The sequence below is a fragment of the Mesorhizobium sp. M0207 genome, assembly GCF_040321995.1.
GTDB lineage: Bacteria > Pseudomonadota > Alphaproteobacteria > Rhizobiales > Rhizobiaceae > Mesorhizobium.
Genome location: NZ_JAMYSQ010000020.1, coordinates 54453 through 111482, shown reverse-complemented (window position 1 = coordinate 111482; position 57030 = coordinate 54453). Strand labels below are relative to the sequence as shown.

Genomic DNA, 57030 nt, shown 5'->3' with positions numbered 1-57030 from the left:
GCCGCGGGACAACACGTCGCCGCCGCCTTGCACCGGCGTGTCGGGAGAGAGCACGCCGACGCAGTTCTGACCATTGACAGTGCCCTGCAGATTTGCCAGGCGACCGTCGTCGGGAAGCACCACGGTCACGTTGTGAACGTGGCTTTCCCCGGCGCCGAGCGTCAGTTGAGCGATGCAGGACACAGGCAAGATTGCCGGCTCCGGCGAGCAGCCGAAGGGCGGATCGATCGAGGTGATCGCAACGCCCTCCAGCCGGCCGAGGCCTTCGACGCCGATCGCATCGCCGATGCGAACCGGGCCGGAGAAGGCGCTCGCGCCATCGTTCGTGATGGCGATCTCGAACGAGCAGGGCTGGCCGGGCTTGCACTCGGCATCGCCGGTCTTCTCGACGCGGATGGTCGAGGCGCCGCCGCCCTTGGCGCAGGCCTGGCCGATCGGATAGACGATGTCGTCTCCCGGAGCCGGGCCGTAGGAGCCGCGTGCGCAGTTCTCGAATTCGCCGTTCGCGGCAACCGTCACGTCGAAATGGCGGCTGGTTCCAGGCGTCATGACGGCGCCGGCAAGCTGGCACGACAGCGCATTGGCCGGAACCGGTCCGCAAGTCCATTCCGCGCCGTCTGGGGTGACGGTCTGGATCTGGACCGGCGCTCCGCCGGCTATCAGCGTCGCGGCATCGTTGACCCGTACCGGACCGGTCGGGGCAGTGGTGCCGAGGCTGATGACGGTAATGCGGCAGGAAACGACCGCAGCACCGGCCAGCGAACCATTGCAAACCTTGGTGATGCGCAGGGCCGGCTGGCCGGCATTCGGATGACGGATGCGTTCCTTGGTGCAGGCCCTGTTGTTGGTGATGTCGTTCTCACCGGGAATAGCCTTCACCTCGGCGCAGTTCTCGACACTGTCGGGCCGGTAGTTGGCCGGCATCACCGCCCTGACGAAGATCGGCGTCGAGGCGCCAGGCAACAGCACGATGCCGGCATTGTCGCAGCGGAACTGGCCGGGGCCGTTCGGTCCGCATGTCCATGGCGGCGTCGGGCCGAAGGTCGAGGATGCCGGCACGCCGCCCGGATAGGTATCGACGACCGTCAGCGGCCCATTATAGGGGACGCTGCCATTGTTGATTATGTCGACCACGAAGGTGCAGACGCCATCGGCCGAACAGAATTCGGTGCGGGCGCGCTTCTTCAGGATCAGGTCGACCTTCTTCTCCACCGGCGGCCGGCAGTTGCGGTCACGATCGCCACGCCGGCAGACCGGGATCGAAGCACAGCCGCGATCGTTTTGCTGGCTGCCGAAAAGCGGCTTGCCGCTGGCGCCGTAATTGTAAGTGGCGCAGTTGCGCAAGGCGCTGCCTCGCCAGCCTGCGGCCAGCTTGAAGCCGAGCTTGAGGTCGACAGAGGCACCCGGATTGAGCGTGGTCACCGGATGAGTGCAAATCATCGGGGTGGTTCCAGGCGCGCAGACCCAAGGCGGGTTCGGCCCTGAATCGAGGGTGGAGCCGGCCGGCAGGGTGACTTCGTTGAGCACGATCTTGCCGTGGTAGGGTGCATCGCCGACATTGGTGACCCTGATGGTGAAGTCGCAGCCGCCACCCATCGTGCAACGTTGCACGTCGGCGCGCTTTTCGACTTTCAGATCCGGTTCCTTGTCCTTCGGTGGGCAGCGCTGATCACGCGGGATGACGATATCGACAGTCTGCGTACAGCACAGGCCCCAGCCCTCCCTCGGGCCGGCATAGGTTTCGATACCGGTGACGATGATGTGGATGACGTCGCCGGGTGAAGCGCCGACGATCTTCCAATTGAGCACACCGCCGCCGGCCGGCACCAATTGCGTGTCGGGAATGATGGTGATGCCGGGTGTCGTCGTCGAAAGCTGCACCCATTTGCCAGCCATCTCTGGGCCGACCGGCATGTGGTAGATGAAGGCGCCGCCGCCGGGCACGCAATCGACCGTGCCGCGCTCCACCTTGAAGCATTCCTTGCCGGGAGGTGGAGGCGGCGGGTTGCACCTGGTGACGTCGATCTTGATCGACGTCTTTGCACCCGTGAGATAATTGCCGTCGTCCGGCTTGCCCGGATCCTGCGACGGGATTTCGACGCCGGCGCCGCGTTCGCGGCTCACCTTAAGCACGCTCTGGTTGTGAACGGTCGTCGGCGACGGAAACGCCGCATGGTCAATCTTGGCGGTGATCTGGAAGGTGACGACGCGCTCGTTCGCAGCGCCGATGCCGTCGAGATCGCTGGCGGAAATCCGGAAATCGGGTACCGTCGCGGTATCGTCCGGTGTAGCCGAACTGCTGATCGCAGCACCAGGCAGCGGTCCGTCGGACGCATCGGTGCCGTCGCCGGTCACATGCACGCCGACGATGCGCAGGCCGTGCGGGAGTTGGTCCCTGAAATCGAGCCTGACCTTTTTCAGCATGGCGGCGAGGTCCGGGCTGGCAAAACCCTGCGGATTGCCGCGCAAGCCAAAGCTCAGCGAGTATACGACATAGTCGCAGCCTCTCTGGGTGCCTTTCTTGGTGAACAAGGGCACGATCCGGCCCGGCTCCGGATTGACGATGCGAGGATTGTCGAAATCGAGCCTGGGATCTGTAACGGCAGTGTAGATGCCCGCATCGGCAGGCTTGGTCTTGGCCGGAGCAAGGTCTTCAGCGAAGCCTTGCAGCGGACTCAGCATGGCGACCGCGATACCGGCCGCCATCAGCCAGCGCACACCGCGCCTGGCGAGTGACAGGGGTTTCATGATGGTCTCGATGACGAATGATTGTTTGCCGGTTGATTGGCTGCTCGTCGCAGGCGGGAAAAATGCGAGATTGCTCATCTTCCCCTCCTCACGGTTCGCAGCTGACGGCTGGGGTTCTGAGCGGCAAGGTCATCTTGCAGCAAGGGTAGTAGCCACCCTTGTCGCTATCGGACTGCCTGTAGAAGCAGAGCCCGACGTCGACCGTATCGCCAGGGTAATGGCCGGTGATGCCGATCGTGTATGGCGCGCCGGGCGCATGCGACAGAGGTGAAGTCACCCCAACGCCAGGCGTCCTGGACAGAGCCTTGATCGAATCGCCGCCAAAGCCGGCATGGTCATGGAGATAGAGATCGGCCTCGAGGCCGGAGGGTGTGCAGAAATACCTGACATCCTCGACATCGAGGCAAGGAGGCAGATTGCCGGGGGGCGGAAAGTCCGGCGGATAGAACGGCGGCAGATAGCCGCCCGGCACCTGCTCGTAATAGCCGGCACGGCCCTCGCAGGGGCGCCAGACCTCGACGTCGCCGACATGGCCTTCGACTTCCGGGTCTTCGAAATAATTGTCGAAGTCGACGAACCACGAGCCGAAAGGCGGCATGTTGGCCGGCTTGGCCAGTGCCGTCGGCGTGATTTGCACGCCGTGCACGGCGAGCGGCCCGCCGGCTGCGAGTTGTTCGGCAAGCTCCGGGTTGTCGCGCAACTTGTCGCCGGTATCGACCAGCGTGTAAGTGCAGACGCCGATATCGAGATTGCCTTCGGCATCGTAGCCATATTGCAGGTCGAGGCCGCCGGCCGACTGTCGGTTGTCTTGCGGGAAGCCGACCGCATATTCCTGCGGCACTTCCACCCAGGCCGATTCCGTCGCCGGATCGTCCGTATTTTCGCGCCAGTAGCGGATGACCTCACCCTTGCCGGAATCGGCGAACTGGCTGTAGTCGTAGCGGTTCTCCACCGGGCCGCGCTGGGCCAGGTACATGAAGCCTTCGTTGTCGAAGGCGATGTCGGTGACCGCGTAATCCTTGTCGGCCTTGACCGTCAGTTCCCAGCGCAGGTCGCCGGCGAAACTGCCGTCGCCGGCAACGCCCACCGACCAGATCTCCGCCTTATCACCGACCGAATAATAGAGCCGGCCGCCACGATAGGCGACCGACCAGACGCGGCGCTCGTCCTGCGTGTAGCCCCAGCTGTCGGGGTCCTCGCTGTCGAAGGCAGCACCCTGGATGTCAATCACCGAGCCGTCGTCGGCAACGGCGGCAAGCCCGTGCGCCGGGCGGCCGGCTATGCCGTGGTCGAACGTGTCGAGCAGCGCGCCATTGGCGTCGATGCGGTGGATGAGGCCGGTGTCGAGATCGCTGGCGAAGAACTGGCGGTGGATATTGTCGAAAGTGACGTCGCCGATGCCGGGACCGCTATTGGCGTCGATATCGGCGAATTTCGAGACGGCGCCGGTGATGCCGTCGATCTTCCAGATCGTTCCGGGGCCGCCGCCGTTTTCGGTGCCGAACTGGCCGTCCATGAAGACAGCGTCAGCCGTGCCGCGGCGCTGCCGCTCCGGCCGGCCGTCGGCGTCGCCGTCTGGCGTGACTATGCGGATGCCGTGCAGCGACGTGGCGCCGGCATAGAGGTTTGGAATGGCCGATGGAACGCCGTCGCGCACGCCGTCGTCGTAGGTGATGCCGAACACCTGGCCGATTTGCCCGGCTGTGACCTCGAACGGTGGCGGGGTGAAGACCAATTGGCCAGACGCCGGCCCGCCCAGCCTTGAGACGTCGAAGATGCGCAAGGTCGCGCGCGCCGTGTCGATGAAGGTTTCGTCGACGGGATCGACGCCCGGCGGCAGGCCTTCCTCGAAATTGGGAATGATGGTGCCGGAGAATCCGGTCACTGCCATCGAGCCGGGATAGATGATCCGGGTTTCCTGAGCCTGTGCCGAGCCACCGAGCCAGAGCCCAGCGGCGAGCGCCAGGATCGACAATCCGCTGGCAGCCTCGATGGCGCGGCGCAAACGGCCGGCACGAGAGCGCACGAACGCGCCGTGGTCGCAAGACATGGATCTCCCCCCACAGGTCATGGGAGAAACATCCGGTCCCGGCGCGCAAATCAGGGCAAGGCGCGGCGTTCCGGCACGTTCATCCCTGATCGAATTGTCTGCTTTCCTCAACGTCACGATACGCCTGGGTCCGCGCAGGGTCAACGGAACCGGCGAAAAGCCCAGCGCATCGACCCGGTCCCGAAGGCCATGGTCGCGCTGAGCTCCTGCTGTTCCCGGAGACCATGGAGCCTCTGGATCTGTGGTCATGGGGCTTTCCTTTCCGGGGCCGCACCACGCGGCACCTGAGCGTCAGTCGCGGGGCGAGGCGGAAAGGTTCATGGGCCGGGGCCGGGCCGGCTGGATCACCGTCGGAAAATACGGGCCTGCCGGTCCCGAATCCGATCAACCGCGATGAATGGTGAACGCCTTGCGCAGAATGCTTGCGCGCCACGCAGCCTGTTCTTATATACGCGCCAAGCCGTCCAGCGCCGAATGCCGGTTGCCGGAGCGGAATTTCTTGTGAACAGGGGCTTTCGTCGGAACGCCTGTACGGGTCCTGAGAGCCTGCTTAGCGGAGAGATTAGAGAAATGGCAAAAGTAATCGGTATCGATCTGGGAACAACCAACTCCTGTGTCGCCATCATGGACGGCAAGGAATCCAAGGTGATCGAGAATGCGGAAGGCGCCCGCACGACCCCTTCCATCGTCGCCATCAACAGCGACGGCGAGCGCCTCGTCGGCCAGCCGGCCAAGCGCCAGGCGGTTACCAATCCTGAGAACACCATTTTCGCGGTCAAGCGCCTGATCGGCCGCCGCTACGACGATCCGGTGACGGAGAAGGACAAGAAGCTTGTCCCCTACAAGATCGTCAAGGGCGACAATGGCGACGCCTGGGTCGAGGCCGGCGGCAAGAAGCAGTCGCCTAGCCAGATCTCGGCGATGATCCTGCAGAAGATGAAGGAAACGGCGGAGGCCTATCTCGGCGAGAAGGTCGAGAAGGCAGTCATCACCGTTCCGGCCTATTTCAACGACGCCCAGCGCCAGGCGACCAAGGATGCCGGCAAGATCGCCGGCCTCGAAGTGCTGCGCATCATCAACGAGCCGACGGCGGCAGCACTTGCCTATGGACTGGACAAGAAGGAAGGCAAGACGATTGCCGTCTATGACCTTGGCGGCGGCACGTTCGATATTTCGGTGCTCGAAATCGGCGACGGCGTGTTCGAGGTGAAGTCGACCAATGGCGACACCTTCCTCGGGGGCGAGGATTTCGACATGCGTCTGGTCGAATATCTGGCGGCCGAGTTCAAGAAGGAACAGGGCATCGACCTGCGGAACGACAAGCTCGCCCTTCAGCGCCTCAAGGAAGCGGCTGAAAAGGCCAAGATCGAGCTGTCGTCCACCACGCAGACCGAGATCAACCTGCCCTTCATCACCGCCGATGCCACCGGCCCCAAGCACCTGACGCTGAAGCTGACGCGGGCGAAGTTCGAGAGCCTGGTCGAGGATCTCGTCCAGCGCACGATCGATCCTTGCAAGGCGGCGCTCAAGGATGCCGGCCTGAAGGCCGGCGAAATCGACGAAGTCGTCCTGGTCGGCGGCATGACCCGTATGCCCAAGATCCAGGAGATCGTGAAGCAGTTCTTCGGCAAGGAGCCGCACAAGGGCGTGAACCCGGATGAGGTCGTCGCGTTGGGCGCCGCTATCCAGGCCGGCGTGCTGCAGGGCGACGTCAAGGACGTGCTGCTGCTCGACGTGACGCCGTTGTCGCTCGGCATCGAGACGCTGGGCGGCGTATTCACGCGGCTGATCGAACGCAACACGACGATTCCGACAAAGAAGAGCCAGGTGTTCTCCACGGCCGAGGATTCGCAGTCGGCGGTGACCATCCGCGTCTTCCAGGGCGAGCGTGAAATGGCCGCCGACAACAAGGCGCTCGGCCAGTTCGATCTGGTCGGCATCCCGCCTGCGCCGCGCGGCGTGCCGCAGATCGAGGTCACCTTCGACATCGACGCCAACGGCATCGTCAACGTCTCGGCCAAGGACAAGGGCACCGGCAAGGAGCACCAGATCCGCATCCAGGCGTCCGGCGGCCTTTCGGACGCCGACATCGAGAAGATGGTCAAGGACGCCGAGGCCAATGCCGAAGCCGACAAGAAGCGGCGCGCGCTGGTCGAGGCCCGCAACCAGGCCGAGGCGCTGGTGCATTCCTCGGAGAAGTCTCTGAAGGAATACGGCGAGAAGGTTTCCGAGGCCGACCGCACGGCGATCGCCGATGCGATCGCGGCGCTGAAGACCGCTGCCGAAGGCGACGATGTGACCGAGATCGAGGCCAAGACGCAGACGCTCGCCGAAGTCTCGATGAAGCTCGGCCAGGCCATGTACGAGGCTTCGCAGAAGGAAGCCGCCGAGGCCGACGCCAAGGCTGATGCCGCCAAGGACAGTGACGTCGTCGATGCCGACTTCGAGGAAATCGACGAAGACGACGAGAAGAAGAAGTCGGCCTGAACCGCCTGACGGTACAGGTAAGGGAAAAAGCCCGGCGCACAGCCGGGCTTTTTTGCAACCCTTTGCCGGAAAAAACGCTGAGCTGCCCGAAAAAATGCGGACAAAGCCTCGTAGACACTGGCATCGCGGCTCCATCACACCTAAATCGGAACAGCGTGCCGGCAAACGACGCAACGATGCTTCAAGACGTTGACTATCCGGACTGCGGGAAAACATGAAAGCTGATTTTTACGAAACGCTAGGCGTGCAAAAGGGCGCCGACGAGAAGGAGCTCAAGAGCGCTTTTCGCAAGCTCGCCATGCAGTTCCATCCCGACCGCAACCCAGGCGACCATGCCTGCGAGCACAAGTTCAAGGAAATCAACGAAGCCTACGAGACACTGAAGGACCCGCAGAAGCGCGCCGCCTATGATCGCTTCGGCCACGCCGCCTTCGAGCACGGCGGTATGAATGGCGGGGCGCAAGGCTTTGGCGCCGGCGGCTTCGCCGACATTTTCGAAGACATTTTCGGCGACATGATGGGCGGGCGCCAGCGCCGCTCGTCCGGCGGCCGCGAGCGCGGCGCCGACCTGCGCTACAATATGGAAATTACGCTGGAAGAGGCATTTTCCGGCAAGACCGCGCAGATTCGGGTGCCAGCCTCGATTTCCTGCTCGGAATGCTCGGGCAGCGGCGCCAAGCCTGGCACCCAGCCCGTCACCTGCTCGATGTGCAACGGCCACGGCAAGGTGCGCGCCACGCAAGGCTTCTTCTCGATCGAGCGCACCTGCCCGCAATGCCAGGGGCGCGGCCAGACCATCAAGGATCCGTGCCCAAAATGCGCCGGCCAGGGCCGTGTCACCGAGGAGCGCTCGCTGTCGGTAAACATCCCTGCCGGCATCGAGGATGGTACCCGCATCCGGCTGGCCAATGAGGGCGAGGCCGGCCTGCGCGGCGGCCCGTCGGGCGATCTCTACATCTTCCTCGCGGTCAAGCCGCACGAATTCTTCCAGCGCGACGGGGCCGATCTTTATTGCAAGGTGCCGATCTCGATGACGACGGCAGCGCTTGGCGGCTCGTTCGAGGTGACGACACTGGACGGTACCCAGACGAAGGTGAAGGTGCCGGAAGGCACCCAGAACGGTCGCCAGTTCCGCCTCAAGGGCAAGGGCATGCCTGTGCTGCGCCAGCCCAATATCGGCGATCTCTACATCCAGACCGTGGTTGAGACGCCGCAGAACCTTTCGCGCCGTCAGCGCGAATTGCTGGAGGAATTCGAGCAGCTTTCCTCAAAGGACAATTCGCCTCAGTCGAGCGGATTTTTCGCCCGCATGAAAGACTTTTTCGAAACGTTCGGCGAGCACTGAAGCTGATCCCTGGAAAACGCTTCCCGAGCGTCATCAACACCTTATCCGGGGATTCGCCTTGTCTTGCACCTCGTAACTGCTAAGTAGCATGCGAGGGAGCGTTGAGGAGGACTTTCAATGACGCGTAGTCCCGGACTGCGAAAGACGCTGGCGGAAAAGTTCGACGACGAGCTGAAGTTCTTCAAGGGCTGGATCGACAAGCCGAAGGCGGTCGGTTCGATCGTCCCGACCAGTTCCATCACCGCTGGCAAGATGGCCTCGATCGTCGATCCGACATCCGGCCTGCCGGTGCTCGAGGTCGGACCCGGTACAGGCGTCATCACACGCGCCATCCTCGCCCAGGGCATTAAGCCTGAGAATCTCTACGCGGTCGAATATTCCACTGATTTCGTGCGCCATCTGCGCCAGCTTTATCCAGGCGTCAACGTCATCGAGGGCGACGCCTTCAATCTCGACGCGACGCTCGGCGACAAGCGCGACCTGATCTTCGATTCTGTGATATCGGGCGTGCCGCTGCTCAATTTCCCTGTCGCCCAGCGCATCGCCTATGTCGAGAGCCTGCTCGACCGTATCCCGGCGGGCCGGCCGATCGTGCAGCTGACTTACGGGCCGCTGTCGCCGATCCCGCCGGGCCGCGGCGACTATACGGTCGAGCATTTCCATTTCGTCATCCGCAACATTCCGCCGACGCAGCTTTGGATCTACCGACGCGGGGCCGCATGAATTGAAACGTTGGGTTTGAATAGCACTTGTCTTATACCCATCGGGTGACAAGGCAGACCCATGGCTGTGATCCCGAAAATTCTCGTCGTCGCCGGTTCGGTGCGCAGCGGCGCCTATAGCGGCAGGACCGCCGACGTGGCACAGAAGGAACTTGCCATGCAGGGCGCCGAGGTGACCCGCATCTCGCTCGCCGACTATCCGCTGCCGATCCTCGACCAGGATTTGGAAAAGGAAGAAGGCATTCCCGACAATGCTTTCAAGCTCGGCCGGATGATCGCCGCCCATGACGGGCTGCTGGTCGCGACGCCCGAATATAACGGCTCCATTCCACCGTTGCTCAAGAACAGCATCGACTGGGTGAGCCAGCTGCGCAAGGATGGCGGCCGGACGTTCAGGCCACTTGCCGGCAAGGTCGCCGGCCTCTGCTCGTCTTCCAACGGACCCTTCGGCGGGATACGCTGCATCAACCATCTGCGCGCCGTTCTGGTACGCTGCCGGATGGAGGTGGTGACACCGGAATGCTCGGTGCCGGAGGGCGGCTACGCCTTCGACGACGAGGGCAAGTTCAGGGACGAGAGACTACGCCAATCGATGGAGCACCTATGCCGAACGCTGATCGAAACCTCGCGCATGCTGTCGACGCGGATCGAGGCATGATCCCGGACGCCGCGCATGCCGACACGATGCAGGAAAGGCTGATCGTCGGCCTCGACCTGCCGACGCTGAAGCAAGCCGAGAAAGCGGTGCGCGAGCTCGACGGGATCGTCTCCTTCTACAAGATCGGTTACCAGCTCGCGTTTGCCGGCGGGCTCGACTTCGCCCGCGAGCTGGCCAGCGGCGGCACCAGGATCTTTCTCGACATGAAGCTGCTCGACATCGACAACACCGTGGCCAAGGGGGTCGAAAACATCGCCAGGATGGGCATGAGCATGCTGACGATCCATGCCTATCCGAAGACGATGAAGGCGGCGGTCGAGGCTGCCAGGGGCAGCGACCTTTGCCTACTCGGGGTCACCGTGCTGACCTCGATGGACGAGCAGGACGTGATCGACGCCGGCTATGAGTATGATCCGCATACACTGGTGCTGAGGCGCTCCGAGCAGGCGCTGCATGCCGGCATGGGCGGCATCGTCTGCTCGGCCGAGGAAGCTGAGGCGGTGCGCCGCATCGTCGGCCCCGACCTGGCGGTCGTGACGCCGGGAATCCGGCCGAAGGGCAGCGACCATGGCGACCAGAAACGCGTGGTGACGCCGGCGCAGGCGATCCGCAACGGCTCCAGCCACCTCGTCGTCGGCCGGCCGATCGTCGGTGCGGCCGACAGGCGGGCGGCGGCGGAAGCGATCCTCGATGAAATGCGCTCGGCCTGAGGGCAGGAATTAACCCGGAGAAAAGCCATGCCCAAGGGATACTGGATCGCTCGCGTCGATGTACGCGATGCGGAAGGCTACAAGGACTATGTCGCAGCTGCCAAACCGGCCTTCGACCGCTTCGGCGCCAAGTTCCTGGCGCGCGGCGGCGCGCATGAGAAGGCCGAGGGGCCGGGCCGCGACCGCAACGTGATCATCGAGTTTCCGTCGCTTGCGGCGGCGCATGACTGCTACCACTCGCCCGAATACCAGCGCGCCGTCGCGATCCGCCAGAAGGTGGCCGAGGGCGAAATCGTGTTGGTCGAGGGGATTTAGGCGAGAAGCCGGTTCGCCGCTGCCTCCGCCATCGCATCGGCGAGGCTCAAGCCCCATTGCTGGCGACAGTAATCGCGGAAATCGAAGCAGGGCAGGCCGGGGCAGACCTCGAACTCGATGAGGTGGACGCTGTCGTCGGCTTCGACCCGGAAATCGATGGAAAACACATCCCGCAGGCCAAGCCCGACCATCAGGCGTTCGGCGATGCGACGGATTCTTGCATCGGCTTCAGGCTGGCTGCCGGCGACCGGCAGCAGCACCGGCTCGGTATATTTTCCCGCAGCTTTCGCCGCTGCGCCGGCATCGCCGTAAAGCGCCAGGCTGTCCTGCATGGTCTGGAAGTCGCCGCCCGAATCGACAAAGGCGATGCCCAGCGCCTCGACGCCGGTATCCGGCCTCAATCCGAGAAAACTGGCGCGCGCGTTGCGGCCGGCGACATAGGGCTGGACGACGACATCGTCGCGATAGGCGGCGAAGACGCGCCGGCTAAGCTCCAGCGCGTGGCCGAGATCGTGGCAGTGCGAATCCGGCCAGATGCCGATCTTGGCGCCGAGCCGGTTCGGCTTGACGAACCAGCCGCCGGGCGAGGCCGGTGGCGCGACCAGCCAGGCGCCGTCACGGGCAAGGCCCGCCCGCGGCACCGGCAGGCCAAGCGCGCCGAGCACGGCGCCGGACCGGAACTTGTCCTGACAGAGCGCGAACGACGCATCGTCGGCGCCGATCGCCTTCAGCCCATTCAGCCGTGCCAGAGCTGGTGCGGCGCCGCCGCGGAAATAGGCAATGCCGTCGGTCAGCGTCCAGACAAGCGTGGTCTTCGGGTCCTCGCCGGCGAGAACGCTTGCAGCATCGTCGAGCGCCAGCGGTACGAACGACAGGCCGCGCGTCTGGCAAGCGGCGGCAAGTGCGTCGAATTCAGCAGCGATGTCGGTCGATTGCGCCAGATAGGAGGCGATTTCGGCGGCACGCTCCGGCACGTGGTTATCGGCGACCAGCCGATCGAAGCAAGCCTTTTCCGGCTCGTAGACAAGGATCAGCTTCGGCTCGCGGCTTGACATGATCGAAACGATTTCCCGGCAGCACGATTGCCTAAAGCAATTCCAGGAAAAGTGTGAAACGGTTTTCCGTCCGGAATTGCGTCAAAACAAAGAGATAGAGCGGTTCAGCATTCCCGCGAAACGATGAACCGTTCTAGCATCGCGCGGCGAATGCATTCGGCTTTCGCGGAACCGACGTCAGCTGGACGCCTGCACGACAATGCTAGACATGGGTCTAGCCAATCAGCACGCGTGGCTCGAAGCGACCATTGACTGGAATGTCGAGCATGAATGTCATGCCGGCTTGCGGGTCGAGCAGGCGCTGCTTCTCGCTTTTGCCCGACCAGGCGGAGGTGACCGCCAGCCGGTCGGCATTCCTGCCGACGAAAGCCGGACAGGACGGCTGCGTCGCCGGCATCGCCACCGAACGGACGAGCTTGCCGTCGGGTCCATAGGCTTCGACGACGCTGCCGCCCCAGCAGGCGTTCCACAATATGCCGTCACGGTCGAGCACCGAACCATCGATATAGCCCTTGGTCGAACGGTGGTCGACGAAGACCTTCGGTTCGCCAACCGGCAGGCCGGTCGCCGGATCGCAGCCGACGCGCATCAACAGCCCGGTGCTGGTGTCGGTGTAATAGGCAATGGTCCCATCCTCGGAAAAGCAGATCGAGTTGGGCACAGTAATGTCGGCATAAAGCCGGCGCAGCTCGCCCTTGAAGAACCAGTAGATCGAACCGGCACCCTTCTCCTCGCCCTTGCCCATGGTGCCGACCCACAGCGCGCCGCAAGGGTGAACGCGTGAATCGTTCGAGCGGGTGACCGCATTGTCGGCCTCGATCGGCGTGTGCAGCGTCAGCTTGCCGGTCGCGACGTCGCGGACATGCAGGCCGGTCTCGGTGGCGATCAACTGGCGCCGGTCGTCGACGATGGCGACGGCGCTGGCCATCTGACCGAGCTCGTGGATCTTGACCGCACCGCCCGACAGGCGCTGTTCGAGGAGCTGGCCATTGACGATGTCGAACCAGTAGAGCGTGTCGGTGGCAGGGTCATAGCTTGGTCCCTCGCCGAGTTGGCAGACATGGTCGGAAAAAACCGAAACAACGGTCTCGCTCATCATGCCGCTCCAAACGCCGCGTCCCAGGCCTGAACTGCGGCTTTCGCTCGCGCTGCCACTTCGTCGACGCTCATGCCCGGCTTGAAGAGGCTGGAGCCAAGACCGAAGACGCTGACGCCGGCTGCCTTGTAGCCGGCAAAATCCTTATCTGAAACGCCGCCGACCGCGCCGACCAGCACACTGGCCGGCAGCACCGCGCGCATCGCCGAAATGCCTGCCGCGCCAAGCACGCTCGCCGGGAAGAATTTCAATGCCGAGGCGCCGAGCCGGATTGCTTGAAATGCCTCGGTCGGCGTGAACACGCCGGGCATTGTCACCATGCCGTAGTGCATGGCCCGGCCCATGACCTCGGCATCGATATTGGGGCTGACCAGCAGCCGCCCGCCGGCCTTGTGCAGGCCGTCGACATCGGCGGCGCTGAGCACCGTGCCGGCACCGACCAAGGCTGTTGGAGGAAGCGCTCCGACAATGCTGGCGATGGAGGCGTAAGGATCGGGAGAGTTGAGCGGCACCTCGATCGCTTCGATACCGGCGCCGAAGATCGCCTGGCCGATCGCCACCGCCTCGCTTGGCTTGAGGCCACGCAGGATGGCGACCAGACCCCGCTCGAGCTTTGGAAAAGGTGCGGTTTCGGTCATGCGGCAACTCCATTTCCGGCGATCATGCCATTTTCGCGCGCGGCTTCGGCAAGACCGGCACGCACCGCCTCGTCGGCGTCGACCACCCTGACCGCGAGCCCGGCAAGGCCGAGCGCCTCGGCATAGAGCTTGCCGAGTGCGCCCGACGCGATCAGCACGACGGGCACGGCACTCGCCCCATAACGGCGATTTGCCGAAGCGATCTCGCCGCCGATCAGCAGGCCGGACAGGCAGGCGGCGGCATCCTCGGGCTTCAGATCCTGCAGCAGGCTGGCGGCGCGGATCGAGAACAGTCTTGAACCGATGTCACCGCCTTCGGCCAACGCCTTCAGGCACCACTCCCGGAAAAATGGATTTTCGGCGGCAACCGACTTCGGCGGCTCGCCCAGCGAATGGCGCAAGATCGAGTGCGCGGCCAGCACCGAAAACAGCTCGCCGGTCGGCCAGGTGCCGAAACCGGCAACAGAGCCGTCCTCGACCAGCACCCATTTCGAATGGGTGCCAGGCATGCAGACGAGATGGCGTCCCTTTGCCGGCAAACCGGCGCCGGCAAGCTGCGTCTCCTCGCCGCGCATGACATCCGGGGCGTCGGCCAGACGCTGGGCAAGGCCGGGCACGATGCGGATGTCGCGGCGCTGGCCGGGAATGCGGGCAGCGCCGGCGAGAATAGCGCCGATCGGCGCCGGCACGCTGACATAGGGCGCCTCCAGCCAGCCCTGGCGCGAACCGGCCATGCCGCAAATGATGACCGGCAGCGACTCGGCTGCGCCCAGGGCAGCCAGATGCCCTTCGAGGATGGACGAAAATCCTTTAGCCTGGGCGGTGATCAGTCCGTCATCGCCGCGCCGCTCGGCGAGAACCTTGCCGGCGCCGTCGAGCAGCCAGACCCTCATACGGGTGGTGCCCCAGTCGACGGCCGCGACGGAAGCTGCCTTGCTCGATGAGATCACAGGAACCCCCCATCGACGATCAGCATCTGCGCGGTCAGCATGCGTGAGGCATCCGACGCCAGGAACAGCACGGTGCCGACAATGTCTTCCGGCTGCATCACCTCTTTGATGCACTGTTTGGCGACATGAGCGGCGAGCGCTTCTTCGGTGACCCAGAGCTTTCTCTGCCGCTCGGTGATCACCCAGCCGGGCGCGATCGCGTTGACACGGATGCCGTCGACGCCGAGCTTGCCGGCAAGACCCTTGGTGAGACCGACGATGCCGGCCTTGGCGGCGGTGTAGGCCGGCATATCGGGATGGTTGATGAGAAACGACGTCGAGGTGAAGTTGATGATCGAGCCGCCGCCGGCCCGCTTCATGCCCGGCGCCACCGCCTGTGCGCTGAAGAAATGCGGGCGCAGGTTGATGGCATGGTTGTTGTCCCAGAACTCCACCGTGACGTCTTCGACGGCATGACGGTCATCCTGCGCGGCATTATTGACAAGCACCGTCACGTCGCCATGCGCCTCTGCAGCTTTGCCCGCCGACAGCCGCAACGCCTCGATGTCGCGTATGTCGGTCTTGAGATAGAGCGGCCGCCGGCCCAGCTCCTTCTCTAACCGATCGGCCAGCGCCACACTCGGACGGTCGGCAATATCGATGAAGGCGACGTTTGCCCCCTGGCGGACAAAGCCCTCTGTCAAGGCAGCGCCAATGCCGGAGCCGCCGCCGGTGATCAGCACCGAAGCGCCTTCGAGATCGGCAAAGCGCGCCGATGGCATCATAAATTCTCTCCCGGTCCAATGATCGCGGTCTGGCCGGCGCGCATCCTATCCAGCCATGTCGGGCGGGCAAGGGCGAAAGAGTGGATTGTCAGGACTTATGTCCGACAAAAGGCCGCATGGCCGCCGATCGATCAGTTGCCCAGCCGGACGCGGTACAATTCGACGGCGGCTCCGCTGGTCCCGGCAACCGGCTCAAGCCATTCCGGCACGCTGCCGCGCATCAGCCCGGCAAGAAAGCCTGCCGGCGCCTTGGCTGCGAGGAGCTTGCTTTCGGCGCTGCCGGGGCACAGCGCGACGATGCCGACGTGATGATCCGCCAGGATGGTCCTGGCATCGGCATCGGACCCAAGGAAGGCATCGAGCGCCAACAGGTTGCCGGCGACGTTGCGATGATAGGGCCCGGCGAAGACGCGATGTCCGGAATAGGCCAGGATCGGCGATCCGAGATTGGAAATTGCCAGTATAGTGGTGCCTGGCAGGCGGCCAAGCGCCGCAAAGGAGGCCATGCGCTGGCAAGCGACATCGGCGCCGTCGCCATTATCCGCCATGGTGTTGCTGTCGTCGAAGGCTACCGAGGTCGCCGCGGCAGCCCCAGTCCAGACGGCATTCACTGAAACCAGCCAGACGGCGGCCATGCGCAGCGCCACGCCGCGCGACGGGCTGACCTCTGCCCGTTGACGCCATTTGGCAATCCAGGCGGCAAGCGGGATGACGGCGAAGGCGATCGAGAATGTCGAACCGCGCACCTGCCAGGCACTGACGATGAAGGCCACGACAAGCAGCGCGCCGACAAGGCTGTCCTGCCGCCGCCAGCCGCCACGGCCAAGGCGAAGCGCCATCAGCACGAGCGCGATGAGCGGCGTGGCATAGCGCGCCACCACCCCGGCCGGATCTTCAGCGAGCAGCTTGAACAGCGACTGCGCCTCGTCGATGTGATCAAGCCATAGCTCCTTGAGGCGCGGATCGAGGTTGGCGTAGGGCGCTGCCAGGCATTGTGGGAACAAAAAGACGATGACAGCGGCCAATACCAGGGCAAGCAGGCCAAGCGAGGCGATGCGCCATTGGCGCGTGCGGCCGGCGGGCTCGACCGACGCTATCGCCGCAAGGCCGGTTCCGGCAATCGCCGCGACGACGAACTGCGCGGCCGAGAAGGCGTCGCATTGCGCCTGACCCCAGGCAGACGGCGCAATGGTGGCGACAAAGACGAGAGCGGACACGCCGGCAAAGCCGAGGCCGAAATCCCGGGCGATCAGCCTCTCGCCATTGGCGCCGAGGGCGAACAGTATGGCAACAGAGGCGCCGATGGTGGCCACATAAGGCGCGGTCTCCATGCCGACGGCCAGCATCAATCCGGCGCACAGGCCGGAGAGCAATGCCGCCGGCCTGCGCGTTGGCGCTTCAAGCAACAGGCTCAGACTGGCCATGCTCAGCATCAGCTGGACATTGTGGTGATCGAGCGCGCCAGGCGAAAAAATGCCGAGGAAATACAGTGCGGCAGCGCCGATCACGACAGCGGGCAGCACGGCGCTGTCACCGGCAAAGCTGCGCGCGGCGCGAGCCGTGAAAAATACGGTCAGGCAGAAGAGCAGCGCCGGCCACAGCACTTGCGCAACATTCTCGGCAAAGGCCGCGCTGCCGGTCAGGGCCGATACGGCGATGATGATGGCGGCGATCGGCGCATCGACCAGCCGCGACCAATGCATGACGAAACCGCCTTCCAGGCCCATCCTGTACTGGTGGAGATCGAACCACCTTTGGCCGGCCAGCATGTCGCGAACTTCGACGAGGCGCAGCAGATTGTCGTTGTCGCCGCCGGCATTGGTCAGTGCCGGGAAGCCGGCAAAGGCATTGACGGCAAGCGCCAGCGCCGTGGCAAGCAGCGCCAGCGCGATATCGGACCTCCAAATGGAGGCGCCATCGTCGGCTGTGCTCATATCGGGACCTTTGGAAGGAATACGGTGCGGTTTAAACCTAGCCTTAACAGCTTCAATAAATAGTAAAGCCGCCCGAGCGAGGCCGGCGTTTGAGCGGTCAGGGGCCTTACAGGGCATCCGGAGACGAAAATGCCACAAGAAGTGCGCCATGAGCCGAGCATCGCCGTGCTCCTGCCTTGCTACAATGAGGAGCTGACGATCGGCGAAGTGGTGCGGCGCTTTCGCGAAACGCTGCCTGCCGCAGCGATCTATGTCTACGACAACAATTCGCGCGACCTGACGGCGCTCCGAGCCCGCGCCGCCGGCGCCATCGTGGTGCGCGAGCCGCGCCAGGGCAAAGGCAATGTCGTGCGCCGCATGTTCGCCGACATCGAGGCCGACATCTACCTGATGGCCGACGGCGACGGCACCTATGCGCCGGAGGACGCGCCGCAACTGATCAACACGCTGCTGACCGAGCGCTCCGACATGGTGGTGGGCACCAGGCGCGGCGTCGCCAACGACGCCGGCAGGACAGGCCACGCCTTCGGCAACCGCATCTTCAACAGCCTCTACAAACGTTTATTTGGCTCGGACTTTACCGATATCTTCTCGGGTTACCGCGCCTTCACCAGGCGCTTCGTCAAGAGTTTTCCCGCCGTTTCCGGCGGTTTCGAGATCGAGACCGAAATGTCGGTGCACGCCTCGCAGCTCAAATTGCCGGTCAGCGAGATCGGCCTCGACTATGGCCGCCGGCCGGAAGGCTCCTCGTCGAAGCTGTCGACCTTTCGCGACGGCGCGAAGATCCTGTGGATGTTCGCCATGCTGATGAAGGAGACGCAGCCGCTGCGTTTCTTCGGCGCTTTTTCGGTGTTCTTCCTGGCATCAAGCCTGTTTCTGATGGCCCCGGTGCTGATCGAGTTCGCCGAAACCGGGCTTGTGCCGCGCATGCCGACGTGGGTGCTGTCGGTCGGGCTGCTGCTGCTGTCGATGCTGGCGGCGGTGACCGGGGTAATCCTCGACTCGGTGTCGCGCGGCCGGGCCGAGCAGAAGCGCATCTTCTATCTGTCGATGCCTTCCGGCCGCGTCGAACGCGAACGCGCAAGTGCGCTCGCGATTTTGAAGACCGGACCGCGCAAGACCCCGCGGGCGGCTTAGAGCCCTAAATGGGACGCCTCGCCCGCTTCATTGTCGCCGGCGGCATCGGCTTCGTCGCCGACGCGGCGGCGCTTTGGCTGGTGTTGGCGATAGCGCCGCTTGGCCCCTTCGCGGCTCGCATCATCTCGATCGGTTTTGCCTTGTCCGTCACCTGGCTGATCAATCGCCATCTGACCTTCTCGCCTTCCAGCCGCGGCGTCGCGCAAGAGGGCGCACGCTATGGCGGCGTCGGCATCGCCACCAGCCTCGTCAATTATCTCGTCTATTGCGCCATGCTGTTCGCGCTGCCGATGGTGCCGCCGCTCGTCGCCCTTGCGGTCGCCTCGCTGGTTGCCATGGCGCTGTCCTTCCTCGGCTATTCCAAGCTGGTCTTCGACCGCTGAACGCACATCGCATTGGGGTCTGCGCCAGAAGCGCAGCCTCATCATGACCTTGGCCGATTGGCAGAGGCCGCCGATTTCCTTATATCGCTCTCGTCGATGCATCGGCCCGAAAAATCGGAAACGATTTTCGGAAAGCACGATGCATGGATTCAAAGTGTTGGAGCGTATGTGCGTCCGGGTGGACGCACGTTTGTTGCAACTGCGCCGGAGAGCACCCATGCCCCTGAAAGTCGCCGTCCAGATGGACCACATCTCTACCGTGTCGATTGCCGGCGACACGTCGTTTGCGCTGTCGCTGGAAGCGCAGCGGCGCGGGCACCAGCTGTTCCACTACACGCCCGACCGGCTGTCGCTGCGCGAAGGCAAGGTGTTTGCCCGTATCGAGGCGATGCAGGTCCGCGACGAGAAGGGCAACCATTATTCGCTGGGCGAGAAGGTGCGCACCGATCTTGGGGAGATGGACGTCATCCTTTTGCGGCAGGATCCGCCCTTCGACATGAACTACATCACCACCACGCATATCCTCGAGCGCATTCATCCGAAGACGCTGGTGGTCAACGACCCGGCCTGGGTGCGCAACAGCCCGGAAAAGATCTTCGTCACCGAATTTCCCGACCTGATGCCGGACACGCTGATCACCAAGGACCCGCTCGAGGTCGCCGCCTTTCGCAAGGAGTTCGGCGATATCATCGTCAAGCCGCTCTACGGCAATGGCGGCGCCGGCATCTTCCACCTGCACGAGGCCGACCGCAACCTCGCCTCGCTGCTCGAAATGTTCGGCCAGTTGTTCCGCGAACCCTACATCGTGCAGCGCTACCTCAAGGAGGTGCGGGCTGGCGACAAGCGCATTATCCTGATTGACGGCGAGCCTGTCGGCGCGATCAACCGCGTGCCGGCCGAGCATGATTCGCGCTCCAACATGCATGTCGGCGGCCGCGCCGAAAAGACCGAATTGACGGAACGCGAACGCGAGATCTGCGCCCGCATCGGCCCCTCGCTGAAAGAGCGCGGCTTCATCCTCGTCGGCATCGATGTCATCGGCGACTACATGACCGAGATCAACGTGACCTCACCGACCGGCATACGCGAAGTGCAGCGCTTCGGCGGCGCCGACATCGCCAGCCTGTTCTGGGATGCCGTGGAGGAGAAGCGCAACTAGCCTCGCTTCGCGAGCGGCCGCGTTGCAAACCATTGCAGCCGTGGCGCTCAGCTGTTCCCCAAATGTTCTTGCCTTCGCCGGAAATCTGTGGTTGTCTCGGGTGACGCCGTTCGCGGCATGATCGCAAAGGCTTGGGGCAAAAGCCTGCATCCGGGGTGAAGACATGGTGGCGCGGGTTCGCACGGTTGCTTTCCAGGGCATCGAGGCCGTGCCGGTCGACGTGCAGGTGATGATCGCGCCGGGCAAGGTCAACATGCACATCGTCGGCCTTGCCGACAAGGCTGCGGCCGAAAGCCGCGAGCGGGTGCAGGCAGCACTTCATGCATCCGGCCTGTCGATGCCGTCGAAGAAGGTCACCGTCAATCTGGCGCCGGCCGACCTGCCCAAGGAAGGCAGCCACTACGATCTGCCGATCGCCCTCGGGCTGATGGCGGCGCTCGGCGCCATTCCGGGCGACATGCTGGCCGGCTATGTCGTGCTTGGCGAATTGTCGCTCGACGGAACCATCGCCGCGGTGGCTGGCGCGCTGCCGGCGGCAATCGGTGCCAACGCCGAAGGCAAGGGCTTGATCTGCCCGTTCGCCTGCGGGCCGGAAGCGGCCTGGGCCGGCAAGGATTTCGACATATTGGCGCCGCGCAGCCTGATCGCCATCGCCAATCATTTTCGCGGCACGCAGGTTCTGTCGCGGCCGGAAGCCGGCATCCATGCCGCGGCGCGCGACCTGCCCGATCTCGCCGACATCAAGGGGCAGGAGACCGCCAAGCGGGCGCTGGAGGTGGCGGCGGCCGGCGGCCACAATCTTTTGATGGTCGGGCCGCCGGGCTCGGGAAAATCGATGCTGGCGCAGCGGCTGCCGTCGATCCTGCCGCCGCTGGCGCCCAGGGAATTGCTCGAAGTTTCGATGATTGCCTCCGTGGCCGGAGAACTCGGCGAAGGAAAACTCACCGACCGGCGGCCGTTCCGCGCGCCGCATCATTCGGCCTCGATGGCGGCGATGGTCGGCGGCGGTCTGCGCGTGCGGCCGGGCGAGGCCTCGCTTGCCCATCACGGCGTGCTGTTCCTCGACGAATTCCCCGAATTCTCGCCGCAGGCGCTCGATGCACTGCGCCAGCCGCTCGAGACCGGCGACTGCATGATCGCGCGCGCCAATCATCGCGTCACCTATCCGGCGCGTATCCAGCTGGTCGCGGCGATGAACCCGTGCCGTTGCGGCATGGCCGGCGAGCCGGGCTATCGCTGCCTGCGCGGCGATCGCTGTCGCACCGACTACCAGGCGCGCATTTCCGGCCCGCTGCTCGATCGCATCGATCTCAGGATCGAGGTGCCGGCGGTCTCGGCCAGCGATTTGATCCGGCCGGACCGGGCCGAGAAAAGTGCCGCCGTCGCACTACGTGTTGCCCGCGCCCGTACGATCCAGCGCGAGCGCTTCGAGCGGCTCGGCGCGACCGCCACCACCAACGCCCATTGCTCGCCGTCAGTCATCGAGGAGATCGCCATGCCCGATGCCGCCGGCCTGTCGCTGCTCAGGGACGCCAGCGAAAAGCTCGGCTTTTCCGCACGAGCCTATCACCGCGTCTTGAAGGTGGCGCGGACCCTGGCCGATCTCGAGGCCAGCGAGACGGTCGGCCGCATCCATCTGGCCGAAGCGATTTCCTACCGCATGAGCTCGGAACGGATGGCGCAGGCGGCGTGACGTTCCCCTCCCCGTTGAGGGGAGGGTGGCCGCGAAGCGGCCGGGTGGGGTCGCCGGTGAGACGCTCGGCCTGTCGCATTTCGAAACCGGCCGAGGTGCGGAGCGTTGCGATGTTCCTCCTAAGGCGCACCGTCAGAATTGGGTTGGCGCACTGCATTGGCGACCCCACCCGGCCCTTCGGCCCACCCTCCCCTCAAGGGGGAGGGGGACGCCGGCGCTTACCCTTGGCCGGCGTGCATCGTTGCTTTCGGTTCAGCCGTTATCCCGCGCCTTCAGCTCCAGCCGCCGTGCGTGCAGCACTGGCTCGGTGTAGCCGTTGGGCTGGATGCGGCCTTTGAAGACCAGGTCGCAGGCGGCGAGGAAGGCGATGGACTTGTCGAAATCCGGCGCCATCGGCCGGTAGAGCAGATCGCCTTGGTTCTGGCGGTCGACGATCGCCGCCATGCGTTTCATCGTCTCCATGACCTGCTCGGGGGTGCAGACGCCGTGATGCAGCCAGTTGGCGATGTGCTGCGAGGAGATGCGCAGCGTGGCGCGGTCCTCCATCAGGCCGACGTCGTTTATGTCAGGCACTTTCGAACAGCCGACGCCCTGGTCGATCCAGCGCACGACATAGCCCAGAATGCCTTGCGCATTGTTGTCGAGTTCCTTCTGGACGTCTTCAGGCGACCAGTTCGGCCGCCTTGCTACCGGCACCGACAGGATGTCGTCCAGTTTCGCCTTGGGCCGGCTCTTCAGCGCCGCCTGGACGGCGTGGACATCGACCTTGTGGTAGTGCGTGGCGTGCAGTGTCGCCGCCGTCGGCGACGGCACCCAGGCGGTGTTGGCGCCGGCCTTGGGATGCGCGATTTTCTCGGCCAGCATCGCCGCCATAAGGTCGGGCATCGCCCACATGCCCTTGCCTATCTGGGCGTGGCCGGCCAACCCACATTCCAGCCCGATGTCGACGTTCCAGGCTTCGTAGGCGGCAATCCAGGCGGCCTGCTTCATGTCGCCCTTGCGGATCATCGGGCCGGCCTCCATTGAGGTGTGGATCTCGTCGCCGGTGCGGTCGAGGAAGCCGGTGTTGATGAAGACGACGCGTTCTTTCGCGGCGCGGATCGCCTCCTTGAGGTTGACGGTGGTGCGCCGCTCCTCGTCCATGATACCCATCTTGACGGTGTTTTTGGGCACGCCGAGCAGCGCTTCGACGCGGTCGAAAATCTCGACGGCGAAGGCGACTTCGTCGGGCCCGTGCATCTTGGGTTTTACGATGTACATCGAGCCGGCGCGAGAATTGGCGCGGCGCCCGTTCACGCCGATGTCATGCAGCGCGATCAGCGCCGTCAGCGCCGCATCCATGATGCCTTCCGGCACCTCGTTGCCGTCGCGGTCTGATATCGCCGGATTGGTCATAAGGTGGCCGACATTCCTGACCAGCATCAGCGAGCGGCCGGGCAAAGTCAGCGTGCCGCCATCGGGCGCTGTATAGGTGCGGTCGGGGTTGAGCCTGCGGACAAAGCTCTTGCCGGCCTTGGTGATCTCCTCCGCCAAGTCGCCCTTCATCAGGCCGAGCCAGTTGCGGTAGACCAGCACCTTGTCCTGCGCATCCACTGCGGCGATCGAATCCTCGCAGTCCTGGATGGTGGTCAGTGCCGATTCCAGCACGACATCGGCAATGCCGGCCGGATCGGTGCGGCCGATCTGGTTGTTGCGGTCGATGACGATTTCGATGTGCAGGCCGTTCTTGGTGAGCAGCACGGCTTCGGGGTCGGCGGCATCGCCGCGATAGCCGGCAAACTGTCTGAGGTCGGCAAGCGTGGTGGCGCCGGCACCCTCGCCGAGCCGCAACATGCCGTTGGCGACCGAAAGCCCGTTGACGCCGGCCCATTTGCCAGTGGTGAGCGGCACCGCCTCGTCGAAGAAGCTTTTCACCCAGGCGACGACCTTGGCACCGCGCGCCGGATTGAATTTGTTACCTCGCTCGGCGCCGGCCGTCTCCGGGATAGCGTCGGTGCCGTAGAGCGCATCGTACAGCGAACCCCAGCGCGCATTGGCGGCATTCAGCGCATAACGCGCGTTCATCACCGGCACCACCAGCTGCGGCCCGGCGACCGAAGCGATTTCCGGGTCGACATTTTCGGTGGTCACGCTGAACGCCGGCCCCTCGGGCAGGAGATAGCCGATCTCGCGGAGGAACGTCTTGTAGGCCTCCATGTCGACGGGCGCGCCATTGTCGCGATACCAGCGGTCGAGCTTGTCCTGCATGGCATCGCGCTTTTCGAGCAGCGCCCGGTTTTTTGGCGAGAGATCATGGACGATCGCCGAAAAACCGTTCCAGAATGCCTCCCCCTCGATGCCGGTGCCCGGCATCGCTTCGTTCACGACGAAATCATGAAGGTCGCGGGCAATCCGCAATCCGGCGATCTCGACGCGATCGGTCATCAGGGCTTCTCCAGGGCTTGGTCGGCTTGCCGGCCTCGGGCCTTTGACATGGCAAGGTTGTAGGGTCAACTCGGCCTAAGGTGAAGGTAGGGCGTTTTCGCTGCCGATCTCCCCCCTTGAGGGGGGCGATTACGCGCTCACACCGCAATCCTTGGCCGTCCCGACGCCACCGCCACGACATGCGCCTCGATGAACATGCGCTGGCCCTCTACTGTGGAGACGCGGAACTCGCTGGCGATTTCGATCTCGGCGCTGTCGGTGCCAGCGTCCTTCGCCCGTCCAGCGGCAATCGCCCGCACATCTTTCTCCGCTGCGGCGATCGCCGCTGCTTCGTCGTTGAAATCGCGCACGCTTTCACCGGAGGCGACGCGGAACAGGCCTTCCTTGGGCTGGCTGACCCGCGCCTCGGCCGAAACCCGGACCTGGCCGACGACGGCGCCGAGCGCGTTGGCGACATCGGTATCCTGCGGCACCACGCATCGATTGCCGACCAGCTCGGCCAGGCCGGCATAATGCAGCGGCGCCGAGGCGCCGAGGCCGATCACCGGACGGTCGAGCGCGACGCTCAAGCGGGCGATGCCGGGATGCGCGTCGACGGCGCGCTGGACCAGGGCATGGGCGACGGTCGCCGCGCCATCCAGCCCGTCCTCGGCAAAGGCGGTTTCGAGGATGACTTCGGCCGACAGGCGGGTCAGCGCGGTCAGCACCCGTTCCGAGATCGCCTCCGGCGACGCGGCGATGAACTGGCCGCGGCCGTCGCGCCTGCGCGCGAACAGCTCGGCACCCAGACGCGCCGCGGCCGCATCCCAATTGGCCTGCCTGCCCAGCACATGCGCGGCGTCCGACGGCGTGAAGCCGGCGACATGCACCAGCCCGCGCGATACCAGCCGGTTCAAGGTGGCGTTCTGGGCGTTCGAGGTCAGCAATCTGTCGAGAGCCTGCGGCACAGCACCGATCAGCTCGTAAAGCTTGGCTTCGGCGCCGGTCAGTCCGGCCGCCAGCCGCTCCGGCACGCCGGTGCGCACCGCCAGCCGACCATCCATGCGGCCGGGGTTGGGCGCGCGCAGCTGGCGTTCGAGCTCTGATGTGACGGCCTCGCCATGCATCAAGCCGGCCAGCGCCAGCGGCACCAGGCGGCGCGGGCCGAGCAGGATCTTCGGGCTGAGCGCGCCGTCCTCCAGCGCCACTTCGGAATCGCCGCCGAGCCCAAAAGTGCGCATGGCGACGGCCTCGACCATGGTGCGGAAACCGCCGACGGTGGCGCCTTCCGGATCGAGCCGCGGCCGGCCCTTGTCGAGCACGGCGACATCGGTGGTGGTGCCGCCGATATCGGAGACCACGGCATCGTCGAGGCCGGTCATGTGGCGGGCACCGACGAGGCTGGCGGCCGGGCCGGACAGGATGGTCTCGATCGGCCGCTGGCGGGCAAAGGCGGCCGAGACCAGAGCGCCGTCGCCGCGCACCACCATCAGCGGGGCGGCGATGTTGCGCGCGGCCAAAAAGCCTTCGGTTGCCGCGACCAGCCGGTCGATCATCGAGATCAGCCTGGCGTTGAGCAATGTCGTCAGCGCCCGGCGCGGGCCGCCGAGCTTGGCCGACAGTTCGTGGCTGGCGGTGACCGGCAGGCCGGTCCTGTCGCGGATCAGGTTCCGCGCGCTTAGCTCATGCGCCGGGTTGCGGGTGGCGAAATAGGCGCAGACGGCAAAGCCGGACACCGACTTTTCCAGTTCCGGCAAAGCTGCCTCCAGCCCGGAAAGATCGAGCTTTGCCGCATTGCCGTGGACATCGTGGCCGCCGGGGCAGAACACCACCGGGTCGGTGCCAAGCGCCGCCTTCAGCCGGTCGCGGGCAAGGTCGCCCTCGGCAAAGCCGATCATCACCAGCGCCACGCGGCCGCCCTGGCCCTCGACCAGCGCATTGGTGGCTAGCGTCGTCGACATAGATACCAGTTTGATCGCTGCCGGGTTGGTGCCGGCCATTTCGAGCACCGCATCGACCGCGCCGGAGATGCCGACCGCCAGATCATGGCGCGTGGTCAGCGCCTTGGCCTTGGCCAGCACCTTGCCGCTTGGCCCGCCGGCCTCCGACCACAGCACGGCGTCGGTATAGGTGCCGCCGGTGTCGATGCCGAGGAACAGGGGTGAGGGTTTGGGCTTGGCGGTCATATTTGGGTCCGGAGAATTCGTCTCCGCCCCTTAGCGGATATGAACGGGCCGATAAAGGCACGAGCGCTGGGCCAAGGCAGCGTAATCTCCCCCCTCGAGGGGGAGATGGCCGGCAGGCCAGAGGGGGTCGTCTCGCGTGGAGCGCCGGCATTCTCTGGCGGCGATGGCGTTGGCGTCAGGACGCACCGACCCCCTCTGTCGCCTTCGGCGACATCTCCCCCTCAAGGAGGGAGATAGCGGCGGCCCCTACCCCACAAACCCCACGCGCTTGTGCGAGCCATCGCAGAACGGCTTGTTGGCGGAGTGGCCGCAGCGGCAGAGGAAGGTGCGTTGCGTGCGGTCGACCGTGTGGCCGGTGCCGGTGACGATTTCGACATTGCCTTCGAGCTTGAGCGGGCCGTTGGTCGTCGGTGTGACGGTCAGCGGGCCATTCCGCACCTCCAGCGCCGGCGTGTCCTTCAGCGCCGGCTCGCCGGTGGCGATGAAGCCAGCCTTGGCGTGGCTGCCATCGCAGAACGGCTTGTTTTCCGAGGCGCCGCAGCGGCACAGCGTGGCGCGGTAAAACGTTTCGCCGCCCAACACAATCTCGGCATGGACGGCAAGCGGACCGTTTTCCCTTATGCGCACAATGTTGACCACCGGCGGCTGTTCCTGCGGCCCGCCATCCTTGCGGACATAGGTGATGGCGCCGGACGGGCAGGCTTCGGCGAGCGCCACAATCTTCTCGACGCTGGCCGCATCCGGATGGATCCACTGGCCGGGCGCGTTGGGCACGAAAACATGCGGATCGCCAAGCACGCAGTTGCGCGAATGGATGCAACGTTTTCCCGAAAAGCCGATGTCGATCTTCTCGCCTTCGACCACTGCCATGGGTGGGTCTCCTGTCGGACTACGCTATGGCGACAGTCAGGACGACGTCAAGGCAGCATTCTCCCCCTCGTGAGGGCCGACCTCGGGCGCGGCGCTAAGGGATTCCCATTTTTTTGCTCGCAGCACCACATTTTGTTCTTGCTTTGTGCCGGCAGCTATGCTACTAATTTCTGTATGGTGCTAATTGGCTCCAACGACCCGCCTGCCGAGGCGGGTTTTTTGTTTCAGCTTTGAATTCCGGTGCCGGCCTGCACTCGCGGGACGGCCCTCTCCCCCCTCGAGGGCAGGGCAATCGCATTTGGATTCTTACGAAGATGGACCCCCACCCTAACCCTCCCCACAAGGGGGAGGGAATGCTGCCGCGCGCCCTTACTTCCCCTTTTGGCGCCGAAAGGCAGGCAATTTGCCGAGGTCAGCGCCAACGGAAGTCTCCCTCCCCCTTGTGGGGAGGGGTTAGGGGTGGGGGTACATCGTAGAGCGAAAGCCTCGGCTTTCCATCTGCAATAGCCCTGCCCTCGAGGGGGAGATGGCCGCGCAGCGGCCAGAGGGGGTCGGCACGACCGGACTCGGCCTACTGCTGCAGAACAGGTTGGCGCTCTATGCGCGGCGACCCCCTCTGTCGCCTTTGGCGACATCTCCCCCTCAAGGGGGGAGATCTGCCACGTCACGGAACCAGATCGATTTCCTCGGTCTCGCCGCCACTGCAGGTGTAGCAGCAATCGTCGCACTTTTCCGTATTGCCGGGGCCGACGCCCCAATAGGTATTCTCGTCGCCGTCGACCCAGGCGCCGTAGCAGATCGATTCGCCGTCACTGCAGGACAGCGGGATCGACTTGGTCTCGCCATCGTTGAGATAGTAATCCTGATTGTTGCCCGGCCAGACATGATCGCGGTCCTGGCTGTAGAGCTCGACGCGCATGGCGTTCGGATGGCTGTTCTTGATCTCGAAGGTGACATCGCCGGCATGCGCGACGGGCGCAAACAGCGTGACAATGAACAGCGACGCGGCGACGCGGCGCGCGAAAGCGTAGGACGACATGATGATTTCCCCCGGAATGAAGCGGCCTGCCCGGCCGCGAGCGAGAACATGGCATGGCGGCGGGATGGGTGGAAGGGGGTGCGCCATTTGCACATCGCGAAAGCGCAGCGTTGCCAAGGAAGACCCCTCTCCGGTTTGCTTCGCAAACCACCTCTCCCCACTTCGTGGGGCGAGGAAATGCCAATCACCGAAGCCTCAAAAGACCTGGGTTCCTCGCCCCCACAAAGTGGGGGAGAGGTGGCCGCGAAGCGGCCGGAGAGGGGCGGTCCGACTGGCCTCACCGGCTGGGCTTCAGCAGCGTCCAGATCCAGCCGATGAATGTGAGCACCAGGAAGGGATATCCGGCAGCGGGCAGCGGCGCCGAGGTCGGCAGCAAAGGCGCACCCCACAGGATCAGGCCTGCCGAGACGACGAACAGCACGGCGGCCACGACAGCGGTAAGCCGCATCCATAGCGCGAAGGTTTTCGGCGCGCTGACCATGACCAGCGCCGCCGCCCAAAGCGAGATACCGCCGACATAGGAGGGCACGCTGGCCTCAAGCCCCGCCGCATTGCCGGAGAGCAGCAGGCTTTCACCGGCGAGAAAGGTCAAAAATCCAGCCGCCGCGCAGTCATTGCCCTGGCGCTGATATTTCATCGTCAACAGCGCGGTCGCCACCACGAGCGCCACGCCGTCGATCGTCCAGAGCGTTTCGCGAAGCTCGGCGCTCTGCACGAAGGTGCCGGCAACGCCCAGAGCGCCGCCGATGGCGAGGCCGATCGCGGCGACGAGGTCCAGAGTGGAGCGCATGTGATGTCTCCCCCGAAGCCGCAAGGATATTCCCGGATGGGGCTTTCTCCAATGACCGCCCCTTCGCAGGCTCTCTGCCCTTCGGGCGTTTAGCCCTTCAAAAGGTCCAGTGGACCTTTTGATCCGCCCGAAGGCGAACCGGATCTTCACCGCTCGAAGCTCGAAATCTCAGGCAATTGGCTTCCGTCCGCTGCGCGGACCACTCCTCGACCTCCCACAAGGGGAGAAGGCAAGGCGCGCAGGCTCACGGAACCAGGTCGATTTCCTCGGTCTCGCCGCCGCTGCAGGTGTAGCAGCAGTCGTCGCACTGCTCCTTGTTGCCGGGGCCGAATAGGTGCCCTCGTCGCCATCGACCCAGGCGCCGTAGCAGATCAATTCGCCGTCATTGCAGGACAGCGGGAAGAACTTGGTCTCGCCGTCATTGAGATTATAGTCTTGATTATCGCCCGGATAGATATGGTTGCGGTCCTGGGAGTTTGACGCGCATGGCGTTGGGACGGCTGTTCCTGATCTCGAACGTGACATCGCCGGCATAAGCCACCGGCCCACCAGCTTGGTTACAAACTACGGTCAACAATCACAGCTCACCTGACTCCATTTTGTTCTCCAAGTCCGTCATTCTTCTTAAAGTACTTTTGCCGTATCTGAACCGATAGTCCTTTATCTCGCGCCATAGCCTGAGTGCTTCACTTGTCGATCCCACAGAAATAAGCGCCTCGATGAGCCACTTCGTCGGGCCGGGATTTCCCGGGTCTCGTGCCCGTACCTCACTTAGAATCCCGATCGCTTCGTCGATCTCCCCGAGCGAAAGCAACGCGTCGGTTAGCCACTTTGTAGGTCCAAGATCACCTGTCGATCGAAGATATAATTCACGCAGATAGGCAACCGCTGCTTGCTCATTTCCTGCCGAAAGCAATATCGACGCCAACTGCCGAGTCGCCATCGTCTTTTTTGAGACGCTTGCGTTCTCATACCAAAATCTTGCCAACTTCTCCCCTAATTCAATCTGGTCGTTTGCAAGGTAATATGCCACTCCAATTTGCGCCAGCTCCGTCTCCTCGTCCCACAATTCAGCACGAATAACCGAGGATGCTATAATCTTACGAAACGGTGTTTTGGTAGATAGGCGAATTATCTCCCTAACGAACTTCTTCCGATTGTCTGACTTCATCCCGCGCAATATTGCTAAATCGATCTCGTCGGGTTGATTCAAAGCACTGGCGGCGCGGACCAACACTCGAAAGATGGCGACACTATCCGGAAAGTTACTGCTGGCTTCGTGAATAAGGCCCCAAGCCGATTCCACTTCATTCCGTTGCAGCAGCAACTCGGCCAATCGAACCCACGCCTTACCCCCTTCAGGTATCTGGTGGATCAACGACCGATACAGGTCAATTGCCCCCGCTTCATCTCCCACCTTTGAAAGCAAGTCGCCCAGCATCATGGCCGACTCAAGATCATCCGGATACATGTCGATCAGCTTGTCAATATATTTCCTCGCCTCGGCAAACATCGAGAGTCTTATCATCAGTCGCGAAATTCTTCGAAGCAGTTCTGCCTCGCGGAGCTCGAACTCGCTCTCGGCCTGCATGTATAGGTTTAAGGCATCTGGATCCGAGCGCCTCTCTAGCAACAGTCCGAGCGCAAGAATGTAATCGATTTTCCCGAAGAACCTCTCCCTATGCTTTATGAGTACATCGAACGCCTGGTCAACACCAACTCTCCTTCTAATTTCTTCCGCAAAGGCAAGTAGATCCTTGAGGTTCGTATAGGTATCCTCCCCTCCTATTTTTGCAGAAGAATTATGCGGCGCATCAATGAATAATATGCTGCCGCGTACCGTCCTTGCCTCTTCTCCGCGCACCGCGCCGAGGGCTTCTCCCAACGCCGCGCTATCGAGTTTCGTTTCCTTGTCTATAAGTACATTCGACAGATCGGCGTCCGTAAAATCTAGTCCTCTCAGATCTTGGCCCCTGAGATCCGCACCTTTTAGATCGGCGCCGCGATAGAACTCTTTCACAGGGCGACCTGCGATCTTCGCAAGCTTGCGAAGATCGCGCGTCTCGGACGTAAGCAGATCAAACACGACGTCCAACCAGTGGCCGCGACCGCTCATTTAGCCGTCACCCTTCTGGCTCCGCCACCACATCGACTAGTGTGATAAGTCCAAAACGATCTTCAATGTCGCTGAATTCCAAACCTTCTTCGACAAGTTTATCCTTAATGAAGGATTCTGCCGCAGCAATTCTGTTTTGGTGTGCAGACTTACCCCTAATTTTCTGCCATATGTTTTCGTCTTTTATTTGTATATCGGTTATTAGCATGTCCTCGCGTAGACAGCGAACTTCGATTGACACTGTCGGTGGTATACCCCGAGATCGATCCGATCTCGTGTCAATCAGCTTGGCCCTTGGTGATTTAATTGGGTCCCACGGGCGCCCCTCAAGTATCTCTGCTGCACTTGGGGTCAGATCCCACCGGTAATGACCATCGTGCGTTTTGGACTGCTTGACGGCGATTATAGACAGTTTCTCTGTGACGTTTATTTTGTGGTGAACGGATACGTCGGCCGCCGCCGATACCTCTAGTCTTCCTCTTACGCCCACGGATTTTGAAGATGCGCTAGCAGCCGCGCTTGCCTTAACTGCGGCGCTCTTTTTTTCATCTTTTTGGAGTGTCTGCTTAACCTCAACGCTACGCAATTCTCGCGAGACTGAGCTCTTATCGATCTTTAGAGGCTCCGTAGCTTTTGCATGTAGTACTAATTCGGCACGACGAAGACTTAACCTGAAGCTAATTTTTGACTCCCGCTCGCCACCAACCCTAGCGGTCGAAAATACTACATCTACATGCAAATCAGCTATGCCATTTCCTTCGCTGAACTGCTTGTGCCAAGCATCCACAGTGACCACATCCCCGAGTGCTTTTCGGCGGTTGTCGTTGCTACTCATTATCCGTCCCCCCATGGTCGACAAACAGTGTAGTCTTAAGGGTCGGAACGCAAGCCGGATATCGAGTTCACTTAGGTACTTAGTCGAACCCTCGGCGATTTTGACCTGGGGCTTCAGGCAAACGGTTTCGCCACAGTTGCTTCGGTGGAGCTAATAGCCCTCAATCCCCCATCTTCAGCGCCTGGATAAACGCCTCCTGCGGGATGTCTACCTTGCCGAACTGCCGCATCCGCTTCTTGCCCTCTTTCTGCTTGTCGAGCAGCTTGCGTTTGCGTGAGACGTCGCCGCCGTAGCATTTGGCGGTGACATCCTTGCGCAGCGCCGAGATGGTCTCGCGGGCGATGACCTTGCCGCCGATCGCCGCCTGGATCGGGATCTTGAACAGATGGTGCGGGATCAGCTCCTTCAGTTTCTCGCACATCTGGCGGCCGCGCTTTTCGGCCGCCGTGCGGTGGACCAGCATCGACAGCGCGTCGACCGGCTCCTCATTGACCAGGATCGACATCTTGACGAGGTCGCCCTCGCGATAGTCGGTGAGGTGATAGTCGAACGAGGCGTAGCCCTTGGAGATCGACTTCAGCCGGTCATAGAAGTCGAAGACCACCTCGTTGAGCGGCAGATCGTAGATCAGCATGGCGCGCTTGCCGACATAGGAGAGGTCGGCCTGAATGCCGCGCCGGTCCTGGCAGAGTTTCAGGATACCGCCGAGATAGTCGTCGGGGGTGAGGATGGTGGCGCGGATCCACGGCTCCTCGATGGCCGAGATCTTGACCACGTCGGGCATGTCGGCCGGGTTGTGCAGTTCCTTGACCGTGCCGTCGTTCAACAGCAGGCGGTAGACGACGCTGGGCGCGGTGGCGATGAGGTCGAGATTGAACTCGCGCTCCAGCCGCTCCTGGATGATTTCGAGATGCAGCAGGCCAAGGAAGCCGCAGCGATAGCCGAAGCCGAGTGCGGCGCTGGTTTCCATTTCAAAGGAGAAGGAGGCGTCGTTGAGGCGCAGCTTGCCGACGGCGGCGCGCAGATCCTCGAAATCGGCGGCGTCGACCGGGAACAGGCCGCAGAACACCACCGGCTGCGCCGGCTTGAAGCCGGGCAGGGCACTTGCAGTCGGCCGCTTGTCCTCGGTGATGGTGTCGCCGACGCGGGTGTCGGCAACCTCCTTGATCGAGCCGGTGAAGAAACCGAACTCGCCGGGGCCGAGTTCGTCGACATTGATGCGGGCGGGCGTAAAGACGCCGGTGCGCTCGACCAGGTACCTGGCGCCGGTGCCCATCATGCGGATGGTCTGGCCCTTCTTCAGTACGCCGTCGATGATGCGGACCAGCACGATGACGCCGAGATAGGCATCGTACCAGGAGTCGACCAGCATCGCCTTCAGCGGGGCCGCGATGTCGCCCTCGCGCGGCGGCGGCAGATCGTTGACGATCGCTTCCAGCACGTCGGGAATGCCGAGCCCGGTCTTGGCCGAGATCAGTACGGCGTTGGAGGCGTCGATGCCGATCACCTCCTCGACCTGTTCGCGGATGCGCTCGGGCTCGGCGGCGGGCAGGTCGACCTTGTTCAGCACCACGACGATTTCGTGGTTGTTGTCGATCGCCTGGTAGACATTGGCCAGCGTCTGCGCCTCGACGCCTTGCGAGGCGTCGACGACCAGCAGCGAACCTTCGCAGGCGGCGAGCGAGCGCGACACTTCATAGGCGAAGTCGACATGGCCGGGCGTGTCGATCAGGTTGAGGACATAGTCCTGTCCATTGTTGGCGCGGTATTTCAGCCGCACCGTCTGCGCCTTGATGGTGATGCCGCGCTCGCGCTCGATGTCCATCGAGTCCAGCACCTGCTCCTTCATGTCGCGCAGCTCCAGCCCGCCGGTCGACTGGATCAGCCGGTCGGCAAGCGTGGATTTGCCATGGTCGATATGGGCAACGATGGAGAAGTTGCGGATGTTCTTGATCGGCGTGGTCATGCGGCGCGCTTTAGCAGGGGCACGGTACATCGGCAAGCGGCGGGACGCGGGTGCGGCGGCGGGGCGGCAAAGTCGTTAAACTTTGATCCATGAGATTAGAGCATAGTTTGCGCCCGGCGTGGTAGCCCACCGGTCTATCGCCGTTTCGGGGGGATCGGAATGCCGCCGTCAGCACGCAAATTTCTCAGATCGGTGAGCGGCTCGTTCGCGCCATTGCTCGCCATCTTGCTTATCCCGATGGTTGCCGCATTGGGTTTTTCCATCGACTATACCTCCGCGGTTTCAACCAGGGCATCGATGCAGAACGCCCTCGATGCAGCGTCGCTGTCGATCACGACGCTTGCGACGACCACGACGTTGGCGGACCGCCAGGTAAGCCTGCAGGACTCATATCTGGCCAATGGCGGGCAAGGCACGGCCAAGCTCGACAGCTTCGTCGTCGCCACCGACGGCGCCGCCAGCATCAAGGCTTCGGCCGGCTTTGCCATGCCGACGAATTTCATGCAGATCGCCAGGATCAACACGGTGCAGGTCGGCGTTGCGTCGGCAGTGACGAAGCGGCCGGCGTTGGTGGAGGCCACGTTCAAGGTCGACAAGATCTCTGGCTGGTGGGACAAGACGGTGACGCTCTACGGCACCAAATTCGGGGACACGGTGGCCAACAAGCTGATGAGGATCTCCTACGCGTACAACAGGTTTGGCGATCCCAAAGGCTACGGGACGTCCTCTGTTTACACGATCAACGGAACGACGGAGACGCTGGTCCAGAAACAAGTATGCACGACCGTCACGGTGACCAGCTTCTATGGCTTGCCCACCGGCACAATCACTCAGATCAGCGGTACCAGGAAATACGCAACCACCTGCGTCAACACGATGTATCCCGCGACCGGCGCCGGTGCGGTGATCGACGTGAAGGACATGGATAACCTGTCTCTGGAGATGAAGATTCCGAATCCCAATCCTGGTCTTGGCGGCGGCTATCTGGCCTCGGGCACGAAAGAAACCCTGCGATCGGACGATCCGGCCACGTCCGACCGATTGTTCATCGACAAGGTCAAGACGCTGGCCAATACGACTGTCGACATCTTTGAGGCCGTGCCGTGCGGCATCACCAGCAGTCAAGCATGGGAAGATGGCGGATCACTTACCAACAACACCATAGATGATGCCGATTTTTCCTATTTTGTGACCGGCAAGTGCGCGTTCAACAAGCGGCCTTCGGAAACCGTGCTCACACAATAGGGGCGACTTGAGTGCCTACCTCCCCCTTGTGGGTCCTCAAGGGGGGAGATCGGACATCGCCTCGGCCCTCGCTAATGCTCTAGGAACTCGGACTTCTCCTCAATCACGAAGCGGTGATGCTGTAACGAAGCGTGCGTCGGCGGCGAAGTGCGGACATGAAACGATGTCTGCGCAGGAGAAATGCGATGCCCGGATCGACAGCGAAACGACGCACAGCCCTGATGGGGCTCGCCGCGGCACTGTTTTCCGCGACTGTGCTGTCGGCAACCAGCGCGGCCGCCGGACAGACGCTGACGGTCGTAGAGCTGTTCACCAGCCAGGGCTGCTCGTCCTGTCCGCCGGCCAACGCCAATCTGATCAAGGTCAGGGACCGGCCCGGCGTGCTGGCGCTGTCCTTCAACGTCACCTACTGGGACTATCTCGGCTGGAAGGACACATTCGGCAAAGAAGAATTCACGCAGCGCCAGGTCCGCTATGAACCGTCGCTCGGCCGTTCCGGCCCGTTCACGCCGCAAGTGGTGGTCAACGGCAGGGCCGATGCCGTCGGCGCCAGGCCGGGCGAGATCGAGCAGCTGATTTCGAGTGGCGGCCACGCTGACGGACCTTCGCTGTCGCTCGCCGGCGGGAAGGTCAGCATCGGCGCCGGTCCGGTGCCCGGCGGCAAGACCGACGTCTGGCTGGTGCGTTACGGCAAGGGCATCGTCGACGTGCCGGTGGCGCGCGGCGAAAACACCGGCCGCACGCTGCCGCACGCCAATGTCGTGCATTCGCTGACCAGGCTGGGCAGTTGGACCGGCGACGCCACCGCACTGCCGCTGCCGGCGGCGACGGGCGGCCTCAGCACAGCGGTGCTGGTGCAGGTGCCGGGCGGCGGGCCGATCCTTGCTGCCGCTACGAACTAGAAACCCTGCCGAAATTTTCACAACGCGCAGCGGCGCCGCCGCATGCGATCAACCCTGCCAGAACCCTAGGAGATCATCATGACCAATCGTTTGACCAATCGCCCGACCCTGGCGGCACTCGCCTTCGCACTTTGCTCGACGGCGCTGTTCGCAGGAGGCGCGGCGCGGGCCGAAGATGCGATGAAGCCGGCCATGGCGACAAACGCCATGAAGCCGGCAACGGATGCCATGAAGCCGGCCGGCGCCATGGCCGCTGACGCGATGGCCACGACCGCGATGAGGGCGGGCGATCCGATGAAGGCCGACTGCATGAACAAGGCCGCCGCCGAGACGGACGCCATGAAGAAAGCCGAAGCGACCAAGGCCTGCGATGCCATGGCTCCGACCAAATAGGCGATGCGCACAGCAATGTGAGAGCCCGGCGGACCTATCCGTCGTATAATCCAAACCAGCATCATGGGAGATCAGACATGACCGGAGCCGTGAAACGATCGTCGATTTTCGCAAAAGCAGCACTTGCCGCGCTCATCCTCACGGCCGCCGCGGCCGTATTCTGGCAGACGCCGGCAGTCTCGGCCGAAGACGCGGTGGTGATCCCGCCGCCGGCAATGGACGAGAAGGCCACCGCCGGCACCGAAAAGGCGGTCTTCGCCGGCGGCTGCTTCTGGGGTGTGCAAGGCGTGTTCCAGCACATCAAGGGCGTCACCAGCGCCGTTTCCGGCTATGCCGGCGGCGACCAGGACACGGCCGTTTATGAAATGGTCGGCACCAGCCGGACGGGCCATGCCGAATCCGTCGAGATCACCTACGAGCCGTCCAAGGTGACCTACGGCCAGCTGCTGCAGGTATATTTCTCGGTCGCGCACAACCCGACGCAACTGAACTACCAGGGCCCGGACAGCGGCACCCAGTACCGTTCGACGATCTTTGCCGAAAACGACGCACAGAAAAAGATCGCCGAAAGCTACATCGCCCAGCTCGACAAGGCCAAGGTGTTTCCCAAGCCGATCGTGACGACGCTGGAGACCGGCAAGACCTTCTATCCGGCCGAGGACTATCACCAGGACTTTCTGACGCTCAACCCGACCTATCCCTATATCGTCTACAATGATCTGCCCAAGGTCGAGAATCTGAAGCGGCTGTTCCCCAACCTCTACCGCGAAAAGCCGGTGCTGGTGCTGGCCGCCAACAAGAGCTGAGCTTTTGCGGGGGGCCTGCTGATCTCCCCTCTTGAGGGGGAGATGGCCGGCAGGCCAGAGGGGGTCGGTTCGGTTGGCGCGACGCGGTCCGGCATATCGAGGAAGACGAAGTTGGCACTCCACGCGCGGCGACCCCCTCTGTCGCTTTCAGCGACATCTCCCCCTCAAGGGGGGAGATCAGCAGTTTCCGCGCTTCGCACTACTCCCCCTTTTTCCAGGGCAGGCTCCAGCGCACCTTCTCCAGCGTCGCCTTTGCCTCGGCCGAGTCCGGGTCGGGTTCTGTCTCGCGATAATGCGCCGAGCCCTCAGGCGGGTAGGCAAGTGTGTTGTTGAGGGCGAATTTGTCGATCTGGCTGAAGTCGGGGAAAGGCAGGTTTTGCGCCTCGCGCCAAGCGCTGACCCTTTTCTCCGCGGCGATGCGTTTTTCGTCGTCGACCGGAAGGTCGGTGGCTCTGTATTCCAGTGACGAAGGGAAGGCGAACTGCGCGCCGGCATCATCCATGATGTTGATCATGGACAACAGGATGTCCTCGCGGATGGCTTGAAAATCGGCCACGTCGGCGGTTTTGACGTAAGTGAACACGTCGATATCGAGCGAATAGGCGCCGAAGCCGGCAAAGCGCACGCGGCACGGCTCATCGATGACGCGCGGATGGGCAATCAGCAGCTTGCGCAGCTCGGCCAGGACGTAACGTAGCTGATCGGGCGTCGTTTCGTAGCGCAGCTGCAGCGTCGTTGCGAACCGGGTGCGGTCGCGATGCGCGTAGTTCTCGATCTGCATGCCGGCGAAATCCGAGTTCGGCACCGAGATGATCGTGCGGTCGAGCGACCGGATGCGGGTGGAGCGCATGCCGATATGCTCGATCGTCCCGGACTGGTCGCCAAACTTGCAGAAGTCGCCGACGCTGACCGGCCGATCGGCATAGAGCGTCAGGCCGGAGAGGAAGTTCTGCAGCGTCGGCTGCGCGGCCAGCGCCACCGCCAAACCGCCGATGCCGAGACCGGCAATGACGCCTTCGTAGGGGATGGCGAGCACTTCGGCCAGCAGCAGGAAGGCGACGACCAGCACGGCGACGCGCGCCACGCCGGTGGACAGCGAAATCAGCGTGTCGTGATAGCCGGGCACCTGCCACAGTCCACGGTAATGGTCGGCGACCTTGCCGATCAGGTGCCAGACCACCGGCACGGCGCCAATCACGACCAGGCTCCAGGCGATTGCCTTGACCGGGGCGGCGACCACTTGCGGCAGACCGAGCGGGCGCAGCGTCAACAGCAGGAAGAAGCCAAGCACGATCGAGCGCACCGCCCATTCGACGATGCGGAAGAAGGCAGGGCTGTCCGTCCTTCGCACAAACAAGGAAATCAGCGCATTGGCGATGAAACCGAAGACGATGCCGGCCAGTGCGGCAAGGCCGAGCATCGACCATTGCCAGCGCTCCATCGGGCCGGCGCGGGTGAGCAGGCCGGGGCTGATCTCGCGGGCGAGGCCACGGGCGATGAAGAACGGGTCGGTGCTGGCGAAGGCGGCGAATTCCGGCGCCACCGGCACGTCTTCGACATCGGCGTAGAGCGCGCGGATGTGGGCGAGCGTCTCGGGCGTGAACTGCCAGATCTTGCCCTTCTCAGTCTCGACCGGGCCGATGACGATGTTGCCGGCGGGATGCTCGAAATAGACGAAGGGGGTGTTGCTCTTCGGATCGTCGGGGATCTCCTGCCAATAGACGTAGCCGATGCGGTCGATGACCTTTTTGAGATAGCGCTCGAGCAGGAACGCCTCGTCGCCACGCACCGCCTGACTGTAGTTGCGCAGGTCGAGCGCCGCCTGGGCCGGGTCGCCGGCTTCGGTGAGGCCGCTCAACAGTACCTTGAACGTGTCGCGCGGCGAGGCGAGCCTGCTCGGATCGTCGACCATGTCGACGGCTTCGCCACGCGCTTCCTGGAATTCGGCCAGCTTTGCCTGGAGCTGGCCAAGTGGCGGCCCGACGATGAACCAGTCGCCATTCTTGCGGCGAAAAGTGACGGCGAAGGAGACCCTGGTGCCGTATTGCGGCAGCGTCGCCGTCACCTCGTCTCCGGAAATCGCATCATGCGGCAGGCTCCACAGGCGGAACGTCGCGTTGTCGATGACGGTGAACAGAAGCTTGGTGTAATCGGGCATGTTGAGGCCGCCGCGGTCGGCCTCGGTGACGTCGACGAGACCCGCTGCCAGACCGGCAAGACCCATGCCGCCGCCGGCGGCGCGCGGCACATTGTCGGCGCCGCTCTCGTTCATCGTCTGCAGGAACGAGCGCATGGTGCTCATCGGGCTCGACTGGTCGACACGGACGTCCTCGACGGCGCTGACGCGCACACCTGTCCACCATTCGGCGGTGGCGGCATCGAAGCGGCCCATGAAGCTGCCGCCGTCAGGCGATTGGACGAAGGTGAAGGCGCCTTGGCGGTCGCCTTCGAACCAGTGGCCGACAAGCTTGTCGCCTTCGGCCTTAGCCTCGATACGGCCGTTATAAAGCGGGTACACGCCGTTTACGTCAGTGCCCGTCTGCTCGAACTTGATCTGGGCGCCGCCGCCGCGCCACTTCGTGTCCCACACGCCCGTCCAGTTGGCCGCGTCCTGGGCATGCGCCTGCGGCATGGCCGGCAGCAGGCCGGCAAGCGCGAGTGCGCCGATCAGCGCGACCGTCCGGATCAGCAAAAGCAGCAGCCGATCCTGTCCTGCCGCAGAAAAGGGGTTCATTCTGTTGCCCTTCTTCTTGCCGGCGATTCTGCTGGTCCGGCCAGAGAAGGTTATTCCGCTTGAAGATGAATATTCTGTTTCAGGCTGCGACGGCGATGCCGGTCAGTCATAGGTCAGATCCGTCGCCTTGCCGGCGAACACCCGGTAGGCAAAGAACGAATAGAAGATGATGATCGGCAGCACGACGACCGTCCCGACCAGGATGACCGCCAGGCTTTCGGGTGCCGAAGCAGCCTGCCAGATGGTCAGCCGGTCGGGCACCACGAAGGGGTAGAACGACCAGGCGAGGCCGGCAAAACCGAGCGTGAAGATCGCGGCCAATGTCAGGAACGGGAGCAGCGCGTGGCGGTCGCCGGGTTTCGGCAGATGGAAGGTCTGGCGCCACAGCCACAGGAACAGCACTGCCGACAGGATCGGCAGCGGCGACAAATAGAGCATGGCCGGCCAGACGAACCATTTGTCGAAGATGCGCGCGCTGGCAAAGGGCGTGGCCAGCGATACCGCGACCATGCCGAGCGCGGTCAGCACCAGCGCCGTCCGCAGCCACAGCACCGCCTTCTTCTGCAGATCGCCTTCCGTCTTGTAGATGACCCAGGCCGCTCCCATCGCCGCGTAGGCCGCGGCAAGGCAGAGCGCCACCAGCGCGCCGAAAGCGACGCCGCCAGGGCCGACGTCGAGGCCGAGCACATAGACGCCGAGCATATAACCTTGCGCCAGCGACGCGATGACCGAGCCGAGGAAAAAGATGCGGTTCCAGCGGTGCTTCCTGCCGGCCGGCACCTTGGCGCGGAAGTCAAAGGCGACGCCGCGCAGGATCAAACCCACCAGCAGCACGAAGACCGGAATGTAGAGCGCCGTCAGAATGGTGCCGTGCGCCAATGGGAAGGCGACCAGCAGCAGGCCGACCGCCAGCACCAGCCAGGTCTCGTTGGCGTCCCAGAACGGGCCGATGGCGGCGATCATCGTATCCTGCTCGGTGTCTTCGGCTGCGGCGAACAGGATGCCGATGCCGAGATCGAAGCCGTCGAGGATGACGTAGATCAGGATAGCGAGGCCCATCAGCCCGGCGAAGATCAGAGGCAGCAGGGTCGGCCAGTCGACGCTCATGATGTTTCTCCTGGTTGCGCAACCGGCTGCGACAGCGGCCTGTTCATGACGCCCGGTAGCGGCGAGGTGTCCCCATCCTTCGCCGCCTTCAATGCCAGATGCACCAACACGCCGAGATAGGCGATCAAGAGCAGCACATAGAGGATGAGATAGACCGCGAGCGACAGCGCGACATGGCTGCCGGCGACCGGCCCGACAGCATCGGCGGTAAGCAGCACGCCGGTGACCAGCCAGGGCTGGCGGCCGATCTCGGTGGTGTACCAGCCGGCCAGCGTCGCCAGCCAGCCGGACAGCGCCATCGGCACCATGACAAGCGCCAGCGGCTTGGGCAGGCCGTGGCGGCGCTTGAGGAAGAAGGCCGCCGACCAGGAGACGGCGAGCATCAGGAGGCCGGTGCCGACCATGATGCGAAAGCCCCAGAACACCGGAAATACCGGCGGATGGTTGCCGGCATAATCGTTCAGACCCGGCACGATGCCGCCGGCGCTGTGCCTGAGGATGAGGCTGGCGCCATCCGGAATGGTGAGCTCGAACCTGTTCTGCTTGGCCGCTTCATCGGGAAGAGCAAACAGCACCAACGGCACGTTGGGACCGGTGTTCCAGTTGGCTTCCATGGCGGCGATCTTCTGCGGCTGGTGTTCCAGCGTGTTGAGGCCGTGCTGGTCGCCGGCAAAGATCTGGATGGGAATCAGGATAGCGGCGGTGAAGACGCCGGTGCGCAGGGCCTTCCACATCGATTCCGAGCGATCGCCGTAGAGATAGCGCAGCGCCGACAGGCCGGCGATCAGGAACGAGACGGTCAGCCCCGAAGCAAGCAGCATATGAACGAGCCGGTAGGGCATGGACGGATTGAAGACAACGGCCCACCAGTCGGTGGCGTGCGCAACACCATTGCGCATCTCGAAACCGGCCGGTGTCTGCATCCACGAATTGAGCGCGATGATCCAGAAGGCGGACAAGGTGGTGCCGCCGGCCACCAGCACCGTCGCCAGCGTATGGACGCGGTTCGAGACGCGGCGGAAGCCGAACAGCATGATGCCGAGGAACGCCGCCTCGAGGAAGAAGGCGGTCAGGATTTCGTAGGCCAGCAGCGGGCCGGCAATGTTGCCGACCGTCTCCATATAGCCCGGCCAGTTGGTGCCGAACTGAAAACTCATGGTGACGCCGGAAACCACGCCCATGGCGAAGGACAGCGCGAATACCTTAACCCAGGTGAAATACGCGCGCATCCAGGCGGAATCGTTTGTCGCGTTGTAGCGGAGCTTGAAGAACAGCAGCACCCAGCCGAGCGCGATGGTGATCGCCGGGAACAGGATGTGGAACGAGATGTTCGCGCCGAACTGTATGCGCGACAGAATGAGCGGGTCCATGGCGGCTCCGGCTGCTGCTTGTTTGTTGAAGGATAGGCTTGATGCACCGGACGGTCAAAGCGGCGTCCCGCCGCGAGGCGGAACGCCGCAGTGCGGTTAATCTGCTTTTGCGTGGAATTTGGCTGGACGACCGGGCAGGTGTTGCCTATTCCGGCGAACCTCGATGTCCAGAACTGTCGGGAGCGCCATTGACATCCGGATTTGCGGACCGACATTCAGCGGATTAAACCAACAACTCTGTTTCAAGCAGTCGTTTTCAGCCATGCAGCCGATCATCTCGATTTCCGGGGTCTCCAAGACCTACGCCACCGGCTTCAAGGCGCTGAAGGAGATCAATCTCGACATCGTGCGCGGCGAGATCTTTGCGCTGCTCGGGCCGAATGGCGCCGGCAAGACAACGCTGATCTCGATCGTCTGCGGCATCGTCAACCGCTCGTCGGGTTCCGTCACCGTCGACGGCCATGACATCAACCGCGACTACCGCGCCGCGCGCAGTCTGATCGGGCTGGTGCCGCAGGAACTGACCATCGACGCCTTCGAGAGCGTGTGGGCGACGGTTAACTACAGCCGCGGCCTGTTCGGCAAGCCGGCGGACAAGGCGTTCGTCGAAAAAGTGCTGCGCGACCTGTCGCTCTGGGACAAGAAGGACGCCAAGGCGATCACGCTGTCCGGCGGCATGAAGCGCCGGCTGATGATTGCCAAGGCGCTGTCGCACGAGCCGCGCATCCTGTTCCTCGACGAACCGACGGCAGGCGTCGATGTCGAGCTGCGCCAGGACATGTGGGCGATGGTGCGCCGGCTGCGCGAAGACGGCGTCACCATCATCCTGACCACGCATTACATCGAAGAAGCCGAGGCGATGGCCGACCGCGTCGGCGTCATCAACCGCGGCGAGATCGTGCTGGTGGAGGACAAGGCCGAGCTGATGCGCAAGCTTGGCCGCAAACGGCTTGTGCTGGAACTGCGCAGTCCCCTGGCCACCGTTCCCGATGCTTTTTCGCACTACGCGCTGGAGCTTTCGCCGGATGGCGGACAGCTGACCTATACTTATGACAACCAGAGCGAACGACCGGGCGTCGCCTCGCTGATCCGCGAGCTCGAGGCGGCCGGCATCCAGTTCCGCGACATCGATACCGAAAACAGCTCGCTCGAGGAGATCTTCGTCAATCTGGTGAGGAAACCGGCATGAACCCGCGCGCGGCCATGAATCTTCATGCGGTATGGGCGATCTATCGGGTGGAGATGGCGCGCGCCCTTCGCACTGTGCTGCAGAGCATCGTTTCGCCGGTGATTTCGACGTCGCTCTATTTCGTCGTCTTCGGTTCGGCCATCGGCTCGCGCATCACCGAGATCGACGGCATCAGCTACGGCGCCTTCATCGTACCGGGGCTGATCATGCTGTCGCTGCTGACGCAATCGATCTCCAACGCCTCTTTCGCCATCTATTTTCCGAAATTCGTCGGCTCGATCTACGAATTGCTGTCCGCGCCGGTGTCCTATCTGGAGATCGTCATCGCCTATGTCGGGGGCGCGGCGACAAAGTCGATCGTGCTTGGCCTGATCATCCTGGCGACGGCCTCGCTGTTCGTGCCGCTGACGATCGAGCATCCGTTCTGGATGCTCGCCTTCCTGGTGCTGACGGCGGTGACCTTCAGCCTGTTCGGCTTTATCATCGGCATCTGGGCGAAGAGCTTCGAGCAGCTGCAGCTGGTGCCGCTGCTGATCATCACGCCGCTGACCTTCCTCGGCGGCAGCTTCTATTCGATCAACATGCTGCCCGGCATCTGGCGCACGGTGACGCTGTTCAACCCGGTGGTCTACCTGGTCAGTGGGTTCCGCTGGAGCTTCTACGGCAAGTCCGACGTTTCGGTCGGCGTCAGCCTCGGCATGACGGTGGTCTTCCTGCTCATCTGCATAACGATCGTCGCCTGGATCTTCAGGACCGGCTACCGGCTGCGCAACTGATCGAACGGGCCTCGTCCAGGCGAAGCAGCCTGACCGATCGACCTTTCCTTGCCGAAGGCGATAGGCCTGCGCCCGATGCCTGGAACCCGCGCTTGAATGCCTCGATCTTGCTTTTCATGCATTGTTATATATCATGTTATCGATGTTCATGGGGATGAATTGGCCTATGGAAGACGTCATACGATCGCTTGGCTTTCTGTGCCTGGGCAGCAGGCTGAAGCGTATAGGCGAGCAACTGCAAGCGGAGGCGCAGCGCCTGCTCGACAGGCTGGATGTCCCGGTTCAGGCGAGCCAATACCCGCTGCTGGCCGCGCTCGACAGGCTGGGTCCGCTGTCGGTCGGGGAACTGGCGCAATCCCTTGGCATCGCGCAGCCAGGCGTAACGCGAAGCGTCTCGCTTCTGGCCGAATTGGGACTGCTCGACCGATGACCAGCGGCGCAGGATCGTCTCGCTTACTCGGGACGGGCGGCGGCTGGTCGATGTCGCAAAGCGCGACGTCTGGCCTTGCATCGAGAACGTGGTCGCGGATTTGTGCGCAGGTTTTTCGGGGCCGCTTCTTGAGCAGCTGGCTGCCATCGAGGACGGCCTCGCCGCTGCTCCTCTCGACCGTCGTGTAAATAAGCCTGAGGGTGCCGCGCAATGAGACATCTGCTCGACCGCCCTATCTGGAGCGGGCTTCAGACGCGACATCGGGCCTTCGCGGAGGGTGACAACCTCGCCATGCGATATCGGCCGTCGATCGTCCCTTTCGCCGCCACTGGCGCGGACGACCCGGAAAGCCTGCGGGCGCTCGAAAAGCTTGTCTCCCCGGGCGAGAGTGTGATCCTGCTTCAAGCGGACGCGATTGCTCTGCCCACGGGGCTTTCCGCGACTTCGACCGCAGCCGGGGTTCAGATGATCGCCGAGCAGCCATTGCAGATCGTCTCCGACCCGCGCGTGCATCGTCTGACCCGAGACGATGCTGCTGAGATGCTCGCCCTGGCATTGCTCACCAAGCCTGGCCCATTCACGCTCGAAGCCTTGAGCCTGGGCGATTTTTGGGGTGTGAAAATCGAGGGCAGGCTCGCGGCAATGGCCGGCGAGCGCATGAAGCAACCTGGTTATACCGAACTCAGCGGGGTGTGCTCACATCCGGAATTTCGCGGCGGTGGCCTAGGAAAGCTGCTGTCCCTATTCGTGGCAAACCGGATAGTGGCGCGCGGCGAAGTTCCCTATCTCCACGCCTATGCCAGCAACGCCGCGGCCATAGCGTTATACGAGTCCATCGGCTTCAGGTTGCGAAGCACAATGAATGTGGCCGTGGTTCAGCGCACCGAATGATTAGTCGGCGCATGATGCGCAGCATGGATGCATCCGGTATCGGAAGGAAGGATTTCGTACCGCCGAAATCCTTCCTTGAGACTGCAAGACCTTGCTGCGTGTCAGACCGCGATCTTGCCGCCGCCTTGCCTGGTGATGGCAACGACCGCCGGGCGCACCGGCATGTCCGGCTTGAAGTCGGGCCAGCGCGTCGACAAATCCTCATAGTAGGACGGACGGCCGAAAGCCTCCCAGTCCTCGCCGCCGTCGCCCGGATGCTGGACCGCAACGAAGGCGGTCTGGTCGTCCGGCGCAAACAGGGGACCGCACATTTCGGCGCCGATCGGCACGCGGAAGAACAGCTTTGATGTCGCCCGTGCCGTCCCCTCCGTATCGACAGCCCACAGACCGTCGGTGCGGCCGGTGGCTTTCGGGCCTTGGCCGTCGGTGGCGACCCAGAGGCGGCCAGCCGAATCTACCGTGCAATTGTCCGGCATGCCGAACCAGCCATTGGCGGTGGTTGCGGTCGAGAAGGTGGCGCCGACGTCGGCCACAGCGGGATCGCCGCATTTCAGCAGGATTTCCCACCTGCCCTTTGTCGCGGTGAAATCACCGCCGTCCTCGACGATCTCGATGATGTGGCCAAAGGCATTTTCGGCACGCGGGTTGGCAGCGTCGACCTGGTCGGCCTTGCGCTTCGAATTGTTGGTCAGCATGACATAGACCTTGCCGTTGGCGGCATTGGGCTGGATGTCTTCCGGGCGGTCCATCTTGGTGGCGCCGAGCAGGTCGGCGGCGCGGCGCGTCTCGATCAGCACGTCGGCCTCGCCGGCAAAGCCGTTCTCCGCCGTCAGCGGCCCCTGGCCGAAGGCGATCGGCAGCCATTCGACCGAACCGTCGTCGGCGAACTTGGCTACATGCAAGGTGCCGTCGTCGAGCAAATCCATGTTGGCGGCGCGGTTGTCCGGATCGAACTTGCCTGTGGTGACGAACTTATAGACATAGTCGAAGCGCTCGTCGTCGCCGAGATAGAAGACGACACGGCCATCCTTGGCGACGATCGATTCGGCGCCCTCATGCTTGAAGCGCCCCATCGCGGTGCGCTTCCTCGGCGCCGAAGTCGGATCCTGGACGTCGACCTCGACGATCCAGCCGAAGCGGTTCGGCTCGTTCGGCTCCTTGCCGATGTCGAAACGGTCGTAATGCGCTGCCCATTCATAGGCACCTTCGGGAATGCCGAGGCGCTTGTAATTGGCGGCTTCCTTATGCCCCTGCGGCAGCTCGCCCGAGAAATAGCCGTGGATGTTCTCCTCGGCCATGACATAGGTGCCCCACGGCGTGACGCCGCCGGCGCAATTGTTGATGGTGCCGATGACCTTCGTGCCGGTCGGATCGGCGCTGGTCTTGACGCGGTCGTGGCCGGCGACCGGGCCGGAGAGCGCGATCTCGGTGTTGGAGGTGATGCGGCGGTTGAGCTTGCCGTCGCGAACGACCTGCCATTTGCCTGATACCTTGCGTATCTCGACGATAGTGCCGCCATGCGCGGCCATCTCGACATCGACTTGCTCCTTGCTGAGGGGCGCCTGCTTGGCTTTGCCATCGACGATGGTGACGAGACCCGGAAACATCAGGTGCGGATTGGTGTATTCGTGATTGACGACCAGCAGGCCGTGCTCGGCCGAGCCGTCGATCGGGATATAACCGACATAGTCGTTGTTGTAGCCGAATTGTCTGGCCTGGGCTTCCGCCGACTGTTTTGTCGGATCGAATCCCGGCGAATCGGCGAACAGCGGATCGCCCCAGCGCAGCAGCACGTCGGCGTCATAGCCAGGTGCGACGTGATGCTTGTCGTCGATGCCGGCCTCGAGCTCGTCGAAAGCGAAGGCGGAGCCTTTGGCGGCGCGGGCGTTGTCGGCGGTGATCAGCGCCAGCGGGCTGACGGTAGCGGCTATGGCCGAGACGGCAAGCGAACCCTTGAGGAAGCCGCGGCGCGAGAACCGCGCGGCGATGATCTCACCCATGGTGCGGTTGTCGGTGGGATTGGCTCCTGGCCCATCGTTTTCCTCGAGCAGGCTGGTGCGGAAATGGGCGTCAGGGGTGCGATGTTCGGTCATAGGGCCTGCCTCTGGCTGGATGGATTGCTGGAGCGTGTTGCCTTGCCAATCCGGTATTACCGGCAGGTCACAGTTTGATGACATGCCGGCTAAATTGCCACCTGCGATTTCGTATCCAACATCGGCCCCGCTTGACCGCGACCGGCGCTTCGGAAACAAGAGCTGCGGCAGGCGGTAGGGACCGCATCGGGAGGAACAAAAGTGAGTTTCTTGGGACTTGGGCAGCTCTGCGTCTCGACGGTGATCTTCCTGCTGGCGGCGATGGCCGCAAAACAGTGGGGGCTGGCGCCGAGCCTCGGCAAGATCGTGCTGACGTTGGCGCTCTACTCGCTGGGCAATCTGATCATGCTGAGGCTGATCCGTGAATTCGGCATGTCGGTGTCGTTCAGCCTGTCGGCGGTGATCCAGCTGGTGTCGGTGAATGTGGTGGCGCTGGTCTTCTTCGGCGAACGCGTCAATGCCTTGCAGGCAACCGGCATCGTGCTTGCCATCGCAGCTGTGGCGCTGATCACGCTCGGGCCCTATCTGCAAAGGCTGTAACTGCGATCGGGCCGATGAAGAAGATTGCAAGCAGACTGCCCAACTGGCTGGAGTTCCCGGTTCTGCTGGCCGGGCTGGTCATTGCCGGCGGGCTGTGGGGGTTCGAGGAGCTGATGGAGCTGGCGCGGGCGACCACGCCGCATGCCTTCGACACCGAAATCCTGCTTGCCTTCCGCAAAGCCGGCCAGCCCGACAATCCGATCGGACCGGCGTGGCTGGAAGGGGCGATGCGCGACATCACCAGCCTCGGCAGCGCCAGCGTACTGCTGCTGATCACGGCAGCAATGATCGTCTATCTGCTCCTTATCCGCAGGCCAGGCGCGGCGCTTCTCATGTTCGTCGCGGTAGCGGGCGGCCAGCTCCTGTCAAGCGTGCTGAAATTCGACATCGACCGGCCGCGCCCCGATCTGGTCTCGCATCTCGCCGATGTGGCATCGCTTTCGTTTCCGAGCGGCCACGCCATGCTGTCGGCGGTGACGTATTTGACGCTGGGCAGCATGGCGGCGCGGGTTTTGCCCGGGCGCACAACGAAGATCTATGTACTCGGGCTGGCGGTGCTGACGACAGTGGTGGTCGGCATCAGCCGCATCTATCTCGGCGTCCACTGGCCGTCCGACGTATTGGCCGGCTGGTGCGCCGGCTTTGCCTGGGCGATGCTGTGCTGGCTTGCGGCACGGTTCCTGCAGCGATGGCTTGGGCGGGCCGACGGCACCTGACTCAAATCAGCCTGTTGATCAGGCCATGACCGCAGCCTGCCAGCAGGAAAACCATCGACAGCAAGGCTGTCGAGGTTGCCAACGCTTTGAATATCTTCACCCGCTCATCCTTTTGAGGTCGTTCCTGTGAAATCGGGATCGCAGCGGATGTCCCGCCAAACGATGCCGAGGTTTGTAGCATGACAGCGCATCGGCTGGCAAAGAGTGCTGCATGTTTGGAGGCAGATCATCAATCCTTGGTGCAGAAAGACGTCGCCGACCACGCCAGCGCAGGAACTTCATCCTCGATTGTTCGGCGGTGCCGTTCTTCGATTCGACGGCAGCCAATGTCATCGAGGGCGCGGGCCCACAAGGCGAGCCGCGCCGGCGTTCGCTTCATTATATCAGGCGCTTCAGCGCAGGATACGCCGCATGCTGATCAACCACGGCGTCAAGCGGCCGCTGGTGACTTATGCGCCTCGATCACGGATGCGCGGGCGCAGCTGAGGAGAGCCGCGCCCGTCGCCTGAACTGGCAACGCCGGCTCAGTCGAGGCCCAACGCTGAGACCTCGCCCTCGTTCATCAGCGGCACGAAGATTGTCGACCTGCCGTCGGTGCCGATGTCGGCGCTGCCCGGCTTGAACGTCGCAACCGCTTGCGGCGTGCCGCCGGCTTTGTAGCGGTAGAGCGTGCCGGTCATATAGGCAGTGGCGTAGATGCTGCCGCCGATGGCAACGACGCCATCGAGGTTGGCAAACTTTTCCGCGCCAGTCAGTGGCGAAACGGCCTTGGTAGCAAGATCGACCGAGAGCAGGCCGCCCGGCTCCGCGGTGCTGAAGTCGGGCTTGATGCCCTTGCCCCAGGAAGCGACGATCAGCCGGCCGCCATCGGCGAAGATGCCATTCGGCGAAGCAAGCGCCGCATCCCTGACGAACAGTTCGGGCCGGTCGCCGTCTATGCGATAGATCGTATCGGCAAGCATATCCGTGACGTAGATCTTGCCGGACGCGTCGGCGGTCACGTCGTTGAGAAAGACCGCGTTCGGCACGTCGATCGTCGATGTTAGCTTGCCGCTTGCGAGGTCGACGACGCGCACATGGGTGAGGTCGGCGACGTAGAGTTTGCCGCCGACAATCGCCATGCCCTTGGGCGCGTCCATGCCGTCGGTCCAGTGTTGCGTGACTAGCTTGCCGTCCATCGACAGGATCGACAGATAGCCGTTGCCGTCGGCTTCGCCGGGATTGCCGACGATGTTCGAGACGACAACGCGCTGGCCGGCGGCGTCGAACAGCGCCGATTCAGGCTGCTCGAGGCCGCCGGTGCGCCACAGTTCAGCGGCCTGAACTGCCGGCGCGGCTGCGATGCCGACCAGGGCGAGAAGCATCGAGGTGAAGAGGCTCTTCATGGCTAGTCTCCTGTAATGGACTGGCGGAGAGCTAGGCTTTTCGATACTTTTCGGGAAGAGCTATCAGGACTAGTACCGAAGGCTGATACCAAATCGTGCAAAAGAGGTGCATCCCATGAACGGCCTGATCTTCGAAGCGCTGAAGCGGACGCTTAAGGCAAAGGGCATCACCTATCGCGTCCTTGCCGAGCGGATGGGTGTTTCCGAGCCGACGGTGAAGCGCATCTTCCACGAGCGCAACTGCAAGCTCGACCGGCTGATGGAGATCTGCACTGCCGCCGGCGTAGAGTTGGAGAACGTGCTCGGCTCTATGAACAGAGGACCAGGACCCGCCAACCAGATCGCGCCGGAGATCGAGCGCAAGCTCGCCGGGCGGCCGGCACTGCTGTTCGTCTTTGTCATGCTTTCCGAGAAATTCACGCCCGAAGGCATCATGCGCTCACAAGGGCTGAGCGAGGCTTCGATGTTCCTCTATCTGCGCGAGCTCGAGGAACTCAGCCTGGTCGCGCTCGGTCGCGGCCTGTCGGCAAGGCTGCTGATCGAGGCGCCGATCCAGTGGAATTTCGAGGGGCCATTGCGGCCGCTGTTCGAGACGACCAACAAGAATTTCATCGGCTGGGCCATCACCCATCTTGAGCGCGAGTCGACGTTCGTCAGCTTCTCCAGGCGGATGCGGCCGGAAACGGCGGAAATGGTCAGGCGCGAGGCGGAGGAATTGGCGGAGCGCGCCAAATTGCTTGCTCATCACGACCAGCACACGACGCCTGAAGACCGACTGGTCGGCTACAAATGGACGTTTGCGTTCGGCGCAACGCCGTTCCCGGTGATCATGCCGATCGGGCCGCATCCGCGCGACGCAGGCGCACGGACCGACGATCGAGTTGCGGCTGCCGCAAACGGACGACGTCTGCCGGCCTAGGTCAAAATGCAGAACGACCGAGTCCGGGCTGTTGGCGGCAGCCAGTCTGACTGAGCTTCTTACCCCTGAGTATCGGCCGCAAACCGGTTCTCAAAGGGCCCCTGCTCAAACACAAGATCGAGCGGCTATTCGGCAGTCTTGGTCGCTACCTTGTCATCCCAGACCATCTGCCGGTAGTCGAAGCCGTATTCCAGCGTCGGCTTGACAATACGGAAATAGGGCGACAGGTCGAAATCGCGCGGCGTGTAGAGCGAGTGATGGCGGATGTGCAGGATTTCCCTGCGCGAATAGCTCGACTGGGCCGAGGCACGGCCAGGCGCCCGGGTAATCTCCGGCAGGATCGGGTAGCGGATCAGGCCATACGCCTCGGCGATCAGCGACGAGCAGATGGCGCGCGTCGGGTCGCCGGAACCGAAAGCCAGCATGCGGCGGCGCCAGCGCACCGGCACCGGCGGCGTCGGCAAGAAGTAGCGCAGCATGTCGAATATGTTCCTGAGATCGTATCTGAGACCGAGCCTGCCGATCATGAACGCGACGACCGCTTCGCGATCGTCCGGAGCCAGGCCACTCGCCCGGCAGATGCGGGTGTTGTAGCTGCGATAGCGCGACAGCGGCACGGCGATGCAGCCATCGCCGAGCGTGACCTCGATCAGGCGCCGCCGCTCCGATCCGTCCTCCGACTCCGGTAATGCATCGCCGATATAGAAGGCGGCATGCGACCAGGTCGACTGGGTGAGGTATTTGATCGCCGCCGAGATCTTCTGGTTGCCTTCGATGAGCAGGATGTCGCCGGGCTCGAGCGTTCGGCGCAACGTTTCGGCGTCCGACGGCGTGTAAGGCTCGTAGCCGGACGATTCCTCCTGCAGCCGGCCGGCAAGCCAGCGGCCAAGTCGGTCCAGAAGCGTGTCGCCGGGCTCGGTCATGCCAGACGGCGATTACCACAGGGCGGCAAGTTAGACCATGATCAGCCCACGCCAGGCGTGCCGGCGTCTTCGTGCGCAACTGTGAGATCTTCGCGCGCCTTACGGGCGAACTTCCTCGTCGAGCGCTTCGGGCTGTCGCCGAAAAGCTCGGCCGCCTCGGCGAGGCAGGTCTTTTTCAAGCTCTTTTCCGAACGCTTCAGCAGCTTGGCAAGCAACCGCGTCTCTTCAGCAGGACCGAGTGGCTGGTCCTCGGCATCGAGAAGCGCGCGCATGACGAACACATCGTGCAGCTCGCCGAGCCGCTCGCCCAATTCGTCGACGGCCCTGCGCCGCGTTTTGATCGGCGTCGGCCACAGCCGGCCGAGCAGCGACAGGTGCATGCCATGCGTCTTGGCCGCCTTGCGCAGGTCGTGAAAGTCATCGGCTTCGCCGCGCGAAGCCGCCTTGTCCAGCGCTTTCCTGGCACGGCGCAAAGTGGTGCGCGCGCCTTCGGCGAGCACGTCGGCAGCCTGCTCCGGCTTGTCGGGCAGAGCGAGCTTGTCGATCCGGGCGACACCTTCCTCGCAAGCGGAAATCGCCGCGCCTATCGCAGCATCGAGGCCTCCTCCGCCATGCAGTTCATGCTGGCGCGCGACGAGCCTGTCACGGACGGCACCGAGGCCATCGCCGGCACTTTGCTCGGGAAAGCTTGCCGCCAGCCGGTCGATTGTTTCGACCAGCGCGGTCGCCTCGCGCGGGCCGGCAAGCAGGGCCGCCACCTGGCGGTAGCACTGATTCTCCGTCACGCAGAATGTTTCGTCTCCGGAACGGACAAGGCGCAGCAAGGCGCGGACGTTCTTCAGCCGTTTGCGGCATTTGTGCAGCCCCGGTTCGGGCCTGTCACGCGCCGCGTTCAGATGGTCGATCACCTTGCCGATCTCCTCGGCGAGGATGCGCCTGACCTCTCCGGTCAGCGACATGCGCGGATCGATACGAAAGCTCATGCGACGATCTCCGGAATCCCCCCAAGGGCGAGCGACGCGTTGTAAAATCTCGGCTCGCCGGTGACTTCACGGCCGAGCCAATGTGGCAGCATTTCGTCCTGTATATCATCCGGCGTCTCGAGCTCGGCGATCACCAACCCCGCAAGCGTCCCGCCGAAGACATCGACTTCGTAGCGATAGCCGCGATGTTTAACATGGTGGCGTGTCTTCTCGATGACATGTCCGATGGCAAAGGCCTGCATCTCCTGCGCCTCCGCCAAAGGTACCGGATATTCGAATTCATCGCGCTCGCGTGCCTGGCTGCCGAACTTGAGCGTCAGCTTGGCGGCCGCATCGTTGCTGATGCGAACACGAACCGTACGGCTGGGTTCGGCGACAAGATAGAATTGACGGATATGAATGTCCGCCTCGACCATTGCCCGCCATTCCTCACCTGAGACCAGGAATTTACGCTCGATTTCCTTGCCCATGGCCAGGCACTAAAGCGCGCACGGCCAGAGTTGGCAAGCCGCTTGACCGCACTTGACTTTAATCATTCGATTGATTAAATTGTTGGCCATGATCAAATCGCCCAGCGCCAGCGGCCTTCCTCATGAGGCGCCCAAGACCGCCGCCGATATGACGCGGGCGGCACTTGTCCGCGCGGCGTTGAAACTGTTCGGACGGCAAGGTTTCGACGGCACCTCGACGCGCCAGATCGCGGCGGAGGCCAAGGCCAATATCGGCTCGATCGCCTATCATTTCGGCGGCAAGGAAGGGCTCCGCAACGCGGCGGCCGACTACATCGTCGACACCATCCAGACCGTTGCCGGCCAGGCGATCGGCAATCTGCAGGCGCCGGTCGCGGCATTGGCCGACACCGAGGCCGCGCGGGCACATTTAGCCGTCGCACTGGAGCGGATGGTCGCCTTCATCGCGGCAAGGCCGGAAGCCGGCGAGATTGTACAGTTCGTCCTGCGCGAGCTGTCGCATCCTACCGCGGCGCTCGACCGTATCTATGACGGCGTGTTCGAACCGGCGCATAACCGGCTCTGCCTGATCTGGGAACAGGCGACGGGCGAGCCGGCCGAGAGCGAGCGCACAAAACTCACCGTGTTCACGCTGATTGGCCAGGTCGTCTATTTCCGCATCGGCCGCGAGGCGGTTATGCGCCGCATGGGCTGGCGCGAGATCGGCAATGACGAGGCCGGAAAGATCGCGGCGGTGGTGACGGATAATCTCAGCGCGATTTTGGCTCGGCGCGATTTGGCTGTCCGGAAGGATCGTGGATCATGAGCCTGCTCTGTTCTTTGCCGCTTGCCGCCCAGCTTTTCAGCGCCTGCGCGCCGGGAGCACCGCTCGCCGTCGGCTACGTCGAGGGCGACTACGTCCTGCTCGCGCCGATCGAGGTGGCGCAGGTCGAGACGATTGCGGTCAAGCGCGGCGACCGCGTCGCGCCCGGCACGCCGGTGGTGACGCTGGAAAACGCCGACGCCAAGATCGCCATCGCACAAGCCGAGGCGGCCCTTGCGCAGGCCCAGGCGCAACTTGCCGACCTGCAGGTCGGCAAGCGGCCTGAAGAGATTGCGGTGCTCAAGGCGCAGCTCGACATGGCCAAGGCGCAAGCCGCCGACGCCAAACGCCGTTACATCCGCGCCAGCGATCTGTTCAAACGCGGCACCGGCACACAGGCCGACTACGACACGGCTTCCGCGACGCTGGAGACGGCCAACGCGCAGGTCGGCCAGGCGGAGGCCAATCTCGCCGTCGGCGGCCTGCCGGCACGGCCGGAGACGATCAAGGCCGCCGACAATCAGGTCAGGCAGGCGCAGTCGGCGCTGGAGCAAGCGCAATGGCGGCTGTCGAAGCGCGTGCTGACGGCGCCCTCGCCCGGCCGGGTCAACGATGTCATCCGCTATCCTGGCGACACGGCCGGGCCGACCGCGCCGGTCATCTCCATGCTGCCGGATGGCGCGGTGAAGCTCAGCGTCTATGTGCCGGAAAGCGCGTTCTCCTCGGTCGACGTCGGCACGCTGCTCAACGTCCATTGCGACGGCTGCGGATCGGGCGTGAAGGCTCGCGTCAGCTACGTGTCGCCGGATCCGGAATTCACGCCGCCGGTGATCTACTCGCTCGAGACCCGGCAAAAGCTGGTCTATCTGGTCGAAGCGCGGCCGGAGGGCGACGCCAGCGCATTGCAGCCCGGGCAGATCGTCGACGTCGATCTGGCGGACATCGGAAAATGAACGTCATCGACGTGCACGGCCTGGTCAAACGCTTCGGCGACAAGACCGTCGTCGATCATGTGACTATGGCTGTGGCCGAGGGCGAGATCGTCGGCTTCCTCGGGCCGAACGGCTCGGGCAAGACGACGACCATCCGCATCATGTGCGGCTTGCTGACGCCGGATGAGGGCGAAGGCACCGTTCTGGGCTTCGACATCCGCACCGACAGCCTGCGGATCAAACGCGAAGTCGGCTACATGACGCAGAGATTCTCGTTCTACGAAGATCTCACGATCGGCGAGAATCTCGAATTCGTGGCACGGCTCTACCGGCTGAAGCCGCTCGACGAGCACGTTGCTAAGACGCTTGAGGAGCTCGGCCTGACATCGCGCAGGAACCAGTTGGCCGGCACCCTGTCCGGCGGCTGGAAGCAGCGGCTGGCGCTGGCCGCCTGCATCATGCACAAGCCGAAACTGCTGCTGCTCGATGAACCGACGGCGGGCGTCGACCCGAAAGCGCGACGCGAATTCTGGGACGAGATCCACCGGCTGGCGAGCGGCGGCCTGACCGTGCTGGTCTCCACCCACTACATGGACGAAGCCGAGCGCTGCCACCGCATCAGCTACATCTCCTACGGCAAGATGCTGGCCACCGGCACGGTCGAGGACGTGGTGAGGAATGCCGGGCTGACCACCTTCGTCCTGCAAGGGCCGCGGCTCGATCAGGTCGCTGCCGCACTTCATGGCCGCCCCGGCGTCGACCAGGTGGCGCCGTTCGGCGCGACGCTGCATGTCGTCGGCTCCGACAGGACGGCACTTCAGGCAGCGCTCGCCGATGTCGAGAAAGAGCACGAGGGCGTTACGGTGACGCCCGGCGAGACCAGCCTGGAAGATGTGTTCATCCAGTTCATGTCCGGTTCGAAGGACAACATGGGATGAAAGAAGGACAACATGGGATGAAAAATGGGATAGACAGCATCTTTTCGTTCGCCAGGCTAGGCGCGCTGCTGATCAAGGAGTTCATCCAGATGCGGCGCGACCGCATCACCTTCGCCATGATGCTCGGCGTACCGCTGATGCAGCTGGTGCTGTTCGGCTATGCCATCAACAACGATCCGAAGAGCCTGCCGGCAGCGCTGGTGACGATGAGCAGCGATCCTTACACGCGGGCCATGGTTTCGGCGCTGCAGACCACCGGCTATTACCGCTTCGACCATGTTGCGCAAAGTGCCGCCGAAGCCGAATTCCTGATGGCGCGCGGCGACGTCGCCTTCGTCGTCACCATTCCCGCCGATTTTGCCCGACGGGTCGAGCGCGGCGACAGCCCGCAGATTCTGATCGAGGCGGATGCGACCGACCCGGCCGTCGCCAGCGGC

49 protein-coding genes and 2 pseudogenes (2 of these 51 running past the window's edge) are annotated in these 57030 nt (G+C 63.4%); 26 read left to right on the top strand and 25 right to left on the bottom strand.

Features of this window, described 5'->3' with window-relative positions; all coding sequences use genetic code 11:
* Both NKJ15_RS24005 and NKJ15_RS24000 read right to left on the bottom strand, forming a co-directional pair.
* The coding region annotated (locus NKJ15_RS24005; protein WP_352817944.1) for a DUF7929 domain-containing protein crosses the window boundary (this coding region is incomplete at its 3' end): on the bottom strand, positions 1–2826 show 2826 of its 3361 nt. 535 nt of the annotated region lie to the left of the window's left edge.
* 10 nt (positions 2827–2836) lie between these two features.
* Complete coding sequence (locus NKJ15_RS24000; RefSeq protein ID WP_352817942.1) at positions 2837–4798, bottom strand: hypothetical protein; 1962 nt, start codon at positions 4796–4798, stop codon at positions 2837–2839.
* 570 nt (positions 4799–5368) lie between these two features.
* Between NKJ15_RS24000 and dnaK the strand changes: the two genes are divergently transcribed.
* From dnaK to NKJ15_RS23970, 6 genes are all read left to right on the top strand, one after another.
* Positions 5369–7285: a molecular chaperone DnaK gene (gene dnaK, locus NKJ15_RS23995; protein WP_023679851.1), complete on the top strand. Its 1917-nt coding sequence runs from the start codon at positions 5369–5371 to the stop codon at positions 7283–7285.
* A gap of 214 nt (positions 7286–7499) precedes the next feature.
* Complete coding sequence (dnaJ, locus tag NKJ15_RS23990; protein WP_023679852.1) at positions 7500–8630, top strand: molecular chaperone DnaJ; 1131 nt, start codon at positions 7500–7502, stop codon at positions 8628–8630.
* Between the two features lie 117 nt (positions 8631–8747).
* Complete coding sequence (pmtA, locus tag NKJ15_RS23985) at positions 8748–9353, top strand: phospholipid N-methyltransferase PmtA (protein WP_023679853.1); 606 nt, start codon at positions 8748–8750, stop codon at positions 9351–9353.
* Between the two features lie 60 nt (positions 9354–9413).
* Positions 9414–10010 (top strand): NADPH-dependent FMN reductase, encoded by a 597-nt coding sequence (locus tag NKJ15_RS23980; RefSeq protein WP_352472807.1) that lies wholly within the window; start codon positions 9414–9416, stop codon positions 10008–10010.
* Positions 10007–10720 (top strand): orotidine-5'-phosphate decarboxylase, encoded by a 714-nt coding sequence (gene pyrF, locus NKJ15_RS23975; RefSeq protein WP_352684079.1) that lies wholly within the window; start codon positions 10007–10009, stop codon positions 10718–10720. Before NKJ15_RS23980 ends, pyrF begins: the two co-directional genes overlap by 4 nt.
* A gap of 27 nt (positions 10721–10747) precedes the next feature.
* Positions 10748–11035, top strand: a complete 288-nt coding sequence (locus NKJ15_RS23970; RefSeq protein ID WP_023679856.1) for a DUF1330 domain-containing protein — start codon at positions 10748–10750, stop codon at positions 11033–11035.
* Here the strand turns inward: NKJ15_RS23970 and NKJ15_RS23965 are convergent.
* From NKJ15_RS23965 to NKJ15_RS23940, 6 genes are all read right to left on the bottom strand, one after another.
* Positions 11032–12090 carry a D-alanine--D-alanine ligase family protein gene (locus NKJ15_RS23965; RefSeq protein WP_352684077.1) on the bottom strand — a complete coding sequence of 353 codons (1059 nt, stop codon included), beginning with the start codon at positions 12088–12090 and terminating at the stop codon, positions 11032–11034. The genes NKJ15_RS23970 and NKJ15_RS23965 overlap by 4 nt on opposite strands.
* A 214-nt stretch (positions 12091–12304) precedes the next feature.
* Positions 12305–13186 carry an SMP-30/gluconolactonase/LRE family protein gene (locus NKJ15_RS23960; protein ID WP_352817937.1) on the bottom strand — a complete coding sequence of 294 codons (882 nt, stop codon included), beginning with the start codon at positions 13184–13186 and terminating at the stop codon, positions 12305–12307.
* A complete protein-coding gene (locus NKJ15_RS23955) occupies positions 13186–13824 on the bottom strand; it encodes a 2-dehydro-3-deoxy-6-phosphogalactonate aldolase (RefSeq protein ID WP_352472811.1) in 639 nt (212 codons plus the stop codon). The genes NKJ15_RS23960 and NKJ15_RS23955 overlap by 1 nt, the downstream gene beginning before the upstream one ends.
* Positions 13821–14771, bottom strand: a complete 951-nt coding sequence (locus tag NKJ15_RS23950; protein WP_502906941.1) for a 2-dehydro-3-deoxygalactonokinase — start codon at positions 14769–14771, stop codon at positions 13821–13823. The genes NKJ15_RS23955 and NKJ15_RS23950 overlap by 4 nt, the downstream gene beginning before the upstream one ends.
* Positions 14771–15538, bottom strand: coding sequence for an SDR family NAD(P)-dependent oxidoreductase (locus tag NKJ15_RS23945; RefSeq protein ID WP_352817931.1), 768 nt, complete (start codon positions 15536–15538; stop codon positions 14771–14773). The genes NKJ15_RS23950 and NKJ15_RS23945 overlap by 1 nt, the downstream gene beginning before the upstream one ends.
* A 131-nt stretch (positions 15539–15669) precedes the next feature.
* Positions 15670–17472 carry a GtrA family protein gene (locus tag NKJ15_RS23940; RefSeq protein ID WP_352817928.1) on the bottom strand — a complete coding sequence of 601 codons (1803 nt, stop codon included), beginning with the start codon at positions 17470–17472 and terminating at the stop codon, positions 15670–15672.
* A 129-nt stretch (positions 17473–17601) separates the two neighbouring features.
* On the opposite strand from NKJ15_RS23940, the gene NKJ15_RS23935 reads away from it, so the two are divergent.
* The 4 genes from NKJ15_RS23935 to NKJ15_RS23920 all read left to right on the top strand — a co-directional run bounded on the left by NKJ15_RS23935 (position 17602) and on the right by NKJ15_RS23920 (position 21844).
* The gene (locus NKJ15_RS23935) at positions 17602–18609 is read left to right on the top strand and encodes a glycosyltransferase (RefSeq protein WP_352817925.1); all 1008 of its coding nucleotides are present in this window, start codon (positions 17602–17604) and stop codon (positions 18607–18609) included.
* An 8-nt stretch (positions 18610–18617) separates the two neighbouring features.
* Positions 18618–18992 (top strand): GtrA family protein, encoded by a 375-nt coding sequence (locus NKJ15_RS23930; protein ID WP_352472815.1) that lies wholly within the window; start codon positions 18618–18620, stop codon positions 18990–18992.
* Between the two features lie 217 nt (positions 18993–19209).
* Entirely contained in the window at positions 19210–20151 is a 942-nt protein-coding gene (gene gshB, locus NKJ15_RS23925; protein ID WP_352817922.1) for a glutathione synthase, read from the top strand.
* A gap of 163 nt (positions 20152–20314) precedes the next feature.
* On the top strand, positions 20315–21844 hold the full coding sequence (locus tag NKJ15_RS23920; protein ID WP_352817919.1) for a YifB family Mg chelatase-like AAA ATPase: 1530 nt from the start codon (positions 20315–20317) through the stop codon (positions 21842–21844).
* A gap of 252 nt (positions 21845–22096) precedes the next feature.
* Here NKJ15_RS23920 and NKJ15_RS23915 read toward each other — a convergent pair whose 3' ends face one another.
* The 9 genes from NKJ15_RS23915 to NKJ15_RS23875 all read right to left on the bottom strand — a co-directional run bounded on the left by NKJ15_RS23915 (position 22097) and on the right by NKJ15_RS23875 (position 34312).
* A complete protein-coding gene (locus NKJ15_RS23915; protein ID WP_352817917.1) occupies positions 22097–24268 on the bottom strand; it encodes a malate synthase G in 2172 nt (723 codons plus the stop codon).
* 137 nt (positions 24269–24405) lie between these two features.
* Positions 24406–26433: a hydantoinase/oxoprolinase N-terminal domain-containing protein gene (locus tag NKJ15_RS23910; RefSeq protein ID WP_352817915.1), complete on the bottom strand. Its 2028-nt coding sequence runs from the start codon at positions 26431–26433 to the stop codon at positions 24406–24408.
* Positions 26434–26679: 246 nt separating this feature from the next.
* Positions 26680–27303 (bottom strand): CDGSH iron-sulfur domain-containing protein, encoded by a 624-nt coding sequence (locus NKJ15_RS23905; RefSeq protein WP_352771433.1) that lies wholly within the window; start codon positions 27301–27303, stop codon positions 26680–26682.
* Positions 27304–27967: 664 nt separating this feature from the next.
* Positions 27968–28342, bottom strand: a complete 375-nt coding sequence (locus NKJ15_RS23900; RefSeq protein ID WP_352745623.1) for a hypothetical protein — start codon at positions 28340–28342, stop codon at positions 27968–27970.
* A gap of 277 nt (positions 28343–28619) precedes the next feature.
* Positions 28620–29132: a hypothetical protein gene (locus NKJ15_RS23895; protein WP_352817912.1), complete on the bottom strand. Its 513-nt coding sequence runs from the start codon at positions 29130–29132 to the stop codon at positions 28620–28622.
* Positions 29133–29709: 577 nt separating this feature from the next.
* On the bottom strand, positions 29710–31248 hold the full coding sequence (locus tag NKJ15_RS23890; RefSeq protein WP_352817909.1) for a tetratricopeptide repeat protein: 1539 nt from the start codon (positions 31246–31248) through the stop codon (positions 29710–29712).
* Positions 31249–31255: 7 nt separating this feature from the next.
* On the bottom strand, positions 31256–32083 hold the full coding sequence (locus NKJ15_RS23885) for a hypothetical protein (protein WP_352817906.1): 828 nt from the start codon (positions 32081–32083) through the stop codon (positions 31256–31258).
* Between the two features lie 160 nt (positions 32084–32243).
* Positions 32244–34049 (bottom strand): translation elongation factor 4, encoded by a 1806-nt coding sequence (lepA, locus tag NKJ15_RS23880; RefSeq protein WP_352817904.1) that lies wholly within the window; start codon positions 34047–34049, stop codon positions 32244–32246.
* A 134-nt stretch (positions 34050–34183) separates the two neighbouring features.
* On the bottom strand, positions 34184–34312 hold the full coding sequence (locus NKJ15_RS23875) for a hypothetical protein (protein WP_352817959.1): 129 nt from the start codon (positions 34310–34312) through the stop codon (positions 34184–34186).
* Between NKJ15_RS23875 and NKJ15_RS23870 the strand changes: the two genes are divergently transcribed.
* The 4 genes from NKJ15_RS23870 (at position 34263) to msrA (ending at position 37395) form a co-directional block, all read left to right on the top strand.
* Entirely contained in the window at positions 34263–35294 is a 1032-nt protein-coding gene (locus NKJ15_RS23870; protein ID WP_352817957.1) for a pilus assembly protein TadG-related protein, read from the top strand. The genes NKJ15_RS23875 and NKJ15_RS23870 overlap by 50 nt on opposite strands.
* Positions 35295–35479: 185 nt before the next feature.
* Complete coding sequence (locus tag NKJ15_RS23865) at positions 35480–36196, top strand: DUF1223 domain-containing protein (protein WP_502906940.1); 717 nt, start codon at positions 35480–35482, stop codon at positions 36194–36196.
* Between the two features lie 78 nt (positions 36197–36274).
* On the top strand, positions 36275–36589 hold the full coding sequence (locus tag NKJ15_RS23860; RefSeq protein WP_352472837.1) for a hypothetical protein: 315 nt from the start codon (positions 36275–36277) through the stop codon (positions 36587–36589).
* A gap of 77 nt (positions 36590–36666) precedes the next feature.
* Positions 36667–37395: a peptide-methionine (S)-S-oxide reductase MsrA gene (gene msrA / locus NKJ15_RS23855; protein ID WP_352817901.1), complete on the top strand. Its 729-nt coding sequence runs from the start codon at positions 36667–36669 to the stop codon at positions 37393–37395.
* Between the two features lie 199 nt (positions 37396–37594).
* Here the strand turns inward: msrA and NKJ15_RS23850 are convergent, their stop codons facing one another.
* From NKJ15_RS23850 to NKJ15_RS23840, 3 genes are all read right to left on the bottom strand, one after another.
* The gene (locus NKJ15_RS23850; protein WP_352817898.1) at positions 37595–40129 is read right to left on the bottom strand and encodes a mechanosensitive ion channel family protein; all 2535 of its coding nucleotides are present in this window, start codon (positions 40127–40129) and stop codon (positions 37595–37597) included.
* Between the two features lie 102 nt (positions 40130–40231).
* Complete coding sequence (locus NKJ15_RS23845; protein ID WP_352457875.1) at positions 40232–41236, bottom strand: cytochrome d ubiquinol oxidase subunit II; 1005 nt, start codon at positions 41234–41236, stop codon at positions 40232–40234.
* Positions 41233–42606: a cytochrome ubiquinol oxidase subunit I gene (locus tag NKJ15_RS23840; RefSeq protein ID WP_352770230.1), complete on the bottom strand. Its 1374-nt coding sequence runs from the start codon at positions 42604–42606 to the stop codon at positions 41233–41235. The genes NKJ15_RS23845 and NKJ15_RS23840 overlap by 4 nt, the downstream gene beginning before the upstream one ends.
* A 262-nt stretch (positions 42607–42868) precedes the next feature.
* On the opposite strand from NKJ15_RS23840, the gene NKJ15_RS23835 reads away from it, so the two are divergent.
* From NKJ15_RS23835 to NKJ15_RS23820, 4 genes and pseudogenes are all read left to right on the top strand, one after another.
* Positions 42869–43795, top strand: a complete 927-nt coding sequence (locus NKJ15_RS23835; RefSeq protein ID WP_352539812.1) for an ABC transporter ATP-binding protein — start codon at positions 42869–42871, stop codon at positions 43793–43795.
* Between the two features lie 14 nt (positions 43796–43809).
* Positions 43810–44571 (top strand): ABC transporter permease, encoded by a 762-nt coding sequence (locus tag NKJ15_RS23830; RefSeq protein WP_352472853.1) that lies wholly within the window; start codon positions 43810–43812, stop codon positions 44569–44571.
* A 166-nt stretch (positions 44572–44737) separates the two neighbouring features.
* A pseudogene (locus NKJ15_RS23825) lies at positions 44738–45215 on the top strand (MarR family winged helix-turn-helix transcriptional regulator).
* Positions 45212–45892, top strand: coding sequence for a GNAT family N-acetyltransferase (locus tag NKJ15_RS23820; protein ID WP_352539810.1), 681 nt, complete (start codon positions 45212–45214; stop codon positions 45890–45892). The pseudogene NKJ15_RS23825 and the gene NKJ15_RS23820 overlap by 4 nt, the downstream one beginning before the upstream one ends.
* Before the next feature lie 101 nt (positions 45893–45993).
* Here the strand turns inward: NKJ15_RS23820 and NKJ15_RS23815 are convergent, their stop codons facing one another.
* Complete coding sequence (locus NKJ15_RS23815; RefSeq protein WP_352770227.1) at positions 45994–47985, bottom strand: PhoX family protein; 1992 nt, start codon at positions 47983–47985, stop codon at positions 45994–45996.
* Between the two features lie 201 nt (positions 47986–48186).
* Between NKJ15_RS23815 and NKJ15_RS23810 the strand changes: the two genes are divergently transcribed.
* The 3 genes and pseudogenes from NKJ15_RS23810 to NKJ15_RS23800 form a co-directional block, all read left to right on the top strand.
* Complete coding sequence (locus NKJ15_RS23810; protein ID WP_352817895.1) at positions 48187–48525, top strand: hypothetical protein; 339 nt, start codon at positions 48187–48189, stop codon at positions 48523–48525.
* Positions 48526–48539: 14 nt separating this feature from the next.
* Positions 48540–49241 (top strand): phosphatase PAP2 family protein, encoded by a 702-nt coding sequence (locus NKJ15_RS23805; protein ID WP_352451848.1) that lies wholly within the window; start codon positions 48540–48542, stop codon positions 49239–49241.
* A gap of 259 nt (positions 49242–49500) precedes the next feature.
* Positions 49501–49750: pseudogene (locus NKJ15_RS23800) on the top strand (sodium-independent anion transporter); the annotation flags it as partial.
* A 15-nt stretch (positions 49751–49765) separates the two neighbouring features.
* Here the strand turns inward: NKJ15_RS23800 and NKJ15_RS23795 are convergent.
* A complete protein-coding gene (locus NKJ15_RS23795) occupies positions 49766–50626 on the bottom strand; it encodes an SMP-30/gluconolactonase/LRE family protein (RefSeq protein WP_352770224.1) in 861 nt (286 codons plus the stop codon).
* A gap of 115 nt (positions 50627–50741) precedes the next feature.
* Here NKJ15_RS23795 and NKJ15_RS23790 point away from each other — a divergent pair, with 115 nt between their 5' ends.
* Positions 50742–51545 carry a helix-turn-helix domain-containing protein gene (locus NKJ15_RS23790; protein WP_352770221.1) on the top strand — a complete coding sequence of 268 codons (804 nt, stop codon included), beginning with the start codon at positions 50742–50744 and terminating at the stop codon, positions 51543–51545.
* A gap of 125 nt (positions 51546–51670) precedes the next feature.
* Here NKJ15_RS23790 and NKJ15_RS23785 read toward each other — a convergent pair whose 3' ends face one another.
* From NKJ15_RS23785 to NKJ15_RS23775, 3 genes are read right to left on the bottom strand one after another with little or no spacing between them, the layout of a single operon-like run.
* The gene (locus NKJ15_RS23785) at positions 51671–52468 is read right to left on the bottom strand and encodes a C40 family peptidase (RefSeq protein ID WP_352770219.1); all 798 of its coding nucleotides are present in this window, start codon (positions 52466–52468) and stop codon (positions 51671–51673) included.
* 41 nt (positions 52469–52509) lie between these two features.
* Entirely contained in the window at positions 52510–53451 is a 942-nt protein-coding gene (locus tag NKJ15_RS23780; RefSeq protein ID WP_352502682.1) for a CHAD domain-containing protein, read from the bottom strand.
* Positions 53448–53921, bottom strand: coding sequence for a CYTH domain-containing protein (locus NKJ15_RS23775; protein ID WP_352473606.1), 474 nt, complete (start codon positions 53919–53921; stop codon positions 53448–53450). The genes NKJ15_RS23780 and NKJ15_RS23775 overlap by 4 nt, the downstream gene beginning before the upstream one ends.
* Before the next feature lie 88 nt (positions 53922–54009).
* Between NKJ15_RS23775 and NKJ15_RS23770 the strand changes: the two genes are divergently transcribed.
* The 4 genes in view from NKJ15_RS23770 to NKJ15_RS23755 are tightly spaced (at most 29 nt apart) and all read left to right on the top strand, a layout consistent with a single transcriptional unit that may run on beyond the window.
* Positions 54010–54726: a CerR family C-terminal domain-containing protein gene (locus tag NKJ15_RS23770; protein ID WP_352817952.1), complete on the top strand. Its 717-nt coding sequence runs from the start codon at positions 54010–54012 to the stop codon at positions 54724–54726.
* Positions 54723–55676, top strand: coding sequence for an HlyD family secretion protein (locus NKJ15_RS23765; protein ID WP_352817890.1), 954 nt, complete (start codon positions 54723–54725; stop codon positions 55674–55676). Before NKJ15_RS23770 ends, NKJ15_RS23765 begins: the two co-directional genes overlap by 4 nt.
* Entirely contained in the window at positions 55673–56593 is a 921-nt protein-coding gene (locus NKJ15_RS23760) for an ABC transporter ATP-binding protein (RefSeq protein ID WP_023679007.1), read from the top strand. The genes NKJ15_RS23765 and NKJ15_RS23760 overlap by 4 nt, the downstream gene beginning before the upstream one ends.
* 29 nt (positions 56594–56622) lie before the next feature.
* Positions 56623–57030, top strand: the start of a protein-coding gene (locus tag NKJ15_RS23755) for an ABC transporter permease (protein WP_352473617.1). The gene runs 729 nt beyond the window's last position; the window shows 408 of its 1137 coding nt (coding positions 1–408); it begins with the start codon at positions 56623–56625; its stop codon lies off the right edge, out of view.

Bases quoted from the DNA above. Each gene is read 5' to 3' on its own strand.
- NKJ15_RS23835 (WP_352539812.1), top strand. From the start codon at position 42,869: ATGCAGCCGATCATCTCGATTTCCGGGGTCTCCAAGACCTACGCCACC.
- NKJ15_RS23895 (WP_352817912.1), bottom strand. From the start codon at position 29,132: ATGCGCTCCACTCTGGACCTCGTCGCCGCGATCGGCCTCGCCATCGGC.
- NKJ15_RS23780 (WP_352502682.1), bottom strand. From the start codon at position 53,451: ATGAGCTTTCGTATCGATCCGCGCATGTCGCTGACCGGAGAGGTCAGG.
- NKJ15_RS23820 (WP_352539810.1), top strand. From the start codon at position 45,212: ATGAGACATCTGCTCGACCGCCCTATCTGGAGCGGGCTTCAGACGCGA.
- NKJ15_RS23860 (WP_352472837.1), top strand. From the start codon at position 36,275: ATGACCAATCGTTTGACCAATCGCCCGACCCTGGCGGCACTCGCCTTC.
- NKJ15_RS23885 (WP_352817906.1), bottom strand. From the start codon at position 32,083: ATGAGTAGCAACGACAACCGCCGAAAAGCACTCGGGGATGTGGTCACT.
- NKJ15_RS23760 (WP_023679007.1), top strand. From the start codon at position 55,673: ATGAACGTCATCGACGTGCACGGCCTGGTCAAACGCTTCGGCGACAAG.
- NKJ15_RS24000 (WP_352817942.1), bottom strand. From the start codon at position 4,798: ATGTCTTGCGACCACGGCGCGTTCGTGCGCTCTCGTGCCGGCCGTTTG.
- dnaK (WP_023679851.1), top strand. From the start codon at position 5,369: ATGGCAAAAGTAATCGGTATCGATCTGGGAACAACCAACTCCTGTGTC.
- NKJ15_RS23935 (WP_352817925.1), top strand. From the start codon at position 17,602: ATGCCACAAGAAGTGCGCCATGAGCCGAGCATCGCCGTGCTCCTGCCT.
- NKJ15_RS23775 (WP_352473606.1), bottom strand. From the start codon at position 53,921: ATGGGCAAGGAAATCGAGCGTAAATTCCTGGTCTCAGGTGAGGAATGG.
- gshB (WP_352817922.1), top strand. From the start codon at position 19,210: ATGCCCCTGAAAGTCGCCGTCCAGATGGACCACATCTCTACCGTGTCG.
- NKJ15_RS23980 (WP_352472807.1), top strand. From the start codon at position 9,414: ATGGCTGTGATCCCGAAAATTCTCGTCGTCGCCGGTTCGGTGCGCAGC.
- NKJ15_RS23830 (WP_352472853.1), top strand. From the start codon at position 43,810: ATGAATCTTCATGCGGTATGGGCGATCTATCGGGTGGAGATGGCGCGC.
- NKJ15_RS23875 (WP_352817959.1), bottom strand. From the start codon at position 34,312: ATGGAAAAACCCAATGCGGCAACCATCGGGATAAGCAAGATGGCGAGC.
- NKJ15_RS23915 (WP_352817917.1), bottom strand. From the start codon at position 24,268: ATGACCGATCGCGTCGAGATCGCCGGATTGCGGATTGCCCGCGACCTT.
- NKJ15_RS23795 (WP_352770224.1), bottom strand. From the start codon at position 50,626: ATGAAGAGCCTCTTCACCTCGATGCTTCTCGCCCTGGTCGGCATCGCA.
- NKJ15_RS23845 (WP_352457875.1), bottom strand. From the start codon at position 41,236: ATGAGCGTCGACTGGCCGACCCTGCTGCCTCTGATCTTCGCCGGGCTG.
- NKJ15_RS23805 (WP_352451848.1), top strand. From the start codon at position 48,540: ATGAAGAAGATTGCAAGCAGACTGCCCAACTGGCTGGAGTTCCCGGTT.
- NKJ15_RS23930 (WP_352472815.1), top strand. From the start codon at position 18,618: ATGGGACGCCTCGCCCGCTTCATTGTCGCCGGCGGCATCGGCTTCGTC.
- NKJ15_RS23945 (WP_352817931.1), bottom strand. From the start codon at position 15,538: ATGATGCCATCGGCGCGCTTTGCCGATCTCGAAGGCGCTTCGGTGCTG.
- NKJ15_RS23765 (WP_352817890.1), top strand. From the start codon at position 54,723: ATGAGCCTGCTCTGTTCTTTGCCGCTTGCCGCCCAGCTTTTCAGCGCC.
- NKJ15_RS23965 (WP_352684077.1), bottom strand. From the start codon at position 12,090: ATGTCAAGCCGCGAGCCGAAGCTGATCCTTGTCTACGAGCCGGAAAAG.
- NKJ15_RS23865 (WP_502906940.1), top strand. From the start codon at position 35,480: ATGCCCGGATCGACAGCGAAACGACGCACAGCCCTGATGGGGCTCGCC.
- dnaJ (WP_023679852.1), top strand. From the start codon at position 7,500: ATGAAAGCTGATTTTTACGAAACGCTAGGCGTGCAAAAGGGCGCCGAC.
- lepA (WP_352817904.1), bottom strand. From the start codon at position 34,049: ATGACCACGCCGATCAAGAACATCCGCAACTTCTCCATCGTTGCCCAT.
- NKJ15_RS23815 (WP_352770227.1), bottom strand. From the start codon at position 47,985: ATGACCGAACATCGCACCCCTGACGCCCATTTCCGCACCAGCCTGCTC.
- NKJ15_RS23785 (WP_352770219.1), bottom strand. From the start codon at position 52,468: ATGACCGAGCCCGGCGACACGCTTCTGGACCGACTTGGCCGCTGGCTT.
- pyrF (WP_352684079.1), top strand. From the start codon at position 10,007: ATGATCCCGGACGCCGCGCATGCCGACACGATGCAGGAAAGGCTGATC.
- NKJ15_RS23850 (WP_352817898.1), bottom strand. From the start codon at position 40,129: ATGAACCCCTTTTCTGCGGCAGGACAGGATCGGCTGCTGCTTTTGCTG.
- NKJ15_RS23890 (WP_352817909.1), bottom strand. From the start codon at position 31,248: ATGAGCGGTCGCGGCCACTGGTTGGACGTCGTGTTTGATCTGCTTACG.
- NKJ15_RS23940 (WP_352817928.1), bottom strand. From the start codon at position 17,472: ATGAGCACAGCCGACGATGGCGCCTCCATTTGGAGGTCCGATATCGCG.
- NKJ15_RS23770 (WP_352817952.1), top strand. From the start codon at position 54,010: ATGATCAAATCGCCCAGCGCCAGCGGCCTTCCTCATGAGGCGCCCAAG.
- NKJ15_RS23900 (WP_352745623.1), bottom strand. From the start codon at position 28,342: ATGTCGTCCTACGCTTTCGCGCGCCGCGTCGCCGCGTCGCTGTTCATT.
- pmtA (WP_023679853.1), top strand. From the start codon at position 8,748: ATGACGCGTAGTCCCGGACTGCGAAAGACGCTGGCGGAAAAGTTCGAC.
- msrA (WP_352817901.1), top strand. From the start codon at position 36,667: ATGACCGGAGCCGTGAAACGATCGTCGATTTTCGCAAAAGCAGCACTT.
- NKJ15_RS23840 (WP_352770230.1), bottom strand. From the start codon at position 42,606: ATGGACCCGCTCATTCTGTCGCGCATACAGTTCGGCGCGAACATCTCG.
- NKJ15_RS23960 (WP_352817937.1), bottom strand. From the start codon at position 13,186: ATGAGCGAGACCGTTGTTTCGGTTTTTTCCGACCATGTCTGCCAACTC.
- NKJ15_RS23905 (WP_352771433.1), bottom strand. From the start codon at position 27,303: ATGGCAGTGGTCGAAGGCGAGAAGATCGACATCGGCTTTTCGGGAAAA.
- NKJ15_RS23920 (WP_352817919.1), top strand. From the start codon at position 20,315: ATGGTGGCGCGGGTTCGCACGGTTGCTTTCCAGGGCATCGAGGCCGTG.
- NKJ15_RS23970 (WP_023679856.1), top strand. From the start codon at position 10,748: ATGCCCAAGGGATACTGGATCGCTCGCGTCGATGTACGCGATGCGGAA.
- NKJ15_RS23910 (WP_352817915.1), bottom strand. From the start codon at position 26,433: ATGACCGCCAAGCCCAAACCCTCACCCCTGTTCCTCGGCATCGACACC.
- NKJ15_RS23790 (WP_352770221.1), top strand. From the start codon at position 50,742: ATGAACGGCCTGATCTTCGAAGCGCTGAAGCGGACGCTTAAGGCAAAG.
- NKJ15_RS23955 (WP_352472811.1), bottom strand. From the start codon at position 13,824: ATGACCGAAACCGCACCTTTTCCAAAGCTCGAGCGGGGTCTGGTCGCC.